At 35.4% G+C, this 54113-nt stretch carries 57 protein-coding genes and 4 tRNA genes; 47 read left to right on the top strand and 14 right to left on the bottom strand.

Going from position 1 to position 54113, the window contains the following annotated elements:
- The first annotated feature begins 22 nt into the window (after positions 1-22).
- From FJ213_03840 to FJ213_03805, 8 genes are read left to right on the top strand one after another with little or no spacing between them, the layout of a single operon-like run.
- Positions 23-361, top strand: coding sequence for a hypothetical protein (locus FJ213_03840; protein ID MBM4175292.1), 339 nt, complete (start codon positions 23-25; stop codon positions 359-361).
- Between the two features lie 4 nt (positions 362-365).
- On the top strand, positions 366-827 hold the full coding sequence (locus tag FJ213_03835; protein ID MBM4175291.1) for a hypothetical protein: 462 nt from the start codon (positions 366-368) through the stop codon (positions 825-827).
- A complete protein-coding gene (locus FJ213_03830) occupies positions 827-2392 on the top strand; it encodes a hypothetical protein (protein ID MBM4175290.1) in 1566 nt (521 codons plus the stop codon). Before FJ213_03835 ends, FJ213_03830 begins: the two co-directional genes overlap by 1 nt.
- Before the next feature lie 8 nt (positions 2393-2400).
- Positions 2401-3438 (top strand): hypothetical protein, encoded by a 1038-nt coding sequence (locus tag FJ213_03825; GenBank protein MBM4175289.1) that lies wholly within the window; start codon positions 2401-2403, stop codon positions 3436-3438.
- Entirely contained in the window at positions 3438-4340 is a 903-nt protein-coding gene (locus FJ213_03820) for a PorV/PorQ family protein (GenBank protein ID MBM4175288.1), read from the top strand. The genes FJ213_03825 and FJ213_03820 overlap by 1 nt, the downstream gene beginning before the upstream one ends.
- Positions 4337-5308, top strand: a complete 972-nt coding sequence (locus FJ213_03815; GenBank protein ID MBM4175287.1) for a GNAT family N-acetyltransferase — start codon at positions 4337-4339, stop codon at positions 5306-5308. Before FJ213_03820 ends, FJ213_03815 begins: the two co-directional genes overlap by 4 nt.
- Positions 5309-5315: 7 nt before the next feature.
- Positions 5316-6404 carry a glycosyltransferase family 1 protein gene (locus FJ213_03810; GenBank protein ID MBM4175286.1) on the top strand — a complete coding sequence of 363 codons (1089 nt, stop codon included), beginning with the start codon at positions 5316-5318 and terminating at the stop codon, positions 6402-6404.
- Entirely contained in the window at positions 6391-7836 is a 1446-nt protein-coding gene (locus FJ213_03805) for a hypothetical protein (protein MBM4175285.1), read from the top strand. The genes FJ213_03810 and FJ213_03805 overlap by 14 nt, the downstream gene beginning before the upstream one ends.
- On the opposite strand, the gene FJ213_03800 is transcribed toward FJ213_03805, so the two are convergent.
- The gene (locus tag FJ213_03800) at positions 7833-8963 is read right to left on the bottom strand and encodes a glycosyltransferase family 4 protein (protein ID MBM4175284.1); all 1131 of its coding nucleotides are present in this window, start codon (positions 8961-8963) and stop codon (positions 7833-7835) included. The two genes, FJ213_03805 and FJ213_03800, sit on opposite strands and share 4 nt — an antisense overlap.
- A 114-nt stretch (positions 8964-9077) precedes the next feature.
- Here FJ213_03800 and FJ213_03795 point away from each other — a divergent pair, with 114 nt between their 5' ends.
- A complete protein-coding gene (locus FJ213_03795) occupies positions 9078-9605 on the top strand; it encodes a thioredoxin family protein (protein MBM4175283.1) in 528 nt (175 codons plus the stop codon).
- Here FJ213_03795 and FJ213_03790 read toward each other — a convergent pair.
- Positions 9563-9742, bottom strand: coding sequence for a hypothetical protein (locus FJ213_03790; protein ID MBM4175282.1), 180 nt, complete (start codon positions 9740-9742; stop codon positions 9563-9565). The two genes, FJ213_03795 and FJ213_03790, sit on opposite strands and share 43 nt — an antisense overlap.
- 56 nt (positions 9743-9798) lie before the next feature.
- A complete protein-coding gene (locus FJ213_03785; GenBank protein ID MBM4175281.1) occupies positions 9799-10746 on the bottom strand; it encodes an SDR family oxidoreductase in 948 nt (315 codons plus the stop codon).
- A gap of 298 nt (positions 10747-11044) precedes the next feature.
- On the opposite strand from FJ213_03785, the gene FJ213_03780 reads away from it, so the two are divergent.
- The 17 genes from FJ213_03780 (at position 11045) to FJ213_03700 (ending at position 24489) form a co-directional block, all read left to right on the top strand.
- Positions 11045-11659 carry a hypothetical protein gene (locus FJ213_03780; GenBank protein MBM4175280.1) on the top strand — a complete coding sequence of 205 codons (615 nt, stop codon included), beginning with the start codon at positions 11045-11047 and terminating at the stop codon, positions 11657-11659.
- A 12-nt stretch (positions 11660-11671) separates the two neighbouring features.
- The gene (locus FJ213_03775; GenBank protein MBM4175279.1) at positions 11672-12091 is read left to right on the top strand and encodes a hypothetical protein; all 420 of its coding nucleotides are present in this window, start codon (positions 11672-11674) and stop codon (positions 12089-12091) included.
- A 302-nt stretch (positions 12092-12393) separates the two neighbouring features.
- Complete coding sequence (locus FJ213_03770; protein MBM4175278.1) at positions 12394-13092, top strand: hypothetical protein; 699 nt, start codon at positions 12394-12396, stop codon at positions 13090-13092.
- A 30-nt stretch (positions 13093-13122) separates the two neighbouring features.
- A complete protein-coding gene (locus FJ213_03765; GenBank protein ID MBM4175277.1) occupies positions 13123-13215 on the top strand; it encodes a T9SS type A sorting domain-containing protein in 93 nt (30 codons plus the stop codon).
- 245 nt (positions 13216-13460) lie between these two features.
- Positions 13461-14864, top strand: a complete 1404-nt coding sequence (gene lpdA, locus FJ213_03760; GenBank protein ID MBM4175276.1) for a dihydrolipoyl dehydrogenase — start codon at positions 13461-13463, stop codon at positions 14862-14864.
- 42 nt (positions 14865-14906) lie between these two features.
- A complete protein-coding gene (locus tag FJ213_03755; GenBank protein MBM4175275.1) occupies positions 14907-15212 on the top strand; it encodes a nucleotidyltransferase domain-containing protein in 306 nt (101 codons plus the stop codon).
- Positions 15205-15612: a HEPN domain-containing protein gene (locus FJ213_03750; protein MBM4175274.1), complete on the top strand. Its 408-nt coding sequence runs from the start codon at positions 15205-15207 to the stop codon at positions 15610-15612. The genes FJ213_03755 and FJ213_03750 overlap by 8 nt, the downstream gene beginning before the upstream one ends.
- Positions 15613-15698: 86 nt before the next feature.
- Positions 15699-16412 carry a lipoyl(octanoyl) transferase LipB gene (lipB, locus tag FJ213_03745; protein ID MBM4175273.1) on the top strand — a complete coding sequence of 238 codons (714 nt, stop codon included), beginning with the start codon at positions 15699-15701 and terminating at the stop codon, positions 16410-16412.
- 3 nt (positions 16413-16415) lie between these two features.
- A complete protein-coding gene (locus tag FJ213_03740) occupies positions 16416-18488 on the top strand; it encodes a tungsten formylmethanofuran dehydrogenase (GenBank protein MBM4175272.1) in 2073 nt (690 codons plus the stop codon).
- A 17-nt stretch (positions 18489-18505) separates the two neighbouring features.
- On the top strand, positions 18506-20083 hold the full coding sequence (gene sucB, locus FJ213_03735) for a 2-oxoglutarate dehydrogenase, E2 component, dihydrolipoamide succinyltransferase (protein MBM4175271.1): 1578 nt from the start codon (positions 18506-18508) through the stop codon (positions 20081-20083).
- Positions 20084-20171: 88 nt separating this feature from the next.
- Entirely contained in the window at positions 20172-20456 is a 285-nt protein-coding gene (locus tag FJ213_03730) for a hypothetical protein (protein MBM4175270.1), read from the top strand.
- Positions 20453-20806, top strand: coding sequence for a hypothetical protein (locus FJ213_03725; protein MBM4175269.1), 354 nt, complete (start codon positions 20453-20455; stop codon positions 20804-20806). The genes FJ213_03730 and FJ213_03725 overlap by 4 nt, the downstream gene beginning before the upstream one ends.
- Positions 20807-20812: 6 nt before the next feature.
- A complete protein-coding gene (gene lipA, locus FJ213_03720) occupies positions 20813-21742 on the top strand; it encodes a lipoyl synthase (protein MBM4175268.1) in 930 nt (309 codons plus the stop codon).
- A 32-nt stretch (positions 21743-21774) separates the two neighbouring features.
- The gene (locus FJ213_03715; GenBank protein MBM4175267.1) at positions 21775-22059 is read left to right on the top strand and encodes a ferredoxin family protein; all 285 of its coding nucleotides are present in this window, start codon (positions 21775-21777) and stop codon (positions 22057-22059) included.
- A gap of 1 nt (position 22060) precedes the next feature.
- Positions 22061-23140, top strand: a complete 1080-nt coding sequence (gene vorB / locus FJ213_03710) for a 3-methyl-2-oxobutanoate dehydrogenase subunit VorB (GenBank protein ID MBM4175266.1) — start codon at positions 22061-22063, stop codon at positions 23138-23140.
- Positions 23137-23943, top strand: a complete 807-nt coding sequence (locus FJ213_03705; protein MBM4175265.1) for a 2-oxoglutarate oxidoreductase — start codon at positions 23137-23139, stop codon at positions 23941-23943. The genes vorB and FJ213_03705 overlap by 4 nt, the downstream gene beginning before the upstream one ends.
- A 6-nt stretch (positions 23944-23949) precedes the next feature.
- Positions 23950-24489, top strand: a complete 540-nt coding sequence (locus FJ213_03700) for a 2-oxoacid:ferredoxin oxidoreductase subunit gamma (protein MBM4175264.1) — start codon at positions 23950-23952, stop codon at positions 24487-24489.
- Positions 24490-24565: 76 nt separating this feature from the next.
- Here the strand turns inward: FJ213_03700 and FJ213_03695 are convergent, their stop codons facing one another.
- The gene (locus FJ213_03695) at positions 24566-26536 is read right to left on the bottom strand and encodes a T9SS type A sorting domain-containing protein (protein MBM4175263.1); all 1971 of its coding nucleotides are present in this window, start codon (positions 26534-26536) and stop codon (positions 24566-24568) included.
- Positions 26537-26729: 193 nt separating this feature from the next.
- On the opposite strand from FJ213_03695, the gene FJ213_03690 reads away from it, so the two are divergent.
- The 11 genes from FJ213_03690 (at position 26730) to FJ213_03640 (ending at position 34768) form a co-directional block, all read left to right on the top strand.
- A complete protein-coding gene (locus FJ213_03690) occupies positions 26730-27104 on the top strand; it encodes a response regulator (protein ID MBM4175262.1) in 375 nt (124 codons plus the stop codon).
- A gap of 102 nt (positions 27105-27206) precedes the next feature.
- Positions 27207-27282, top strand: a tRNA-Arg gene (locus FJ213_03685).
- Positions 27283-27354: 72 nt separating this feature from the next.
- A tRNA-His gene (locus FJ213_03680) sits at positions 27355-27429 on the top strand.
- Positions 27430-27442: 13 nt separating this feature from the next.
- Positions 27443-27514, top strand: a tRNA-Glu gene (locus FJ213_03675).
- 60 nt (positions 27515-27574) lie between these two features.
- Complete coding sequence (locus FJ213_03670; GenBank protein MBM4175261.1) at positions 27575-27820, top strand: PqqD family protein; 246 nt, start codon at positions 27575-27577, stop codon at positions 27818-27820.
- The gene (locus tag FJ213_03665; GenBank protein MBM4175260.1) at positions 27817-28851 is read left to right on the top strand and encodes an ATP-grasp domain-containing protein; all 1035 of its coding nucleotides are present in this window, start codon (positions 27817-27819) and stop codon (positions 28849-28851) included. Before FJ213_03670 ends, FJ213_03665 begins: the two co-directional genes overlap by 4 nt.
- Positions 28852-28856: 5 nt before the next feature.
- Complete coding sequence (locus FJ213_03660) at positions 28857-30209, top strand: diaminopimelate decarboxylase (protein ID MBM4175259.1); 1353 nt, start codon at positions 28857-28859, stop codon at positions 30207-30209.
- Positions 30206-32350 carry a hypothetical protein gene (locus FJ213_03655; GenBank protein MBM4175258.1) on the top strand — a complete coding sequence of 715 codons (2145 nt, stop codon included), beginning with the start codon at positions 30206-30208 and terminating at the stop codon, positions 32348-32350. Before FJ213_03660 ends, FJ213_03655 begins: the two co-directional genes overlap by 4 nt.
- Positions 32307-32996: a tetratricopeptide repeat protein gene (locus FJ213_03650; GenBank protein MBM4175257.1), complete on the top strand. Its 690-nt coding sequence runs from the start codon at positions 32307-32309 to the stop codon at positions 32994-32996. Before FJ213_03655 ends, FJ213_03650 begins: the two co-directional genes overlap by 44 nt.
- A complete protein-coding gene (locus FJ213_03645; protein ID MBM4175256.1) occupies positions 32986-33801 on the top strand; it encodes a hypothetical protein in 816 nt (271 codons plus the stop codon). Before FJ213_03650 ends, FJ213_03645 begins: the two co-directional genes overlap by 11 nt.
- Positions 33802-33826: 25 nt before the next feature.
- The gene (locus tag FJ213_03640) at positions 33827-34768 is read left to right on the top strand and encodes an LD-carboxypeptidase (protein MBM4175255.1); all 942 of its coding nucleotides are present in this window, start codon (positions 33827-33829) and stop codon (positions 34766-34768) included.
- Between the two features lie 21 nt (positions 34769-34789).
- Here FJ213_03640 and FJ213_03635 read toward each other — a convergent pair whose 3' ends face one another.
- Genes FJ213_03635 through FJ213_03605 form a run of 7 tightly spaced genes read right to left on the bottom strand, consistent with a single transcriptional unit; the run spans position 34790 to position 41446 of the window.
- A complete protein-coding gene (locus tag FJ213_03635; protein MBM4175254.1) occupies positions 34790-35398 on the bottom strand; it encodes an N-acetylmuramoyl-L-alanine amidase in 609 nt (202 codons plus the stop codon).
- Entirely contained in the window at positions 35392-36216 is an 825-nt protein-coding gene (gene ispE / locus FJ213_03630; protein ID MBM4175253.1) for a 4-(cytidine 5'-diphospho)-2-C-methyl-D-erythritol kinase, read from the bottom strand. Before ispE ends, FJ213_03635 begins: the two co-directional genes overlap by 7 nt.
- Complete coding sequence (locus tag FJ213_03625; GenBank protein MBM4175252.1) at positions 36191-37030, bottom strand: homocysteine S-methyltransferase family protein; 840 nt, start codon at positions 37028-37030, stop codon at positions 36191-36193. The genes ispE and FJ213_03625 overlap by 26 nt, the downstream gene beginning before the upstream one ends.
- A 53-nt stretch (positions 37031-37083) precedes the next feature.
- Positions 37084-38226 carry a glycosyltransferase family 9 protein gene (locus tag FJ213_03620; protein MBM4175251.1) on the bottom strand — a complete coding sequence of 381 codons (1143 nt, stop codon included), beginning with the start codon at positions 38224-38226 and terminating at the stop codon, positions 37084-37086.
- A gap of 7 nt (positions 38227-38233) precedes the next feature.
- Positions 38234-39259 (bottom strand): glycosyltransferase family 9 protein, encoded by a 1026-nt coding sequence (locus FJ213_03615; protein ID MBM4175250.1) that lies wholly within the window; start codon positions 39257-39259, stop codon positions 38234-38236.
- Positions 39260-39306: 47 nt separating this feature from the next.
- Complete coding sequence (locus FJ213_03610; GenBank protein MBM4175249.1) at positions 39307-40350, bottom strand: hypothetical protein; 1044 nt, start codon at positions 40348-40350, stop codon at positions 39307-39309.
- Between the two features lie 43 nt (positions 40351-40393).
- Positions 40394-41446, bottom strand: coding sequence for a glycosyltransferase family 9 protein (locus tag FJ213_03605; GenBank protein ID MBM4175248.1), 1053 nt, complete (start codon positions 41444-41446; stop codon positions 40394-40396).
- Between the two features lie 46 nt (positions 41447-41492).
- Between FJ213_03605 and prmC the strand changes: the two genes are divergently transcribed.
- Genes prmC through FJ213_03575 form a run of 6 tightly spaced genes read left to right on the top strand, consistent with a single transcriptional unit; the run spans position 41493 to position 47483 of the window.
- Positions 41493-42335 (top strand): peptide chain release factor N(5)-glutamine methyltransferase, encoded by an 843-nt coding sequence (prmC, locus tag FJ213_03600; protein MBM4175247.1) that lies wholly within the window; start codon positions 41493-41495, stop codon positions 42333-42335.
- A complete protein-coding gene (locus tag FJ213_03595) occupies positions 42332-42784 on the top strand; it encodes a D-tyrosyl-tRNA(Tyr) deacylase (protein MBM4175246.1) in 453 nt (150 codons plus the stop codon). The genes prmC and FJ213_03595 overlap by 4 nt, the downstream gene beginning before the upstream one ends.
- Before the next feature lie 48 nt (positions 42785-42832).
- Positions 42833-43747 (top strand): metalloenzyme, encoded by a 915-nt coding sequence (locus tag FJ213_03590; GenBank protein MBM4175245.1) that lies wholly within the window; start codon positions 42833-42835, stop codon positions 43745-43747.
- A complete protein-coding gene (locus FJ213_03585) occupies positions 43737-46049 on the top strand; it encodes a ComEC family competence protein (protein MBM4175244.1) in 2313 nt (770 codons plus the stop codon). Before FJ213_03590 ends, FJ213_03585 begins: the two co-directional genes overlap by 11 nt.
- Positions 46034-46903 carry a hypothetical protein gene (locus FJ213_03580; protein ID MBM4175243.1) on the top strand — a complete coding sequence of 290 codons (870 nt, stop codon included), beginning with the start codon at positions 46034-46036 and terminating at the stop codon, positions 46901-46903. Before FJ213_03585 ends, FJ213_03580 begins: the two co-directional genes overlap by 16 nt.
- On the top strand, positions 46878-47483 hold the full coding sequence (locus FJ213_03575) for a sigma-70 family RNA polymerase sigma factor (GenBank protein MBM4175242.1): 606 nt from the start codon (positions 46878-46880) through the stop codon (positions 47481-47483). Before FJ213_03580 ends, FJ213_03575 begins: the two co-directional genes overlap by 26 nt.
- A gap of 1 nt (position 47484) precedes the next feature.
- Here the strand turns inward: FJ213_03575 and clpP are convergent, their stop codons facing one another.
- The 3 genes from clpP to FJ213_03560 all read right to left on the bottom strand — a co-directional run bounded on the left by clpP (position 47485) and on the right by FJ213_03560 (position 49505).
- Entirely contained in the window at positions 47485-48102 is a 618-nt protein-coding gene (gene clpP / locus FJ213_03570) for an ATP-dependent Clp endopeptidase proteolytic subunit ClpP (protein ID MBM4175241.1), read from the bottom strand.
- Positions 48103-48114: 12 nt separating this feature from the next.
- Complete coding sequence (gene tig / locus FJ213_03565) at positions 48115-49398, bottom strand: trigger factor (protein MBM4175240.1); 1284 nt, start codon at positions 49396-49398, stop codon at positions 48115-48117.
- Positions 49399-49420: 22 nt separating this feature from the next.
- A tRNA-Leu gene (locus FJ213_03560) sits at positions 49421-49505 on the bottom strand.
- A gap of 188 nt (positions 49506-49693) precedes the next feature.
- Between FJ213_03560 and FJ213_03555 the strand changes: the two genes are divergently transcribed.
- The 4 genes from FJ213_03555 to FJ213_03540 form a co-directional block, all read left to right on the top strand.
- Entirely contained in the window at positions 49694-50860 is a 1167-nt protein-coding gene (locus FJ213_03555; protein MBM4175239.1) for an acyl-CoA dehydrogenase, read from the top strand.
- Between the two features lie 39 nt (positions 50861-50899).
- The gene (gene guaB / locus FJ213_03550; protein MBM4175238.1) at positions 50900-52372 is read left to right on the top strand and encodes an IMP dehydrogenase; all 1473 of its coding nucleotides are present in this window, start codon (positions 50900-50902) and stop codon (positions 52370-52372) included.
- Positions 52372-53454 (top strand): M24 family metallopeptidase, encoded by a 1083-nt coding sequence (locus FJ213_03545; GenBank protein ID MBM4175237.1) that lies wholly within the window; start codon positions 52372-52374, stop codon positions 53452-53454. Before guaB ends, FJ213_03545 begins: the two co-directional genes overlap by 1 nt.
- 6 nt (positions 53455-53460) lie before the next feature.
- The coding region (locus FJ213_03540; GenBank protein MBM4175236.1) for a glycosyltransferase family 4 protein at positions 53461-54113 on the top strand (653 nt) is incomplete at its 3' end.

The following is a 54113-nucleotide window of genomic DNA, read 5'->3' as shown; positions in this document are numbered from 1 at the left end:
TTTTGGATTGTTTGTTACAGCAATGAATTTAATCCCGGTGGGACAGCTCGATGGCGGGCATATATTTTATTCTATGTTCGGTACTAATCTTCACCGCAAAGTTGCCGATGTAACATTTGCATTACTAATGATTCTTGGAATTTCAGGATTTGTTTCGGAGTTTTTTAACCTAAATTTTCCAATAGGTTGGAGCGGATGGGTATTTTGGGCATTGATTTTACGCTTCTTGATAAAACTTTATCATCCAGAAATTTATGATCCAGTTGGACTCGATAAAAAAAGAAAATTGATTGGTTACTTTGCTATCATTATCTTTATAATATCTTTTACCCCAGTTCCTTTTTACATTAAATTTTGGTAAGTAAGTGAATAATATAAAAAACATAGTAGCTGCAGTAGTTTTCTGTTCAATCTTTATTCAATCGTGCGAGAAGGAATACTCTTCAATCTTCGATCCAGCTCAAAATGTTCCGCCTGTTGTAAAGAACGTTCAAGCGCCTGATACGTTAATCGTACCTCTTGCTGACACCTTAAAAATCTCACTTAGTGTAGATGCTTCGGATGCAGATGGTGTTAATGAACTAACATCTGTATACTTTAACACATTCAGGCCTGATGGTTCTCCATCATCAAGCAATCCCTTCCAGATGTTTGACGACGGGAACATTGTTGCGAATGGTGATCTAGTAAAAGGTGATGGAACATATTCTCGGATTATTATTCTCCCTCCAGGTACTACCAAAGGAAAGTATCGATTTGATTTTCAAGCGATAGATAAATCAAACGAATTAAGTAATGTCATTTCTCACTTTATGGTTTTGAAATAATGTTGAACAAATTATTTTTCGTATTGCTTTTAACTTCTGTCAGTTTCGCTCAGCATATTCCAATGGATTTCCAATTTGAAACAAAAATAAAATTGAATAAGTCTGCTTCAGGCTCGACGACACAAACAGGAAACTCGATTACTGATTTGATTACTATAGGCGATACAATACTTCTCGGCAGTGGAAAGGGTTTAAGCATTTCCTTTGATAAAGGTGAAAGTTGGTTAAACTTTTATAATCATCCAAAATTTGGTAAAGAAGCTATTTCTGGCTTAGGGTATAAAAATGGATTGATTTGGGCGGCAACAGCACATTCAATCGAAAAAGATGGGCAAACGCTTCCAGAAGGGAGTGGATTTCTGTTTTCGTTAGATGCCGGAAATTCGTGGTACAAAGTTCCTCAGCCAATCGATCACAAAGATAGCAATAAAGTCTATTACGGTTTAAATAAACTCAATGCTCTCCCAATTACAACAGCGGTGAATAATATCACATATGATGTCGCTGTTACGAAAGATGCAGTATGGATTGCATCTTTTGCAGGTGGATTGCGAAAATCAACGAACAAGGGAGGAACTTGGGAACGAGTTGTTATTCCTCCAGACAATCTAAACTCCATTAAGCCAACAGATACACTTTCGTTCGATCTTTCACCCGTTAGCGGTTCTTTGGGATATCAAAACAATCTCAATCATCGAGTTTTTTCGGTTTACGCTGAAACAGATTCAATTATTTGGGTTGGAACTGCCGGTGGAATAAATAAATCAACCGATGGAGGAATAAGCTGGCGAAAGTTTACAAAACAAAATCAAACCAATGGCATTAGCGGAAACTTCGTGGTTGCAATTAACGGAACGAAAGTCGGAGGTGCTACTCACATTTATGCTGCAACTTGGAAAGCTGAAGATCTGACCGAAGAATATGCTGTAAGTTTCACGTCTGATGGAGGAGAGACTTGGTTGCAGTCAAATAGAACTCAACGCTTTCACAACTTTGGTTTTTACAATCATATCTCTTATGCGGCAGGGAGTGAAGGACTTTACAGAACGGATAATTCAGGTGTGAATTGGATCAAAGCTCCAGCAATTGTTGATTCAATTACAAAACAAAGAATACAAACAAATACTTTTTACTCAGCTGCAAGTCAAGGTAATACAATTTGGATCGGATCAAATAGCGGACTTGCTAAGACAACCGAAACCGGTTCACCGTGGGGTGGATTTTGGCGGGTCTATCTTGCTTATGTTCCAGTCAATTCAGCAAATGAAACTTATTCTTACCCTAACCCATTTAATCCTGATCAGGAGGTTGTAAAAATTAAGTATATGACCGAAGGTGCGGACAAAAACGTAACTATTAGAATTTATGACTTCGGTTTTAATCTCTTGAAAACAATTATTCAGAATGCACCAAGATCAGGAACAATCGATAAATTAATTCAACAGACAGAAACTTGGAACGGAAAGGATGAATTTGACTCAATTGTCAGTAATGGAGTTTACTTTTATTCAGTTGAGATCGGGGAATCAAAACCTGCTTTCGGAAAGATTATGGTGTTGAGATGAGAGTGATCATGCATTTTCGAAAAATGGTTTCTATAAAATTTGCCTGCACAACATTGTTCTTGTCTATTGCCATTTGCAACAGTATAGTTTTAGCTCAACCGCAAACCAGCAAAATATCTTCTGCACCGGGATCGTTTTCGAGAATGGGATTTGGTTCACGCGGAATCGGCATGGGAAATGCGATGACTTCAGTGACCGAAGGGCAGTTGAGTTCATATTATAATCCTGCTCTTGTAGTTTTTCAAAAAGGGAATAATGCAAATCTCGGTTATACATTTCTTTCATTAGACAGAAGAATGAACTTTTTAAGTGTTGGCCGAAGTTTTAAGTTTTATAAAAAGGATGAAGACGGAAATTCGACCAATGAAGTACATTCGACTGCGGGAGTTAGTGTCGGTGTAATTAATTCAGGTGTTGGCAACATAGATGGAAGAGATGGTTCTGGATTAAAAACTGAAACCTATTCAACTAGTGAAAATCAATTCTTTTTGTCGTTTGGTATTAAGCCCTCTGAACGGGTCGCAATTGGATTAACAGCTAAGATGTATTATTATTCTTTATTTGAAAAAATGTCGAGTACTTCGCTCGGATTTGATTTTGGTGCAATTATAAAAATTATGGATGAGTTGTACATTAGTGCAGTTATCGCTGACTTGAATTCAAAGTATCAATGGGATTCTACACCGATTTACAAAGAAAAGGGAAGAAGCAATACTATTGATAAATTTCCTCTTCTAAAACGAATCGGAATCAGTTATTTACTCCCAAATAATCTTGGAATAGTTGCTGTAGATTTTGAATCTTCAAATTTCGGTACTAACATTTTAAAATTTGGGGCTGAATATAATTTATTGGATTATCTAAAGTTGAGAGCAGGGCTCGACCGGTTTAATCTCAGTAATTCAGATATGGTTCCGAAAACTTCATTTGGATTTCAATTAGACCAATCGATTTGGAATTTAGAATTTGCACTTAATTATGCTTTCGTAATGGAAGCTTATTCGCCATTTGATGAACATGTAATTTCGTTAGGAATAAATTTTTAATGAAAAAGTTAATAACCTTGACTTTTATAATTGTATATGCTTTGAGTTACGCTCAAAATGATGCTGGAAAAACTGGTTTGTCCTTCTTAAAAATTGGAGTTGGTGCCGGTGAATCTGCTCTCGCTGAAGCAATTTCCACGAATTTGAATTCTCCGTTTTCTATTTATTATAATCCGGCACTGCTTAGCTTTCATGAGAATCCGAACATCGGCTTTATGCATAATGAATGGATTCAAGATGTAAAATCAGAATTCCTAATATCTAATTTCGAATTATTTAATATTCCACTCTTTGCAGTTGTTAATTCGACAAATATCTCTGAGATCGAAATTAGAACTAAACCCGGGGAGAAAGAGGGAAGTTTCAACGCACATTATTTAAACATAGGCCTTGGAACAGCTCTGAAACTTTATGAAAATATTTCAACAGGTGTTGTTTTTAAATATCTCTATGAAAATATTTTTGATTACGAAGCTTCTGGTTATGCTCTGGACTTGGGATTATTCTACAAAGACTTTTATTCAGATTTGAATTTAGGATTGACTCTCAGGAATCTTGGACATATGTCAAACCTAAATCAGGAAAGTACTAAACTCCCCACTGAAATTCGTATCGGTGCATCGTACGTGGATTTATTAAAATTCTCAGAGTTTTCATTTACTCCTTCAATCGAATTTCAAAAATATTTTTCGAAAGCTGGATTTCCAATACTATTCGGATTAGAAACTAATTATTCGAGAATGTTTTTTGTACGACTTGGTTACCGAACAGGCAGGGAGCTACATGGTTTCTCAGCAGGAGTTGGAATCAACTGGAAAGGCATTCAGGCTGATTACGCATATGTACCTTTTAAAGAAAGTTTTGGTTCAGCAAATATTTTTTCAATTTTTATTTCATTATGATAGAAGTCAGCGAATTTAATTTAGGTAAAATAAGAGACGAAGATTGGAATGATTTTATCGATAAATCCGACAATGGTACGATTTTTCACCGAAGAGATTTTTTAGCTTATCACCCAAAAGATAGATTTATCGACTCATCATTAGTGTTCGAAAAAAGCAGTAAATTATTCTCGGTCCTTCCGGCAATTGAATTTAAGAATGATGGGAAGAAAATATTTTATTCTCATCGAGGGGCTTCTTACGGTTCTTTTGTTTATGATTCTTCGCTAAACATTAAAGATTCATTCGAACTTGTTGAATCACTCATCGATCACTGCAGAGGCAAAAAATACAATCGTATAATTCTCACGCTTCCGCCAATTATTTATTGCACGAAAGTTTCGAATTATATCGACTTTGCTTTAGTGAAGAATGGATTCAATTATTTGAAAAGAGAAGTCTCAAGTGTCGTGTCACTGGATTTCGATGATGAGAACTTAGTTTATACTTACCGACCGGAAGCAAGAACAGCTTTAAAAAAATCTTTGAAATCTGGAGTTGAGATTGCCGAGACCGATCGTTTTGAAGAATACTATGAAATCTTAAAACAAAATCTAAAGATGCGGCACAATGTCAATCCAACACACACTTTAGATGAATTGAAGAAAATAAAAAATATTTTTCCTACTAAAGTTAGATTGTTTGGCGCTTTTGCGAAATCTAAGTTAGTTGCTGGAGTATGTAATTTCTCTGCAAATAAAAAGGTCGTGCTTGCCTTCTATATCTCCCATGATGAAAATGCTCAAGAATATCGTCCTGTTAATTTACTTTTTTATGAAATCATGAGAAAATATAAATCAGAAGGATTCAATTATCTTGATTTTGGGATTTTCACAGTAAATATGGAACCGAATTGGGGATTAGGAAGATTCAAAGAAAACTTTGGTGCGAGAGGAATTTTCCGTGACACATTTTATTTAGACCTTTAGAATTTAAGTGTTAAAAATTCTTCACATAGCAGTAGAAAATTATGCTGGCGTACCTTATTCTTATGTGCAAATGCATAGGGCATCCGGAGACGAAGCGAAGCTGGTAACATTCTATCATACACCTTATAAATTTCCCGAAGAAGCTTGTTTAAATTATTTTGTTCCGAGAAACTTCATCTCGAACTATTGGCGAAAGAGTAAAATTGAAAATCTACACAAATCTGTAGAACGTAAAGAAAAATCGTATCCTATCTATTTTGAACCTAAAAATTTTTTTGAGTCACTATATTTCGATGTTGCCGAATCACTTCGCACCAAAAAAATAATGGCATTCATTGAAGAACATGAATTGAACAAATACGATGTTATTCACTACGATGGTGGAATGGATTTTTTTAGGGATTCAAGAATTGCAAAAAATTGGAAAACAGATGGAAAAAAGATTGTTTGCTGTTACTTTGGTAGTGATTTACGATCTCGCGGATTGATGAGAGAGCTTGATAGAATTTCTGATCTGAATCTAACTTCTGAATTCGATCATCTCAAAATGCATCCGACCGTACATTACTTATTTTATCCATTCAATATCGATGAATTGCCGATTCGAAAAAAAAATGATTCAGAGAAAATTAAGATTATTCACACACCGACAAACAGAAAGTTCAAGGGAACTTCGCTTATTCTGAAAGTGATTAACAAAATTAAAAAAGACCGCAAGATCGATTTCATTCTATTGGAAAAACAGATTCGTTCAAAAGTGCTTGATGTCAAATCGACTTGTGATATTTGCATCGATCAAGTTGGCGGCGCTATGGGAGGAACCGGGTATGGCAAAAGCGGACTTGAAAGTCTTGGAATGGGAATTCCAACACTCACTAATATGACGAAGGAGTATGAAGACTTTCTTCCTTCCAATCCATTTGTTGTCGCAAATAATGAAGATCAGCTTTATTCGAAACTTATGGAGCTGATTGATTCACGAGAATTACGTGAAAAAGTTAGTATTAAATCTAGGAAGTGGGTGGAGGAGTATCATTCATTTGAAAAAGTTAATTCAGCATTGAAGCAGCATTACCGCGAGCATGGGATCCTCTGAGAAATCAAATCACGGAATATTTTTTCACACGAGTATTTATGGTTTCGGACATCTTATTGCCCGCAGTCTGAGTTTTATCCTTCTTCCATTCTATACTCATTATATTTCTTCAAAGGAATTCGGAATATATTCCTTAGTAATTTCGTTTGCTTCGATCATCTCTATTTTTTTTCACCTAGGGCTGCAGGGAAGTTTTGTGAAGTATTTTACTTCAGCGAAATCTCAAAGTGAACAGAGATTAATTTTTTCTAATCTGATTTTCTTGATTTCCGCAGTATCTCTTCCAATCACGGTGATTTTACTTTTCTTCGCAAGAGAAATTTCACAGATAGTTCTCCACAGCAGCGAGTACTCGTTATCTCTTTCGCTTGGGATTATTTCAATTCTTCTGATGACCTATTCATATTACTTTTCGATTATATACGTAACACTTGAAAAGTCGAAACGATTTGTCAGTAATACAGTAATCTCCGCTTTACTTAATTTTGTTTTAAATGTGATATTTATTCACAATCTATCGATGGGAATAAATTCTATCTTTTATGCGCAGATCATAAGTTCAATAGTTTTGATTTTGCTTTGTAGTGATGTTCTCAAAATTTATTTTCAATTTGAATACAGCTCAAATTGGATTAAAAGTATCTTAAAATTTGGTTATCCATTTTTTTTCTCAAGTATTTTTACAGTTCTCACAGAAGTATTCGATAGATTTCTTGTTGATTATTTTTTAGGAAGCGACAAAGCTGGTGTTTATTATTTGGGCTATCGATTCGGTCTCGTATTAAATATTTTTGGAATTTCATTTAAAAATTCCTGGCTCCCGCATTATTACAACTTCATAGTTAATCTAAAAGATGATCAACCGAACTATCTTGGCAAAGTCTTTTCGAAATTGATTGTAATCTCTGCAATTCTAATTATCCCAATATCACTTTTTGCCGATGATGTGTTCAGATTGGATATTAATGGATTTAAAATATTTACACCGGAATATTTTGAAGCTGCCTTCGTGATCCCATTTGTTTTGTTCGGTTATATGTTCGCGATAATGATGTCGTTTTATTCGCTTGGACCTTATGTAAGTGATAAGCCGATTCATTTTTTACTTTCAGATCTCTTATGTTTTATTGGAAATATAATTCTCAACATACTTCTTATCCCTTTTATCGGATTGACTGGAGCTGCAATTGCAACCATGGCAGCTTTTATGCTTGGTGCATTTTATTTGTATTTAACCAGCGCAAAAGTTGTTAAGGTGAATTACGAAAAAAGAAAGTTATGGACAGCCATTGGAGTCAGTTTCGGATTTCCATTTTTGTCCATGGTGATTGCTTCTATATATTTAGATATAGTTCTAATTTTTTGTTTTGTAATAATCGTACGTGAATTGAAAGTAATTGATTTTGCTAGATTGATCCGGTTGCAGTTTTAGGAGTTATAAGCTCTCAGCAATTCCGCCTCACACGTTCCCCAATTAAAAAATTCTTCAACGGCTCGGCGTCCATTTCTTCCCAACTCGACAATCTTTTCTGGATTAGTGATAAGACTCTCAATAGAAAAAACTATAATGTTCACATTAAGAGGATTCACCAAAATTCCGCAATCCGCATCAGCGAATGTATCTGATATCGGTTTGTAATTCGATGCAACTATACACTTACCGAGAGCCATGTAATCAAAGATTTTTATCGGGAGTGATCTTTCATAAATTCCGTTTGCAGGACGAATATCAAAGCAAATGTGGGTTGGTTCAAGATGTTTTGAGAATTCGGTATAATCAGTCCATGGGCAGTACTGAATATTTATTCGATTAACTTCTAACTCGTTTAGGATCGACTTCTCTCTTTCATCCTCAAATCTGCCCGCAAGTATGAACTTTATTCTCATATTTGGATTTTGCCTTTTCAGTTGAAGTAACGCATCAGCCATGATTTTCAATCCTCTTGAAACAGAGATCACACCTGCATATCCAAACACAATTTCAGTACCGTCAAATGCTTGAGTTGAAGCTTTGTAGTAATCGAGTATTGGATAGTATCCAATAAGGTATTTATTTATTTTCGGAGCGTATAAATCGTATCTCTGCTTCTTATAATTCTCCCCGAGAATAATCGCGTCACATAAATTGCTGACAATGAAGTTCAGAATATGGCCAAAAAGGAATTTGAGTGGCTTAAAAAAGAGAGGACTATTTTTAACAATGTTTTCGGGATACCATTCCGTAACATCATAAAAAATTCTTACTTTTCTATTATTCCGATTCGTCACTCTAAAAACGTATCCAATGAGAACAGTCATCGGCTCACAGGCATGGATAATTTCTGCTTCGGACTGAGTTAAGTAATTAATTAATCTTTTGATTTTTGAGATAGGATTGAGTGAATTTATTTTCTGGTCGAAACCGATGCACTTAATTCCTTCGAGTTTCGCATCAATGTCTTCAGTTGAACAAATAATCGTTACCTTGAAACTGTTTTTGTCCAGTGAACCGGCAATTTTATGAAATATTCTTTCGTCCTTTGGAGGATGACCGGTGGTTAATATTGCGACCTTTTTCATTTAATTACATCTTATCCAAAAAAGTTTTTGAATGAAACCGAATTTAACTTATAATTGCTTTGGTTTTATTTCGAATCGAAAAACATTGACAATTTAATAATTTAAGGGAACCAAATGAAGAATAGTTTAATCGCTTTAATAATATTGGGTGTTGTGATAGCAATCACTTTTTTTGCTATCGGCGGATTGGAAGGGAATAATGGTGAAACAGATTTAAGCTCAAATGATGGCAAATCTTTTAATGAAAAACTCGAAGCTGCGAAAAGCTTGAATAAAAAAATTGTTGTTTCCGTGTACACTGACTGGTGCGGTTGGTGCAAAAAAATGGATCGTGAAACTTTCAAGAATGAATCTGTTATTTCTGAGATAGTTAGAAACTTTATATTCATAAAACTAAATGCTGAATCCAGTGAGGAATTGACCTATCAAGGAGAAAAATATACTAAAGTTCAATTTGCGGCTGCATTTGGAATAAAGGGCTATCCAGCAACAATTTTTCTTAATTCAAGCAGTGATCCAATTACAGTGGTTCCAGGATACATTGATGGAGACATGTTCACTAAAATCTTAAAATTCATTTCTAGCGAAGCATATCTTAATCAAACGTTTGAAAAATTCATTGAAGAAGGAAAACAAAATTGAAATTGGAAATTGAATAATGAATATTGAACAATCAATGTTGAGTAATGAACAATGAATAATAAATAAAGAACAAGGAATATCGAATAATGAGCTAGGAATAATGAATATCGAATGAGTATTAACTCGCCATTCAAAATTCACTATTCAATATTCGATATTCAAAAAATATTGCTTTTAGGCTCCTTCAACGCGTTTATAACTCTAATTTCCTTTTAAAGAAATCAATCGTAATTTTTATTCCTTCGCTTCGTGATATTTTTGGTTCCCAGTCGAGAATTTGTTTTGCAAGTGTAATATCGGGTTGACGAACTTTTGGATCGTCAATCGGCAATTCTTTGAACGCGATTTTGCTTTTACTCTTAGTGAATTTCAAGACTTCTTGAGCGAATTCAAGTATCGTAATTTCGTCAGCATTACCAATGTTGATCGGCTCTTTAAAATTCGAATTTAGCAATCGAAATATTCCTTCAATCAAATCTTCTACAAAACAAAAGCTTCGGGTTTGTGAACCGTTTCCAAAGACTGAAAGATCTTCCCCCTTCAATGCTTGCCCTATAAAAGTCGGTAGAACTCTTCCATCGTGCAATCGCATTCTTGGTCCGTACGTATTAAAGATACGAACGATTCTTGTATCAACTCCATGATAGCGATTATAAGCCATTGTCAATGCTTCAGCGAAACGTTTCGCTTCATCATAAACACCGCGAGGTCCGATCGGATTAACATTTCCCCAGTAACTTTCCGGCTGCGGATGAATTTCCGGATCTCCATATACTTCTGATGTTGACGCCAATAAAAACCTTGCACCTTTTGCTTTGGCGAGTCCGAGTGCTTTGTGTGTTCCTAGTGATCCGACTTTCAATGTCTGTATTGGTAATTTTAAATAATCGATCGGTGAAGCTGGAGAAGCAAAATGAAGAATGTTGTCAACTCGTCCATCGATGTGGACGAATTCTGTAACATCATATTTAACGAACTTAAAATTTTCATTCCCGAAAAGATGTGATACATTTTCAAGACTACCTGTGATAAGGTTATCGAGACAGATTACTTTGTGTCCATTGTTTATAAGCTTATCACAAAGATGAGAGCCGAGAAATCCCGCTCCACCCGTTACAACTGAAATTGGAATATTGTTCATAGAGTTAATGATAATTGTTTTTTGAAAAATCTGGGTTCAATATCGAGAATTTGTGCGTAAAGTAAAAGTAATTGATTGTTATAATCCGTGTTGCTTGCAAATAAAATTGCTTCACATTGAAAATCTATTACTAAACAAACTTATGAACGATACCTAATTTATTGCATTATTAGTGATAAATTTATTGGTCATTTAGACCTATTGACACTCGAACCGCCGTTTGTAAACTGATTTTGAAAGAAAGGTTATGCTGTAAAAAAGCTGCAGTATATGATGAAAAATTAGGGAGGTAATCAAAATGAAATTTCTTTTATCGACTCTTCTAATATTTTTTCTAAGCTCGTTCCAAGTTTACTCGCAATGGTCTTTAATCAATCCCCGTCCCTTTGAAGCGAATATAAACTCAAGTTTTTTTATGAATGAAAATATTGGATGGATCGCCTGCGATCATGGTGAAATTTATAAAACCACAGATGGAGGCGAGAGCTGGGTTTTTCAAATAACTGGTTCTACCTCAAGATTATTTTCAATCCATTTTGTAAATCAAAATCTGGGATTCTGCGTAGGCTGGAATGGGATTATTTTAAAAACTACAAATGGAGGAAACAATTGGGAAACAAAAGCCGATGGATTATCATATTTTTTACATTCGATCTATTTCATAGACGAGATGCACGGCTGGACTGTGGGATACGATGGGAAAATATTTTATTCATCGAATGGCGGGGAGAATTGGACTCCACAAGTAAGCAATGTTATGAGTGCACTGATAGAAGTTCAATTTCTTGATCAGAAACTTGGTTGGGCATGCCGATGGAATAATGGAAATTCTGGAAATAAAATTATAAAAACTACAAATGGCGGATCTGTCTGGACAACTGTTTATGCAGATACAACTTATGAGTATTTATAATGTCTCGCTTTTATCGACAGTTTAAAAGGTTTTGCTGGCGGAAGCAATGGTAAGATTATTTCTACAACGGACGGCGGACATAATTGGAGTGTGATCTATCGAACTGAACTTTCTTATAATTGGTTCAACTCAATTTATTTCTCAGATCAATTGAATGGATGGGCAGTCGGTGGATTCGATAATTTAATCGTGCGAACTACCAATGGCGGACAAAATTGGGCTAAGTTGAATACCGGAATTAATGAACCTTTATGGAATTCTAATAATGACGTTTCATTTGTTTCGCCAACTACTGGTTGGGTATTTAACAGTGGACGAGTGATGTACAAAACCACAAACGGTGGACTGAGCTGGTTCAATCAATCCAAAGATTTTCTTCGAGAGGACTTAGTCTCTGTGCAATTCCTCAATGAACTCAAAGGATTTCTTTAACTAATAATACAAAAATATTAAAAACTATTGATGGGGGATTTGCATGGTCTGAGACAAACTATGGAGTGAGAGACTTTTCTAAAATTAGATTTATTGATTTTTTTACTGGCTTCATCACCGCTACAAAAAACATATATATACCTCCCTACTTATATATTCCACATGGTGTTTTGCTCAAGACAACTAATGAAGGTGCCAATTGAACTGAAATTTATTCTTCCGGTGATAATACTGAATTCAAAGATGTCTGTTTTATTTCAGAGCAAGTTGGCTGGCTTTGCGGAAAAATACCTGGAATAGCATTGAAAACAATCGATGGTGGAACAAATTGGACATTGCAGGGGAGTGAATTCACTCCAAATCCTATAATTAATTTAATTATTTTTTTGAATCAAGATTTAGGTTTTGCTGCTGGAACGTCAGTCTATAAAACTACTAACGGTGGAAGTAATTGGACTCATCTGCCCCTCATTCACGGTGATCAAATAATTTCAATGCATTTAATAAATACTCAAATCGGTTTTTCTCTGGGCTTTGGATATAATGAACTGTATAAAACTACAGATGGTGGTGCCTCATGGACTCAATTATTTGTAGAGCCAAACGTATACTTAAATAAAATATCATTTGTTAATGATAGCATCGGATATATCATTAGCAGCGATAAAGTCTACATCTCGACTAATCAGGGTACAACTTGGACAAAACAGAACTCACCGTATCATTGGGGAATGAGTGATATATCTTTTGTTTCTTCCCACCGCGGATGGATTGTGGGAACGAAGGGTCTAATAATGAATACAACAAATGGCGGAATTACTTTCGTTGAAATCGACAACAGAATTTCACAACCAGGAGGATTTGTATTATACCAAAATTATCCAAATCCATTCAATGGGGTGACTAGTATTGAGTATTCAGTATTGAGTAGTGAGAGAGTTAAATTAAAAATCTATGATGTACTCGGTTGTGAAGTCGCAACCCTTGTTGACGAGGTTTAAGAACCTGGCAACTACAATTCTCAATTCTCCATTATCCACTATCCATTGCCCTCAGGTCTTTATTTCTATCAACTTCGAACTGGAAATTTCGTTGAGACAAAAAAAATGATCTACCTTAAGTGATGAAATGATCTATTGAGTTATGAACACATCAATGTGTTTCTTGGTGTCTTCGTGCCTTAGTGGCAATCTGAAACTTCTAGAGTAAACAAACTTCGATAAACTGCACAATGCCGCTACATCACAAAACTTCACAAAAACGTCTATGCACATGTTACTGCATCCCCCAAAAAGTATTATTAAATCCCGCATTATCTAAATTGAATTTAGGGAAGTGAGTTTTTATATTGTTTTAAAAATAGGGAAAAATGCAAAATTTTGAATATGACGCAGCGATTCTTGGCGGAGGACCTGGCGGATACGTAGCAGCAATTCGTGCCGCACAACTAAAATTAAAAACTGTTCTCATCGAGAAAGATAAACTCGGTGGAATTTGTCTCAATTGGGGCTGCATACCGACCAAAGCCCTTCTGAAAAATGCAGAAGCGCTCCATTTGGTAAAAAATGCATCGGAGTTTGGAATTAAGATCGATGGTTATTCGTTCGACTTCACTAAAATAATTCAGCGCAGCCGCGAGGTTTCTTCGAAGATCAATAAAGGTGTTGAATTCTTGATGAAGAAAAACAAAGTCGATATCGTTGAGGGATTCGGAAAATTAACCAAGCAGAAATCCATTTCAGTTTTGGATAAGAATGGAAAAAAGTCACGGGAGATCACTGCTAAACACATTATCATTTCGACTGGGGCACGTGCAAGAGAAATCCCCAACGTAAAAAATGACGGAGAAAAAATTATCTCAAGCACCGAGGCAATGATTCTTCCAAAGCAGCCGAAGGAAATGGTTATCATCGGAGCAGGTGCGATTGGAGTCGAGTTCGCATATTTTTACAACGAGCTTGGAACAAAGGTGACTCTTATCGAAATGCTTCCGAACATTCTGCCAATAGAAGATGAAGAAATTTCAAAACTGCTTGAGCGGGAATTTAAGAAAAATGGAATTCAAATTCTCACAAACACCAAAGTGAAAGAAATCGACAAGACAAAAACCGACGTTTCTGTTACTGTTGAGACTTCTGGAAAGATTTCCGAAATAAAAAGTGATATTGCACTTGTCGCAATTGGAGTTCAAGGCAATATCGAAGGAATTGGACTGGAAGAACTTGGAATTAAGGCTGAGAAAAGTTTCATCACAATTGACAAAAAGAATTACAAAACTAATCTAGAAAATATTTATGCGATTGGGGATGTAAGCGGTCCGCCATGGCTTGCACATGTTGCTTCCGCTGAAGGAATTGCATGTGTTGAGCAGATTGCAGGTCATCATTCAGCTGGAGTAAATTACGATGCTATCCCAGGCTGCACATACTGTCAACCGCAAGTTGCTAGCATCGGGTTGACCGAGAAGAAAGCGAAAGAGCTTGGATATGAACTTCGGATCGGAAAATATAATTTCAGAAGTCATGGTAAATCAATCGCAAGCGGAGAAACTATAGGATTCGTTAAATTAATTTTCGATAAAAAATATGATGAACTGCTCGGTGCTCACATAATTGGCAGCGAAGCAACAGAATTAATTGCCGAACTCGGACTTGCAAAAAGTCTCGAAGCCACTGGAGTAACGATTTTTAAAACGATGCATGCTCACCCAACATTGTCCGAAGCAACAATGGAAGCTGCTGCAGATGCTCATGGAGAAGCGATTCATATTTGATTCAATGCGATTAAAAATAATTAATTTTAATTTAGGTTTATTATGAACAAAGAGATAAAAATGGTAATTGATGAAATAATTAAAGGATATGAACCAGAGAAGATTATTTTATTTGGTTCAAACTCATCAGGGGAGTATAATAATTACAGTGATATTGATCTTTTAGTTATTAAAAATGATAAGAAAAAAGCTTTTGAGCGGAATAGACTCATCCGAAATTTACTAAAAGATTTTTCGATTCCTGTTGATATAATTACTAAGACTCCAAAAGAATTTGAAATTCTAAAAGATGTAGTTGGCACTATTGTCTTTACAGCTAATAAATATGGTAAAGTAGTTTATGGGTAAAGACGAAATAATCAATAACATCGCTCAACAGTGGCTCAAGATTGCTGAAAGAGATTTGCTGAGTGCTAAGCAGGGATTGAAAGCTGAAATCGTGGTAACTGACATCGTTTGCTTTCATTGCCAGCAATCCGTGGAAAAATTCTTAAAAGCTTATCTCGTTAAACATCAAATCGAATTTCCTAAAACACATAGTATCATTGCTCTGTTAAATCTATGTTCAACCGTTGATCAGTCTATTAAAGAAGAATTACATTTAGCTGATGTACTTACTGATTATGCTGTTGAAATTCGATATCCGGATGAATGGTATGAACCAAATCTGCAAGAAACGAAAGAAGCTCACGAGATCGCTTTGAAAGTAAAGGAAGTTATTCTTAAAAAATTTGAAAGATTAAAATAAATCTTGAGAAATTCATCCAGAAAAAACAGATATATTGTTAAGAGGATTTATCTGAATAGATTAACAGACTTGAGTTCTATTGAATCTTGAGCTATCGACAATTAAATATCATAAACCTCGAAATCGAACCCTACCAAAAAATTTGGGACTTCCAGAAAAAGCTGCATCAGTTGAGGCTCGGAAATCTCATTGATGATACATTCATTCTTCTTGAACATCCACACACTTACACACTTGGAAAATCTGCAAATGAAAATCATCTGCTTGCGGATGATCGATCTCTTAATGAGAATAGGATCGATGTTTTTGAAATCGATCGCGGCGGCGATATTACTTATCACGGACCTGGACAAATCGTCGGCTATCCAATTATAAAATTAGACGAACTTTATGAAGATGTGCACAAGTACTTGCGCGAGCTTGAAGAGATAATTATTCGAACCCTCGATGAGTATAATATTAAATCGGAAAGAAATGACGATTACACAGGAGTTTGGATCAATAACAATAAAATTGCTGCCATCGGAATAAAAGTCAGCCGCTGGATAACCATGCATGGATTTGCTTTCAATGTGAATACCGATCTATCGTATTTTGATAAGATCATTCCGTGCGGAATCTTTGAGAAAGGAGTGACTTCTTTATCAGCCGAGTTGGGAACGAAAATCCCCCTAAAAAATGTTAAAGATGTTGTAATCAAGCATTTTTGCAAGATTTTTAATTATGACTCTATTAAACATTTTAGTTCAATGGACGAGTTTAATAACGAATTTCATTCAATTGAATTTGAGGGAGCTTAATAAATGACTGCACGTAAAAACAATGGGGGAAAGCAGATTCTCGATGCACCAACCGGACGTAAAGATATTTTTGGCGGCTTGACAAAGCAGGAATTGACTTCTGTCATGCGAACAATGCTCCTTTCAAGAGCAATGGATGAAAAAATTCTCCGCCTTCTCAAGCAGGGTAAAATGTTTTTTCACATTGGCTGTGCTGGTCACGAAGCAATTCAAATAGCTGTCGCCAAAGCATTGAGACCTGGAACCGACTGGGCGTTCCCATATTATCGCGGATTAGCATTTTCCTTGGCAATCGGAATTAAACCTGAAGAGATTTTTCTTCATCAATTCGGCAAAGCAGACGATCCCTTTACGGGTGGAAGGCAAATGCCTGGACACTACAGTTCGTTGAGTCTGAATGTTCCTACACAATCGAGCCCAACTGGTTCTCAATACTTGCAATCTGTTGGTTGTGCGTTAGCCTCTGTGAGAACGGGAAAAAAAGAAGTAACAGTCGTTTCATCCGGCGAGGGGGCAACAAGCCAAGGTGAATTTCATGAGGCAGTTAATTGGGCAAGCAGAGAAAAATTACCTGTAATATTTTTAATTGAAAATAATCGCTGGGCAATTTCTGTTCCTGTAGAAAATCAGACAGCAGGCGAGGGTGGATCAATTGCTGAAATGACCAAAGGTTATAAAAATTTATTCCGCCAGCAAATTGATGGAACGAATTATCTCGAATGCAATTCGGCTGCAGTCGCTGCAGTCAAATATTCAAGAAATATGCAGGGACCAAGTTTGATTGAAGCAGATGTTGTTAGATTGTTCCCTCATTCATCTTCAGATGACCAGAAAAAATACCGTCCTGCTGAACAAATTGAAGCCGATAAGAAACGTGATCCAATAAATCTTTTTAAAGACTTGCTTATTGAAAAAGGAACTCTTACCGATTTAGCATTTGATGAAATTCTAAAAGAAGTTAATGATAGAGTCGATGAAGCTGCCAATTGGGCAGAGAATGCACCAGATCCTGAACCGGAAAGTGCATCGCTGCATGTTTTTTCTGATGCAATTAATAGTAAAGATATTGAATATGAAAATTATGGTGAGGAGGAAAAACCGATCGTAATGGTTGATGCGATCAATCACGCAATGCGAGAAGAGATGGAAAAGGATGCCAGCATTTATATTTTTGGTGAAGATATTGCAGATGGTAAAGGTGGAGTTTTTTCAGCGACAAAAGGATTGTCAACGCGATTTGGAGATGAGCGAGTATTTAATTCGCCATTAGCGGAGGCAAGTATAGTTGGAGTCGCAATCGGAATGGCACAGCGCGGTTTGAAACCAGTAGTTGAAATTCAGTTCGCAGACTACATCTGGCCAGCAATGCAGCAGATAAGAGATGAGCTTGCATTAATTCGTTACCGTTCGAATAATGCTTGGTCGGCACATGTGGTTATTAGAACAGCTTGCGGCGGATTTATTCATGGCGGTCATTACCACAGTCAAAATATTGAATCGTTCTTTGCTCACTGTCCGGGACTTTACATCGCTTATCCTTCGAATGCTGCAGATGCGAAAGGATTATTAAAAACAGCAATCCAACTTGATGATCCTGTTTTGTTTCTTGAACACAAAGGATTGTACCGTCAATCATATGCAATGAGTAATGAGCCAGGAAAAGATTACTATGTACCTTTTGGGAAGGGAAAAATTAAACAGCACGGTGAAGATTTAACTATAGTGACTTGGGGTTCGATGGTAAATGAAGCGATTCACTCCGCTAAGAATTTTTCAGATTCTTCCATCGAGATAATTGATATTAGAACTATCGTCCCGCTTGATAAAGAATTAATTCTTGAAAGTGTGAAGAAAACCGGAAAGGTTTTAATTGTGCATGAAGATACATTGAGTGCAGGATTTGGGGCTGAGATTGCAGCAATCATATCCGATGAAGCATTTGAATATTTGGATGGACCAGTTAAACGGATTGGAGCTAAAGACACACCGATTCCATATCATCCAAATCTTGAGTATTATGTCCTGCCAACGAAACCAACAATTAGTAAAGCAATAAAAGAAATATTAGAATTTTAATTGGAGCAGAAATGAAAATTGATGTTGTTATGCCAAAAATGGGTGAAAGCGTGAATGAAGGAACGATCATTAAATGGCACAAACAAAAAGGAGATAAAGTTAACAAAGATGAGATTTTATTTGAGATCAGTACTGATAAAGTAGATACAGAAATCCCGTCTCCAACGGCAGGAATATTAACTGATATAAAAGTATTTGAGCAGGAAACTGTGCCTGTCGGCTCGGTTGTGGCTGTTATTGATTCGGGAAATGGATCTGCACCTTCCACCGAACCTATAGCCGAAGAAACAGTTGAACAAGTTTCGGAGTCGAAACCAACGGGAGACCTGATTGATATAATCATGCCAAAGATGGGCGAAAGCGTTACTCAAGGAACAATTTTAAAATGGCATAAATCTATCGGAGATAAAATTAAAAAAGATGAGACTTTATTTGAGATCAGCACGGATAAAGTTGATACTGAAGTGCCTTCTCCAGTTGAAGGAGTTTTGTCAGAAATAATTGTTAGCGAACAGGAAACTGTGGATGTGGGAGTTGTGGTCGCAAAAATATCTCCATCAGGATTCGTACTAAAAATTTCTAAGAAAGAGGAAGAGAAAAAAACTGAAAGAACCTCAAGTAAATCTGACCAGTTGGTTGAATCAGTACCACCCAAAACTGAACCGAAGGAAAATGCCTCAGGAAAAAACAGATTTTATTCTCCTCTCGTTCTAAATATTGCTCGTATGGAAAATATATCATTTGATGAACTTGAAATGATTGATGGTTCGGGAATTGGCGGGCGCGTTACGAAAAAAGACATATTAAATTATATCTCGACCGAAAGAAAATTTGCTGGGACAGCAACTAGACCTTTCTCAAAACCAGCAGTTGAGACAGTTCAATTTCAGCCCGGAGAAGCAACCAGGATTGAACCGCTTGACAACATGCGGCAATTAATAATGGAAAACATGGTAAAAAGCCGTGATACTTCTGTGCATGTTGCAGGAATTCAAGAAGTTGATATGTCGAAAATCCATAACTACATCCAAAAGAATAAAGACTTTTTTCTCGAAAGAGAAGGAGTTAAATTAACTTACCTTCCATTTATAATTGATGCAACAGTTAAAGCGTTGAAAGATTTTCCTTATGTAAATTCATCAATTGATGGGAAAAATGTTGTTCTAAAGAATTTCATCAATATCGGAATGGCAGTCGCACTTGATCCAATGGGATTAATTGTTCCAGTAATTAAGGGTGCTGATGAAAAAAATATTGTCGGTCTTGCTAAATCTGTATATGATCTGGGAACAAGAGCCAGAAATAAAAGGCTGAGTCCGGATGAAGTTAAAGATTCGACTTTTACAATTACAAATTATGGTGTATTTGGAACTTTGTTTGGTAATCCGATCATCAATCAGCCAGAAGTCGCAATACTTGGTATAGGTGCGGTTACTAAAAAGCCTGTTGTAATTGAGGTTGATGGGCAAGACACCATCGCAATCAGGCCAATGATGTATATTTCACTTTGCCATGATCATCGCCTAGTTGATGGTGCTTTAGCAGGCAAATTCATGATGCGATTAAAAGAGTTTCTTCAAAATTTTGATGGATAATTATTCTCTATTAACTTACATAACTGTTTCAATGACAAAGTTTTTTGGTTGAAAAATTATAATTATTTTATAAAAAAATAGGTGCAAAATGCAAGATGTCAAAGAAATACTTTCTGAACTAGGATTTAGTGGAATTGAAGACGCAGCTAAAAAACATGCTTGGTTAATAATTTCTGGAAAAGTTGCAAAATATGATGCAGAGTGCAATTTTTTCGAGACAAAGTATAAATGCGATTTTATCACTTTTGAAAAAAATATTAATAGCAGAGTAAATGAAGAAGATATCAATGAAGAAGACGATTTACTTGATTGGCGATTTGCATTTGAGCAATTAACCAAGTACAGAGAACAAATCGCTCTTATTCAGTCATGATCGAGATTTTCGAGAAGTTTAAAGATTATATTTCCGAAGTCTCTATAAAAAAATTCGAGGAAGAACACAATTCTTATAGATTCTCAGCTGAAATTAAGTTTAATGATGGTTCCTTACTTTATATTAAGGATTATAAATTCGAAGATGGCAGTCGAAAATATTCATATCATTGGATTGATAAAAAAGGCAATTTGACCATTCGTTGGGATAATGCAGATCATTGGAAAGATATATCAACCCTTCCGCATCACAAACATGTGGGTAAAGATAATAAGATTGAGTCTTCCCGAACTGTATATTTAGAAGATGTATTGATTGAAATTACAAATGCACTCAGAATAGGTGTTTAAGAATAATTGATAAACACTCATCAAAAAAAATATAAAGAACTAATTGAGACGTCCGAGCGAAATCTAGGTAAAAGACCGGACTGGCTCAGAGTGAAAATGCCTTCCGGTGAAAACTATATCGATGTTCTCAATTTAGTTAAAAACAATAATCTCAATACAGTCTGTGAAGAGGCACGCTGTCCAAATATTGCAGAGTGCTGGAATAACCGTACAGCTACATTTATGATACTAGGGGAGATTTGCACACGTAGCTGCGGATTTTGTTCTGTCAAGACGGGTATGCCTTCTTTGCTTGATACTGATGAACCACGCCGTGTTGCTGAGGCAGTCAATAAACTCAATCTAAGTCATTGTGTTATTACCTCGGTCGATAGAGATGAATTGGAAGATGGTGGCGCATCTATCTACTCGGCTACTGTTAATAGAATAAGAGAATTAAATCCAAATTGTACAGTTGAAATTTTAATTCCAGATTTCAAAGGTGATGAGAAATCATTCGAAATCATTATGCAGAATCCTCCCGATATATTGAGCCACAATGTGGAAACTGTCCCGAAACTATATGATGTAGTACGACCACAGGCAAAATATTCACGCAGCTTAGAGCTTCTTCAGTGGTTCAAGCATAGAAACCTAAGAACAAAATCTGGGCTAATGGTTGGCATTGGGGAAACAAATGAAGAAGTTAATCAAGTTCTAATAGATTTATTTAATTATGGATGCGAAATAGTAACGATAGGGCAGTATTTACAACCAACCAAAGCTCACCTTCCAGTCCAACGTTTTGTTTCACTCGAAGATTTTCGTAATTTTAAACAAGTAGGATTAAAAATTGGACTAAAAATTGTTGAATCTGCACCACTTGTCAGATCCTCTTATCATGCAGATAAGCACACACGAGAAAATAACTACGTTCAGATTGATTACAATTTGTAATCTGCCAATTCATTTTCATAGAAAGGTTTAAGATGGCTAAAGCAAAAGGGGATATCTTTGTTGATATTGAGAAATGCAAGGGTTGTGAATTATGCATTGTAGCTTGTACCCAGGATTCACTAGTGCTTTCAGAAAAAATCAACAAAAAAGGTTATCATTATGTAGTAAAGATAAAAGATACTTGCACTGGATGTGTAAATTGTGCCTTAGTTTGTCCGGAAGGAATATTAAAAGTATATCGAAAGGTTGATGGTAAAAAAGAGCATGTAGCAACGGTTACTAATGTAAAAAAAGATATGACAATGGAGGTGAGCTGAAATGGGCGATGTTAAGTTGATGAAGGGAAATGAAGCATTGGCTGAAGCAGCAATTCGCTCCGGTTGCGATGCATATTTTGGTTATCCAATTACACCGCAATCAGAAGTATTGGAATATTTAGCACGAGAACTTCCAAATAGGAAAAACGCCGCCATGAAAATCCTTCAAGCCGAAAGTGAAGTTGCGGCGATAAATATGATCTACGGTGCAGCAGGTGCTGGAAAAAGAGCTATGACCACATCATCAAGTCCAGGCATAAGTTTAATGCAGGAAGGTTTATCTTATATTGCAAGTGCTGAGCTTCCATGTCTGCTTGCAAATATCAATCGCGGCGGTCCTGGTTTGGGTACAATCCAACCTGCTCAAGGTGATTATTTCCAATCTACAAAGGGGGGAGGACATGGCGATTATCATTTAATTGTCTTAGCACCATCAAGCGTTCAAGAAATGGCTGATCATGTTCGGCTTGGTTTTGATTTGGCTGATAAGTATCGAAATCCTGTAATGATTTTATCTGACGGAGCAGTTGGGCAGATGATGGAGAAAGTTGAATTTCCAGAGCAAATCACAAATCTACAAGTTGACAAACCTTGGGCAACAGTTGGCAAGCCAAAAAGCCGCGAGAGAAATATCATCACCTCTTTGCATATTGATCCGCATGAAATGGAAGCAATTAATCTTCGGCTGCAGGAAAAATATAAAGTCCTTAAGAAGAATGAAGTTCGTTATCAAACTTTTATGACCGATGATGCCGAGTATTTAATCGTAGCTTACGGATTAGCAGCAAGAATCAGTCAAAAGGTTGTTGAATTACTTCGTGAACAGAATGTTAAAGCAGGATTGATCAGACCAATCACACTTTTCCCTTTTCCATCTGAAATAATTAAACAAGTGGGATCGAGAGTAAAGGGGATTCTCGATGTTGAAATGAATGCTGGGCAGATGATCGAAGATGTTCGACTTTCTATTGAAGGTAAAACGAGAGTTGAATTTTACGGAAGAATGGGAGGTGTGATACCAACTCCTGAAGAAATTTTTGAGCATTTCGAAAAAATTTTTTTGAAAGGGGAAAGCAAATGACAGATAAAAGCGATGTTTTGGTTGGTGATCAGATTTTAATTTCTGAAGACGTTTGTCGTATTGAAAATTTGGTATATGAGAAACCAGAGACGTTAACTGACACAGTAATGCATTACTGCCCTGGCTGTGGACATGGAGTAGCTCATCGAATTATTATGGAAGTAGTTGACGAAATGGATTTGCAGGAAGATACAATCGGTGTGGCGCCCGTGGGATGTTCTGTATTCGCATATCATTATATGAATATCGATATGCAGGAAGCCGCTCACGGGAGAGCAACTGCTGTAGCAACTGGTATTAAAAGAGTTTTGCCTGATAAGTTTGTTTTTACTTATCAAGGTGATGGCGATCTTGCTGCCATCGGAACTGCGGAAACTATTCATTCCATTAATCGAGGTGAAAATATTCTAATCGTTTTTATTAACAATGCAGTTTATGGTATGACAAGCGGGCAGATGGCTCCAACGACTTTAGAGGGAATGACATCCACCACTTCACCATACGGACGTGATATTAAGACTATGGGACATCCACTGAAAATAGCTGATATGATTTCGATTTTGCCAGGTGCACATTACGTCACGCGTCAAGCTGTGAATACACCTGCTAATGTTCGAAAAGCTAAAAAAGCAATCCAAAAAAGTTTCGAATATCAAAAATTGGGAAAGGGAACTTGTTTTGTTGAGATCGTTTCTAATTGCCCATCTAATTGGAAATCTACTCCAGTTGAATCAAATAAATTTGTCGTAGAAAAATTAATTCCATTTTATCCTCTTGGGGATATTAAGGTGCCGAAGGAGTAACATATGATGAAAGAAGAAGCAATTTTTTCAGGATTTGGCGGACAAGGTGTACTTTCTATGGGAATGGTGCTATGTTACGCTGGGATGAAAGAGAATAAAGAAGTCTGCTTTATGCCTTCTTATGGACCAGAAATGAGAGGCGGTACTGCCAATTGTATAACGATAGTCTCTGATAAATCTATAAGCTCACCGATAATTTCCAGATTTGATACTGTTGTAGCTCTCAATCAGCCATCTGTTGATAAATTTGAAAACGCTATCAAACCAGGCGGTGCTTTGATCTATGACAGTACTAATGTGATTAATCTACCAACAAGAGCTGACATTGCGATTCATGCAATTCCAGGAAGTGAAGAAGCAGTAAAGATGGATAATATGAAAGTCCTGAACATGATAATGCTCGGTGCTTTTTTAAAAGCCAGAGGCACTGTTAGCTTGGACTCAACAATCCTTGGTTTAAAAGAAGTTTTACCAGAAAGGTACCACAAACTCGTTCCATTAAATCAGAAAGCACTTGAGGTAGGAATGAGTTTCATTAAGAGTTGATTTGTTTTTAAAATGAAAAAGGGCTGTCGATTGATATTTTCGACAGCCCTTTTGTTATTTAAACTGGTTTCAACAGTTATTTCATTAAGACCATCTTTTTGGTTGCAATGTTTGAACCTACGTTCAATTGATAGAGATAAACACCCGCTGTGAGTTCGGAATGCTGAATGGAAAATATTGCTTTATGATTTCCGATTTCCTTGATTTCATTAATCAAGACTGCAACTTCTCTTCCAAGAACATCATAGATCTTTAATGTAACATGCTCACGACTCGGTACTGAGTACTCAATACTTGTTTGTGGATTAAATGGATTTGGGTAATTCTGATAAAGCTTCATTTTATCTGGAATCAAATCAGGTTGGTCTTTTACAGATGTTGCTGGTTCAAAGTCCGTGTAATATCTCGGAAGAAGCTGATAACCATCATTAAAAGTCGATGTTGAGCTGCTGAATTGTGATCCAATTCCGGTTATGTTACGAGGCCAGACCGGTTCTGGATTATCATCAATGTCAGTATCGCTGTCGATTCTTAAATCCAAAACTTCGGTACCTTGAGAAATGACAATCGTTGCACTATTACCTGCAGCAGGCCATGTTCCACTCGATTTATTTACATTATTAAATTTAATCAAAACAGATTCATAAGCTTCGGGATTTCCTTTATATTCATCAAAAGTCATTGTGACTGGACTTGGTATTGTTCCAGTTCCTAATTTTATGAGATCTCCATCACTTGAGTGTGAAATTTGTGTCAAACCTCTGAATTGTCCAATAACTCCTGTAATTTCAACACTATCTCCAAGCATCAGAGATGGAAGGGTTGTACCAGCTCGGAAAATATTTATTCCAGCATTTCCTTGCTGAATATAATATGAAAAGTTTGTCGTTTGGTAATTTGGTCCTATTACTACTCCCCGAAGTTTAACAGTTTGTCCTATTTTATCCGGAATCAAATCAATATTTAAATCTTCCCTCGCTTCAGCGATTGTAAGAAATGGTACTGGTGTATCGTTATCTTCGATTGTCAAAGTAAATGTTGATGGGGAACCGATTTCTGCATTCGTGCCGCCGCTAATATTTTGCAGAGTAAAGATAATCGTTTCATCGCTCTCAATTTCGGAATCATCATTGATATAAATTGAAATTGAAGCACTATTAGAACTACCTGCAGGAAAAGTAAGCGGAATTGTAGTGGATGGACTTAAATAATCTGTGAAAAATGTCGCAGTACCACCAGTAATTACTGCATCCACAGTCGTTGCATTTGTTGGACTCGGATTAGTAATTGAGACATTAATTAAAACAGCTCCAGCATTTTCTCCATATGTCTGACCGGAAGAAGTAAATTGTACCTTCGTATTTGGAGGAGTGCCTCGAAGTGTCGAAATGTAAGTTGAATTGGTTGTATTATTCCCTTGTCCCCAGATTTTAGCTGAAGAAGTTGAGTCGGCGTCAGTTCCGTTAAAATCGATAAGAGAAGAAGTTGAGTTTTTTGCAAAGATATATTTTCCTGTCGGTGAAGTGCCTGTTGCTCTTAGCTTTGGTTCGGAAGCAGCAGTGAATTGCGTACCAGCAGTACCCCCTGCAAGTACATGGATACTACCAACTACGCCAGTACCAGTAGTATCTGAGCTTGCTGATTTAATCATTACCATATCAGTTATCGCTATATCAAATGTTCCACCACGTGAGATAAAAAAAGAGGTGTTTTTTAATCCGACATCTAAAGTAAAATCTGATGAATTAATATCTACTGCAGAAGTGTCATTCCTTAGAACTAAAAGTGTTCCAGATTGGAGATTTTGCCATAGCGTAACATTTCTAAACTCGAATTTTCCACCGCCATCATTTGCCATGTTGGAGGAAAAATCCTTAATTATCATTCCTCTCATATCAAGGTTGTTTTGTACTACTAATAATTCAACAATATCGCCAACTCCATTAGAAGCACCACTATTAAAATATTTATTTACAACAACACTTTGTGCAGAGGTTAAGCAATACGCGGTTATAAATATTATTAAAAAGTTTGTTAATCTTCTCATTTCCACTCCAAAGAAAATTATTAAATGATTCTAGTTTAATACTAGATTGTTCAGTTGAGATTAAGCAGTCCTACTCTTATTTAAGAAAGGTTTAGCAATCCAAGTAGTTTTGTATGCAATTTAACTCGGAAAGTGGTATCAATGCAATCTTTATTTTGTTTGCAATAAATCGTATTATTAATAAAATAACGCTATGGAAAGACCAAAAATATTATACGTAGAAGATCATATTGATTCTGCTCTATTAGTCAAGACGCTGCTTCGAAATATTGGTGATGTCTATTTCACAGAAGATTTTGATGAAACTTTTGATTTTCTACCGAAGAATCATGTTGATCTTATTCTGCTTGATATCAATCTCCCTGGCGAGAAAAATGGCGTGGAGGTTTTAAAGGTTTTAAGGTCTGATGAGAGATATTCTAAACTGCCTGTTATCGCATTAACAGCATATGCAATGGTTGGTGACAAAGAGAGACTATTAAAGGCGGGCTGTGATGATTATATCAGTAAACCAATGAATAAGAATGATCTAATTGAGAAAGTAAAAAAACATCTCAAGCTCAGTTGATTTTTTCTCTCTTAAATTTGGAAAAATTAAACCTATTCATTAAATTTGCTGTCCAAAATTCAGATTTGGATTTCACTTGTTCATTTTAATTATGTACAACCTGCGCCCGTAGCTCAATGGATAGAGCATCAGCCTTCTAAGCTGGGGGTTATTGGTTCGAGTCCAATCGGGCGTACGAACTATGATTCGAATATCAATTATTGTAAGAAAAAATTTGCATTTTACTTTTTGATTTTTGATTTGTCTTATGGTGAGCGTAGCTCAGTTGGCAGAGCGCCAGATTGTGGCTCTGGTGGTCGTGGGTTCAAGTCCCATCGCTCACCCAACATTGAAATTATGGCCCTATCGTCTAATGGTTAGGACACCGCCCTTTCACGGCGGTAATATGGGTTCGAATCCCGTTAGGGTCACTTTAGAGAGCATTTTATTTGAGGGGTTTTAAGTGTTTTTCAATACAAACGTGAGATAGTATGAAACTCCAAAAAAATCTTGCACTTAGTGAAAGCGGCTTTGCATTTCACTCTTCCACTGGTGATACTTTCCTCCTCAACGATACAGGAAATTTCATCCTGCATTTGATCCAATCCGGAAATAATGAAGCTGAGATATTGAATTCGGTCATAGAAGAATTTGATGTTGAAAAAAATATTGCTGAAAAAGATCTAATAGATTTCATTTCTCGGATAAAAAACTTTAATCTGATCGAAGCAGAATGAAAATTGCTGTAACAGGTTTGAACAATACTGATAATCCTGGTCCTGGTGTACCGGTAATCCGATCTATAAAAAATCATCCGGATTTTGAGGGTGAAATAATAGGATTACACTACGATAATCTCGAACCTGGGATATATATGGAGGGAATAAAGCTAAAATCTTACCTGATCCCATATCCCTCAACAGGAACTGACAGTCTTCGGGATCGACTTATTTATATACACGAAAAAGAAAAAATCGATGTGATTATCCCGACACTCGATTCAGAACTCTATGGTTTTATTCGAATCAGCGACAAATTAAAATCATTAGGCATAAAAACATTTCTTCCCACGTTAGATAATTTAGAAGTTCGTTCAAAAGAAAGGCTGTATGAATTCGGAAAGTCTTATGGGTTAAATGTACCAAAGCAAGAATTAGTCACTTCGTTAGTCGAATTGAAGAAAGCAGCAGAAGAATTAAAGTATCCTGTTGTTGTAAAAGGAGTTTTTTATGAAGCTTTCATCTGTCATTCGTTTGAGCAGGTTGAATCGAGTTATTATCGATTGTTAAATAAGTGGGGACTACCGATCATTCTTCAAGAGTATTTGACTGGAGATGAGTACAATGTTGCCGCAGTTGGTGATGGAAATGGTAATACAGTAGGTGCAGTCGCAATGAGAAAATTATATATTACGGACAAAGGTAAAGGGTGGGCTGGAGTTACAATTGGTGACGATAAATTAATCAGAATGGCTCATGATATTATTCAAAAAATCAATTGGCGGAGTGGATTAGAGATTGAGATACTCAAACGTACAGAAGATAATCAGTACTATTTACTGGAAATCAATTCTCGGTTGCCAGCTTGGGTTTATCTAACTGAACAGTCAGGACAAAATTTACCATATGCACTTGTTCAACTTGCACTTGGAAAAAATGTCGAACCATTCGTTAATTATGAAATTGGCAAGATGTTCATTCGGTGCTCATACGATCTAATTTCAGATATGAAGACATTTGAAAAAATTTCTGTATTTGGAGAATTATAATGGAAATTAAAAAGAAAAAATATGTTCGCCCGATTATTACCAGGCAGCAGCTTGGGATGATGAATAAATTCGGTAAAGCACCGATTGCAATTCTTATAGAAAAAATAGATGATATTGCTGTTGAAGAATTTGTTGCGAGGTTTGGATCGCCGGTATTTGTTATCTCAGAAAAAAAATTAAGAGAACAACAAAAAGATGCATTGAGAATTTTTAAAACAAGATATCCAAAAGTGCAATTCGCTTGGTCTTATAAGACAAATTATTTAGATGCGGTTTGCTCAATTTTTCATCAAGAGGGTTCCTGGGCAGAAGTTGTTTCTGAATTTGAGTATGATAAAGCAAAACGTCTCGGTATACCAGGTAATAAAATAATTTTCAATGGACCTGATAAGTCAAAAGAAGCACTGAATAAAGCTATTCAAGATGGTGCGAGCATCCATATTGATCATTTTGATGAACTTTACACACTTATTGAGGTTTCTGAAAAAATCTCTAAAATTGCGAGAGTCGCAATCCGAGTAAATATGGATGTCGGAATCTATCCAAAGTGGGATAGATTTGGTTTCAGTTATGAAAACGGGGAAGCGCTAGATGCAATAAAAAGAATTATGCTCGCTAAAAACTTAAATTTGGTGGGACTGCATTGTCACATCGGAACATATATGTTATCGACTTCTGCTTATCGAATAGCTGCCTCAAAAATGACTCTCCTTTACAAGAAAATTCTAAATGAGCTTAATCATTCATTGGAATACATCGATTTAGGGGGAGGATTTGCATCCAAGAACACACTGCATGCACAGTATTTAGATGCTTCTGGGATTGTACCAAACTTTGAAGATTATGCCGATGCTATCACAAGCGGAATCTTTGAACACAATCTCAAACCTTCTGAACTTCCAATGTTAATTTTGGAAACCGGGAGAGCGTTAGTTGATGAATCTGGCTATTTAATTACAAAAGTGATCGCTCACAAAAGATTAAGTAATGGAAGACGTGCAGTTATTCTCGATGCAGGTGTTAATATTTTATTTACAAGTTTTTGGTACAAGCATCGCATTTTACCGACTAAGTTTTATGGCGAGCATACTGAAGATTCCGTGGTTTTCGGAAATCTTTGTATGAATATCGATGTGATACGTGATGGTATTCAACTGCCGCCAATTCCTGTTGGTGATGCTTTGGTTATTCAGAATGTTGGTGCTTACAATATGACTCAATGGATGCAATTCATTAGTCTAAGACCAAAAGTAGTTATGATAATGGAATCCGGAAATGTTGAAATTATTCGAGAGGGCGAGTCTCTTGAATACATTACTCAATTAGAAAGAGTTCCTGAAAGTTTGAAGATTAAATGAATTTAAAATTCGTAATCGATTCAACATTGTATAGTTATGCTCAAATTTTCTTTTCGAATAGAAAGTGGTTCGGGATTCTAATCTTATTGGCAACTTTTGTAAAGCCAATCAGCGGATTAATCATAGTTGCCTCGGTTCTATTCACAAATTTATTCGCTTACATACTCCAATATGATAAATCGAAAATTAATCTCGGATTTTTTGGCTTTAACGGTCTACTCTTTAGTGCGGCTTTAACTTTTTTTTATGAGATAGGGATCACTTTCTTTATCCTGCTCGTAATTTTTTTAGTTGTGACTTTCTTTGTGACAACAGCTATTGAAAATTATTTTGCCGTCGGATTCAATTTGCCTGGACTTAGCTTGCCATTTGTTCTTTCAATTATTCTTTTCCTCATTTTTAATCAAAATTTAGGAATGCTGAATGGAAGAATAGATTTCTCTTTCAATTCCGAACTTTACTCATTTTTACCTGATAGTTTTCAATTATTTTTTAAATCGTTGGGATTGCTGCTGCTTCAAACAGATTTACTTTCTGGAATAATAATATTTGTGGCAATGTTGGTCTTTTCAAGGATTATGGCAGCACTCGCGATTCTCGGTTTTTCTATTGGATTATTCTTCATCTCTATGCTGCCGCAGCATTTTGTGTATGATTTAACTAGTCCAATATTATTTAATTCAATTATCACCGCGATTGCACTCGGTGGGTCTTTAATTATCCCATCGAATAAATCAATATTAAGTGTGTTAGTCGGAACAATATTCATAATTATTTTTACAGTGATCGTTTCGAATTTATTTTCATCGCTTCAAGTTCCGATTCTGGTTCTTCCTTTTAACTTGGTTGTTTTGCTTTTAGTATATGGTTTAAAATTCCGCGAAAAGTTTGGTGATTTAATTTTACTTTATTTTAAGCCCGGCTCGCCGGAGGAAAATTATTATTATCATCAGAATCGTGCCTCAAGATTCGAGAGATACAAGTTTGTGAATGTCGATCTTCCATTTCATGGTGAATGGATGGTGACACAAGCAATAGATGGAGAGCATACACATAAAGAAAATTGGAGATATGCATTTGATTTCGTTGTTGTTGATGAAAAAATGAAAATGTTTCGGGGAGATGGGCGTTCACTTAAGCAGTACTTCAGTTATGGCTCACCGGTTTTAGCTCCGCTCAAGGGAAAAGTTGTTAAAACAATTGAAGATATTGATGACAATGATATAGGTGAGTTCAATTTAGAAAAGAATTGGGGAAATACAGTTGTTCTTGATCATGGCATGAATTTATTTAGTGCGATATCTCACTTGAAGAGAAAGTCAATCAAAGTCAATGTGGGAGATGAAATAGAAAGTGGGGATGTAATTGGTGCGTGCGGGAATAGTGGGCGTTCTCCTGAGCCGCACATTCATTTCCAATTTCAAATGAGTGAAAAAATTGGAGCGAACACATTTAAATTTCCTTTTGGTCATTATCTGCTTCGCAAAGAAAATGGATTCATATTGAAGAGTGCTGAATTTCCAAATCAAGGTGATTTAATTCAGAATCTTGACATAAACAAAACTTTGAAAGATGCATTCAATCTGAAGCTCGGTGATAAACTAAAATTCAAGTTCAATAAAGCCGGTAAAGAACATTACGAGGAGTGGGAAGTTAAACTCGATTTTACCAATACTCTGTATATAGAAACTTCAGGAACTGCCACTGCGACATTTTACAATGACGGAGAAGTGTTTTATTTCACAAGCTATGTGGGCAAGAAAAATACTGTGCTGTATCATTTTTATCTTGCTTCGACGCAAGTTCCCTTTTCTTCGCAGGAAAATTTACGCTGGGAAGACTCATTCCCATTATTTTTAACAGCCAGCTATCCGCTAAGGATTTTAAGTGACTTTCTCATTTTATTATTTAATCCTTTCAGGGCAAAAGGCGAATTTAGCATGGTCGAGACATCTGATAATGAGGAAATCTCACACAAAATATCGAATAAAATCTCTCTTTATGGAAAGGGAATTTTTAATTTTTTAACTTCAACAAAATTTTATGAACTTAATGTTGCGAGAAGCGGTAGACTTCACAGCGTCTTGTTAACAGAAAATGATCATGAACAATTTTATGCAGAACTTTTGGACGGAAAATAACATGAAAAAGAAAAAAATTTATCTAGTTGGTATTCTGGCAATTTTGGTTTCAGTGATTGCAGTTGCTTCGGCGGTATATTCCGGCGAGTTAGACAGTCGGATCAATGCTTTTAATAATTCAATTACTCAAGCTGAAAGAGGAAATTATACCGAAGCAATCAAAGAACTGAATAACATTTATTTGAATCATTCAAATGATTACCTGGTGAATCTGAGATTGGGTTACTTATATTACATTACCAAAAAGTATGACGAGTCAATCAAATTTTACTCCAAAGCTGTTGAATTAAGGAATCACCAATCGGTTGAAGCATATCTCGGTCTTGTATTGCCCCTTGCTGCAAAAGAAAAATGGAATGACGTAGCCAAAAGTTATGAAAAGATTCTTGCTCATGATCCAAACAATTATACCGCAAACCTGCGCCTCGGGCAGATAATGATGAATAGAAAAGAATACAAAAATGCAGATCAGTATTTATCAAAAGTGAATCGATTGTTCCCAAGTGATTATGAAGCGAATCTTTCCTACGGTTGGAATTTATTTTATTTAAATCGAAAAGCTGAAGCAAGAGAAAAATTCATATATGTTTTGATGGTTAGTAAAAACGATGAATCGGCAACAGAAGGATTAAAGCTTGTCGATTAAAATATTTCTGTTTCTATTTATTATTCTCATTGTAGAAGTTTTCGCACAATCAACATTTACTCTTAAACCATCTGTTTATTATACAAGGGGCAATTATACGAACGAGGATCATTCTAATTCATTTGCTAGTTATGTCAGCGGAACGTGGAATAATATCGATCATATAATATTAGCATGTGATAACTTGAACATCACCAGCAAAGATTGGAAGTATCACCAAAAAAATATAATCGCTGGAATTGTGTATAACATATCGAGTTATTATCTGAAGTTAAATTATTTTAAAATAAATGGTGACTACACCGAGGGTGTAACAAATTACAGTTACACGGATAACTCATCCGCAGTGAATCTTGATATTGTAAAAGGAGATTATCCTTACTACTATGGAATTGGTTACACATATTTCACACAACAGGGGCAGCCGAATGTAAATTCGCATCAAGCAAATCTTCGATTTGAATTTATTCCGCATTATAAAATTTTTATGGGATTAAGAACCACAGCATCTTTTTCAAATGATAATCGATCTTTATTTTCAGTTGCAGCAAAGTTTAATTATCAGCCCTCTTCTGATTTGTTGATCAAAAGTAATTTAATGTATGGGAAGAGAACTCTATTTGTGGATCCCGATTTATTAATTTTATTTAATCAAATTTATACTCAAAAAATTTTAGTCGGAATTCAGTTGGAGTATAATTTATTTTCAAAATTGACTATTGTAAGTGCATTTCAACACACTCAGTTCGAATCATACAAGATTGATTATCTAATTGGGGGATTAAAATTAAATATAGATTTATAAAATCTAAAAATATTTGGAGAGATTTATGCAAGCGATCAAACCAGCAAAACTGAATAAAGGCGAAGTAATTGGACTAATAACCCCTGCTTCCACTCCCGACCTTCTCACAAAAATTCAAGATTCAATAAAATATTTAGAAGGGCTCGGCTATAGGGTGAAGCTCGGGAAAAATGTCGGTAAGCAATATGGATATCTTGGCGGTCTGGACGAAGAAAGATTATCAGATATTCATGATATGTTCAGTGATAAAAATGTAAAGGCGATAATTTCAATTCGCGGTGGATATGGTACAATTCGCCTGCTTGATAAAATAAATTTTAATTTAATTAGACGGAATCCTAAGATATTTGTCGGATACAGTGACATTACAGCTCTGCAGCTGGCGATTTATGTAAAAACTGGGCTAATAACTTTTTCGGGACCAATGGCTGCTGTCGATTTTGCTAATGAGATAGATCCTTTTACTGAAGATAACTTTTGGAGAATGGTTACCTCTAACAAAAAAATCGGTAAAGTAAAAAATCCGAATGAAGAAAAAATTTCGACTCTTACAAAAGGAATTGCCAATGGAAGATTGATTGGTGGCAATCTTTCTTTAATTGGGAGTCTATTGGGCACGCCATATTTACCTAAGTTTGATAAATCAATTCTTTTTCTGGAAGATGTTGATGAAAAACCTTACAGGGTAGATAGATACTTTAGCCAAATGAAGCTAGCAAAGATATTTGACAAAATGTCCGGAATGATATTGTGCAATTTCACCGATTGCGAAGAAACAGACCCATCAAAAAAATCTTTGTCGATTAATGACGTTGTATACGAATATTTTTCGTCGGTGAAGAAACCGATTATTTACAATGTGATTTATGGACATGTCAAATCGAAAAATACAATCCCCCTAGGAGTAAGAGCGCGCATCAATGCAACAAAAGGAGAGTTTGAGATTTTAGAAGGATGCGTGAGATAATCCAGATTAAGAATTCAAATATTATTTAACTAATTTTTTCACGCGGTTTCTAATCGTTCCATCATCAATGTATTGATAAATATCATCGCCCGGGCAGCTTGTTTCACCAGGTTTACAGAAATCTCTATGACCCTTAATTGAATCCGGCGACAGGTTATACTTCAAACATAAATTAGCTGCAAGCTGAACAATTGAATTCAACTGTTCCTCTCTAAGAATTTGCCTTTTATGATACTGTCCAATTACCGAAATTAAAACATGTCCAGTAGGATCGTATGAGGTATTTGTTTCACCGACAGTTAATGGATTTCTTCCTTCTATGATATTTCCTTTTCCGTCGATCAAATAATGGTAAGGAACATCGATCCAATTTCTGTCTGGTCCCATTCCCCAGGTTTGAACATTTTTCACATGACGCAATGCAGAACTGTCTTGATGAAAGAATGTACCTTCATGGTGGATTGTAATTCGATTAATCATGTGGGATTTATACTCATGAGGTTCACTTGCATTCCAAGCTGACCTGGGAATGATATTTAATTCATCCCAACTAAGAAGCTTGAAATGACTGCATGAATTAAAGAAAGCTATAAAGATTAGAGCAAAAAGAAGAAAAATATTTTTTAACATTCGAAAACCTCATAATTTGATAAGTAAGATTTGATTTGCGTTAATTCCACATCGAAAGGGAATATCCCATAAACTGCAGAACCGCTGCCAGTGAGTGATGAATATATTGAACCCATTTTTATTAGGTAGTTTTTGATTTCGCCAATTTCTGGATATTTAAAGAATACAGGATGTTCAAAATCGTTTTCTATCTTATTTGTGTTCTCCAAGAAATCCGAAAAAGTTTTTATTGATGCTATGCTAAAATATGGATGCTTAGGAGTAATTTCACTATATGCCCAAGCAGTAGAGACATTAACTTTTGGAAACACTACAACGATTTTTCCATCAACTTGAAAATCATTTAGGGGTAACAATATTTCTCCTCTGCCTTGAGCAAAACAAGGCTTGTTTTCGAGAAAGAAGGGGACATCTGCACCAATTCTAACCGCGATTGACTGCAATTCATCCTTAGTCAAATCAATGTTGTAAATTTGTTTTAGCGCTTTCAAAGTAATTGCAGCGTTTGAGCTTCCGCCGCCTAATCCGGCAAATGATGGAATCCGTTTCAGTAGTTTAACTCTTACATTTATTTCTTCCGAACTTTTTTCTTGAATAAGATCTTTAGCTTTCCAAATTAAATTTGAACTGTCAGTTGGGATGCTTGGATCGGTACAATCAATTGAGAATTTGTCACTCTCAATGAATTCAAGATCATCAAAAAGATTTATGGGGTAGAAAATCGTTTCAAGGTTATGATACCCATCACTTCGTTTTGAGATTATATTCAGTCCAATATTAATTTTTGCTAGACTAATGAATTTCATCTCTCCTCGCATCAATTAATCTTCGCATTAATCTAACGTCATCCGAATTACCGCCGCAACAGACGCCAATAACACTTGCCCCTGAATTTATAACAGAATTTGTAAAGTCAGTCAAATCTGATTCTGTAAAATCTCGAACTAAAAAATTTTTAGTAAATGAGTCAACTGTTCCAAGGTTAGGATAGACTCCAAACGGATTAGAATCAGCCAGCATTGGGAGTGCATTTATTAAAGAATCTGGGTGGCAGCAATTCAGTGAAACAAAGATCGGGTCATACATTAGTAAATTTTGTAACGCACTTTTTAAATTTTGTCCATGATATGTCTCATTCTCATTATTGATAAGCAGACTTGCTGCAAATGGAATTTTTAGCTCATAGCAGATCTTTGCTGCAATTTCCAATTCAAAATGATCGCCAAAAGTTTCATTGAGTATGAAATCAACTCCAGTTTCGTATAAAGTTGATATATGCTTAATGTGGTTATTGTATAGTTCTTCCGAACTTAACTGCTGGTTCTTTGAATAGCAGTCACTTGCCGGCGCATTTGAACCCGCAACGAGTAAATTCACTTTATTAGAATTAGTCAATGCGTTCTTAGCAGCTTCTACTGCAATTTTCACAAGATGTTTGTAATCAATTTTTGATCGGTATTGATCACACGCATACGGGTTTGTACGAAATGTGTTTGTACGAATTATGTCAGCACCTGAGTCTATATATTCTGTATGAATTGATTGAATCAGCCCAGGATTTTTCATTAATATTTCTGCTGACCAGATCGGGGTATTAAGCTGCTGCCCGTATTCAATAAGTCGAGAACCCATTGGACCATCAAGGAGCAGAGGTTTAGGTGAATTGAGAAAATATTGTCTATCGATCAAATCTGCTTCAGAAATATGTTTGAGTAAAAATTATTTACTTCGTTAATCATTCCGACTATGTCAATCATTTTAATACATTCTAAATTATACGGACAGACTTTTTTCCAGCATGGAGAACAGAACAAATCTTTAGGAATAAATTTCTTCCCATAATCGTACAAATCTATTTCTGACCAGCAACTTACGCCAAACCATACTAAAATATATTTTTGCAAAGCTATTGAGGCGTGCATTCCAAAAGAATCTCCGGTAATTATCAAATCACAAACATCGATGTAACACAATCCCTTTCGAAGCCCTTCGTTTGTCGGAGTCATTACTACTTTTTCGCCGCAGAGTTCTTTTATTTGATTGTTTCGATCAGTGTCTTCGGGACCGCCTAATAAAACTAATTTGTAATTCTTGTTTGTTGATAATCGACTTATTAATTCAACATGTTGCTCGACAGTCATTTTTTTGTTCGGATATAAAAGTGAGCATCCGGTGTTAAATCCAATTACAAGTTGATTCTTACCTTTAAGAATCGAGTTTCTAAAATCGGAAGCAAATATTTTTTCTTTTTCAGTTAAGTTTAAAATATATCTATCTCTTTGATAGTCATTATTGAAGGTCTCAGCTAAAATGTCTTGTCCGGTTCTTTGATTCTCGCGAAATTTTATTTGATCATTTTGACCAAGGAGATAATTGTAATCGGCGAATGAATTCTCTGGAACGATAATTCCATTTTCATTCAAGGTGAATCCAAATTTCTCTTTCCCTTTTAATGATTTGTGCAGTGAACATGCGCTACGAGATTTGTCTGCATTTAGAATAAGATCAAATTCAATCTGATTTAAGAACAAAGAATTTTCGAATTTCCATTCGAGAGGAAAATCGATGAATGGATTGTTTCGTATCAGATAGTAAGCATTTTTTAGTGTGATCCAATATATCGTTGATACCGGATATTTTCTTTTTAATCCTGCGAGTTGAGCGGTTGTCATAATCACATCACCCATTGCATCGAGATTAATTATTAATATTTTCACACCAAAATGATTTTCATCTTTACATCCATCTTCAAGACAGTTATAACCAGGTTGGCATGGTTTGTATCCTGTAAAATTTTTACAATCGGGAATATTAAATTTTGATTTCATAGTTGAGTTATTTTTTAAATAGTTGTGTTTCATCTGTTAGTTCTAAGAAAGCACTGTAGACTTCTTCTGGCTGAATAGCTGAAATTGATTCGTCAGGAGATTTTAGTGAGCGATGCGGCGTTTTGTATGGCTGCCAGCTCACAAACGACCATTCATAGTTAGGATAAAGTCCGATTACTGGTTTTTGAAATGCAGAGGCTATATGAATCGCTGAAGTATCTGGTGAAATGAGTAAATCGCAGAAATTGATGTATGAAGCAAAATGTTGAAAGCTGAAGTACTTTGGAATAATGAATACCTTCGGATCAAAGTTTGAAAGGATTTTATCTCTTTGTGAATCATCTTTCGGGATTGACAATATCAGGAACTTAACATTGGGCCTGTTATTGTAAATTATTTGGATAAGCTGTATCCAGTATTCTTCCTTCCAGTAACGAATCTGTGCACCTGCAGAAATATTTATCGCAATTATTAATGCATGTTCTCTCTCGTGTTTTAAATGTTGGAGCACTTCGTCTTTTTCTTGTTCTCCTATATAAACAATTGGTTTTAAGTCTGCTTCGTTGACTTTTATTCCGCTCCCCTCAATTAAAGAAGCAGCTCTTTCAACTATGTGAGATTTTGTTTTGTCTGGTCTATTTACAGATGTTGTGAGGTGCTTAATATTCTTATCAAATGTATAACCTATTTTTATTTTCCCTCTGAGATACTTAAGAATATACGAGGAAGTTGTAGATGGATCGTCGTTTAATTCGAATATTATATCAAACTTAATTGGCAAAAGATTTATTAGCTTTAATAACGAAAAAATATTTTTATTGATATAAATAATTTTATCGAGTTGGGGATTATACTTGAGTACATCTTTGTTTTTGTGAAGTGTTATTAAAGTTAATTTTGAAAGATGATATTGATTTTTTAGAACTTCAAACACAAATGACGAAACAATAATATCGCCGATTTTACCTAAGCGGATAATCAAAATATTTTTATTTGTCAAATTATCTTTAACCACACTGCAAAGTTTAGGAATTAACTATTATTATGCAAGGAAATGGGAGAAGATGAATAAGACTAAATTTACTTCAGGGCAAATCCGAATGGGAGCCACGAAAAATTTAATCCCCAAATCGAACTACCATTTTTATTTATCGCGAGCCATAATCCTGGCGAGATATCTCCAATTTTTATTAAACCAGGATAAATATTTACATTTATCATATAATCTGTCTTTTTGGTCCATGAGATGTTTGCCAATAGAGAGTTGTTTAAATCATAAAATAATCCGAGATTCCATACAAGGTCCAAGGTTTTCTTGTTGCTAATTGCGTTTAAGGTGATAAATTCACTCGCAGCCATTCCAACTCCAAGTGAAATAGCTTCTCCTGAATCAAATTTGTAAGAAAGTCCACCGACACCATTTGTACCGAAATAATAGAAAAGATGTAAATGATCGGAAAAGGGGAATTTCCATTTGATAGAAAAAAATTGACCATTGTTATGGAGTTCTGGTTCGTCCATCAAAATGAATGAAGGTTGGAGAGACCAATCAGCTAAATTCAGATCCTCAGCAAAAAACTTTTTCACGTTATCAAATGAAAATAAAATTACTGCTCCTATATCGAAAATATAAATATCCGCGATAGGATCAACATTATCACCTTGATGAGTATCATTTTCGACTGCTTCATTAATAAAGTGGTACATTGCATATGTAAGCAAAGAAAAAATTTCGGGAGAAGGAAATTTATAATATGAGTACCATTCTGTCATGTTGACGTAAGTCATTCCTCCGCCGATTAAATGCAGCGTGTAGTTAGGCCAATATTGAGCGTTGTTCCTTTCAAAAGAAATTGGTAAAATTTGATCTCTGATAAAGTTCCACGTGCCATAATTCCGAATTGGCGTGAATGGATTTGCAAGATTTCTTAAAACATTTTTTGCTCCTCGATTCAATGGGAGGTTGAATATTTTTCTATTTCTATCGACTTGAATCATATCAAATCCTGCATTTAGAAATAGACTGATTGGATTGAATACTGATTCACTGCCATAATTTCTTCCTTTGAAATAATAGATCTCTCGTGCTGAAACTTTACCGACTGTAAGAATCAAAGAGAACAATATAACTGCAGAGAATGATCGCATTTTCAGGAATATCAAGAATTCAGAATTTAGTATTTACAAAGTTTTTAATTTCAATATCATTTTTAATTAACAACAGTTCGAATTTAGTTAAAACTTCATTCGAATTTAATTGAGTCATACATTCATGTTGACGAGGGCATTCTATCAAATTGCACTGAATACATTCAAGTTCGTTGAATCTTACCCATTCATGTTTGCTCCCATATGGCCCTTGCTCAAATGGGCTTGTTGGACCATGGATTGCCAATGTCGGAATTCCAATTGCAGCACTGATATGCATTGGTCCGGAGTCATTTGCAATTACTGCATTGCACTTTGACATAAGGGCTGCCATTTCTCTAATAGAAGTTTTTGGAGCCAATACAGAAAATTCTTTTATACTATTGTAAATTTCTTCTGCATTAGATTTGTCGCTTTCTCCCCAAAGAACGATAAACTTTAACAAATATTTTGATCTAATTGCTTTGCAAATTTCAATAAACTTCGAAGGTTTACATCTCTTTGAGTCCCAACCGCCGCTCGGCGAAATCCCAATAACTATATTATCAAGATTATTTGAAATGAATACATTTTTAGCAAAATCTTTTTCATCATCTTTAATGCGGTAAATTAATTCTTTAGTTACAGTTGGAATGTCGAGTGATTCCAATTGGAATAAATTTACCTCGGCTGAATGATACAGTGCATCTTTTCTGTTTACAGCAAGATCATACGCATATCGTCTTCCACGTCGATTGAAGCCAACTTTTGCTTTTCCTTTTGATAGAAATGTTAAAAGCGCAGATCTTGGATTAGTATACAAATCAAAAACAATATCATATTTCTTTTTTCGTAACTTTAATACAGCTTTAATTGTGTTAAGAACACCTTTTCTCTGAACAGCAATTATCTCATTTAATTCTGATAGATTATTAATTATTGGAACAGAAGGAGGCTCAGTTAAGAAATCGATCTTTGCGTTCGGAAAATAAATAGCGAGGTTTCGAATTACAATAGTTGAAAGGAGGACATCTCCAATTCCCCTTAGCTTGATAAGTAAAATTCGATTAACATCGATTCGATTTTTTATCATAATAATTTTAACTAAATTAATTAAAACTTTTCTATTCCAAAAATTGATGTTGAATATTATCGATGCTTTGAAATTGGCTGCAGAATTTCTTGAGAAAAAGAATATTGAAAGTCCTCGTTTGAACGCGGAATTATTGCTTTGTAAAATTCTCTATTCAGATCGCGTGGGAATCTACACACAGTTTGATAAACCGCTTAAAAACTCTGAATTAACTCAATATCGAGAATTACTTCAAAGAAAAAGCAGACATGAACCCCTTCAGTACATTCTTGGTAGTGTGAATTTTTATGGATTAACTTTCCTGGTCGATAACAATGTATTGATCCCTCGACCTGAAACAGAGTTACTAGTATCTTGTGTTTTAGAAAATATGGACTCCTCTGATGTAAATCTTTTAGACATCGGTTGCGGTTCAGGGAATATTGGCATTACAATAGGGAAGCTTGTTCCTGATTCGAAAGTGACGTGTTTAGATATATCGTCGGAAGCATTATCATTAGCACAAAAAAATGCTAAATTAAATTCAGTTAATGATATAGAGTTCATCAAATCAGATATACTTAGAGAAAATCTTCATGCTAAAAAATATGATCTTGTTATTTCGAATCCTCCTTATGTTTCGATAAGTGAAAAAAAAAATATGCAGAAAGAAATAGTTGATCATGAGCCTGCGATAGCGCTTTTTGTTCAGGATGAAATGTTATTTTACAAGCGAATCTGTGAGATTTGTCGCAGTATTTTGAAATCTTCTGGAAAATTGTTTTTTGAGATTGGACAAGGTCAAGCGGAAAGAGTTCTGGCTTTACTTAGAGAAAACAATTTTCATAATATTAAGATTGAAAGAGATCTGTATAAAATCGAAAGAATTATTTGGGGAGAGTTACAATGAAAGCCGTTGTTCAAAGAGTTAGTAGTGGCAGTGTAAAAATAGATACAGAATATGTTCGCAAGATAGAAAGCGGTTTAGTTGTTCTGCTTGGTGTTAAACAAAATGATAACTCAGCGGTCATCAAAAAGATTGCAGAAAAAATTTGTAACCTCAGAATATTTAATGATGAGAACGAAAAACTGAATAAGTCTATTATAGATATCAGCGGAGAAATGTTGATTATATCGCAATTCACTATTTATGGCGATTGCAGAAAAGGAAATAGGCCTAGTTTTACTGAAGCAGCAGATGCTGAATTGGGTAATAAACTTTACTTGGAATTCGTTGAGCATGTATCCAATATAATCGGTGTTGATAAAGTTAAAACGGGAATCTTTGGCGCGATGATGTCGGTTGAAATAATAAATAATGGACCTGTCACATTAATCGTGTCGTCGGAGAATGAGTAAAGTTTATAATAGTTTGTACATGCAAAATTATTGGGAATAAACAATCACATGCTGCGAAATGTTTTAATGATATTCTTGGATGGAGTTGGTATTGGAAAGAATGATCCTGAAAGAAATCCATTCGTAAAATTTAAGTACGATTTTATTGACGAATATTTTGGGGGTTTTCCGACACGAAGAAAATCCAGAATTAGCAGTAAATATTTTTCTCTCTTTCCGGTTAATGCAACACTCGGATTGCCGGGTCTTCCGCAGAGTGGAACAGGTCAGACGAGTATTTTTTGTGGCGTGAATGCTGCAAAAACAATTGGACAGCATTTTGGGCCATATCCATATTCAACGCTTAAACCCATTATAAAAGATAAAAATATCTTTCAATCACTGCTTGAGCAAGATTATCGAGTGAACTTCGCAAATGCTTATCCGCAGCGATTCTTCGACTATATTGAAACGGGGAGGAAATCTCTATCTGTAACAACTCTTTCATACCTGAACGCAAATCAGCGGTTGCGAAGCGTTGAAGACGTTTTAGAGAAAAAAGCAATTACTGCTGAGATTACTAATCAAATATGGAATGAAAAATTGGGTTACTCACTTCCAATCGTCTCCCCTCAAGAGGCAGGAAAAATATTTTATGATTTAGGAAAACCATTTCACTTTAATCTGTTTGAATACTTTCTAACCGATCATGCTGGCCATAGTCAAGATTTTAATTTTGCCTATCACGTCATTCGGAATTTTGATGGTTTCATGGAGGGAATATTATCTAATTTCGACTATAGGAAAAATCTACTTTTGGTTATTTCCGACCATGGCAATATTGAAGATTTATCTGTTAAGACTCATACGCGTAATTCGGCGTTAGGAATAGCTGTTGGGAAATATCATAATAGATTTGCTGCTCGAATAAAATCATTGAATGATGTGAAACGCAGTATCGTTTCGTATATAAATGGTAAGTAAAAACCTATTTTTAATTAGTTTTATTTCGCTGGCATCAGGAATTATTGCAGCTGAACATTTTTCGTTCAGGTCTATGGATTTGTTAATTTTATTAAGTATCCCAATTGTTCTTACCATTGTAAGATTATTTCTCTTTAATAAAATATTTGTTAATTCACTACTTCTTATAAGTTTAATTTTTCTTTGCGGTATTGGTGTTTATCAATTACAAAATCAAAATACTGCCGGCGAAGAGTTCATTGATCATCTTTACAATAGAAAGATATTCGTCAAAGGTACAATTGGTGAAATTGACTGCATCAATAAAAATAAAATCAAATTCATTCTTGCGTCCGATGAAATTGGATTAGAGGGAAAGATCCTTCCAATAAAGATTAGTTCCTTAGTAGAGATAACTCCATCGCGCGCAGATGAGTTGTCATTGAACGTCTACAACTCGATAATAAAAATTGGCAATGTAATTCAAATTGAAGGGTATTTTAAAAAACCGGTCGGACAAATCTATCCAGGTGATTTTGATTATTTAAAATATCTAGAATGGAAAAATGTCAGTGGATTAATTACCTGTAACGAGTATTCCAGAATCGATTTACTCGAACATTATAAATATCACTTTTCCTTCGGAAATCTTATCAGTGATTTACGGTTAAAAATTATTAACCAGATAGATAAAAACTTGGAGACAAATACTGGGTTTCTGCTTCGTGGATTACTAACGGGTGATAGAAGCGAAATACCTGCCGATGTTAAAACAAATTTTGTTAACTCAGGCGTTGCTCATGTTCTTGCTGTATCCGGATTACATACAGGTTACATTTTGATCATTCTTATTGCATTGTCCGGCAGATTCAATAAATATATACAGTTCTTTCTGGTTTCACTTGGATTAATGTTGTTCATCCAAATAACCAATGCTTCTCCATCAGTTATACGAGCTTCGTCGATGGCAATATTGTGGCTCGCAACAAAATTACTTCAGCGGAAATCTAATCTATTAAGCACTATCTCGATTTCCGGAATAATCATTTTAATGCTAAAGCCCAACGATCTTTTCAATCCTGGTTTTCAACTATCATTCGGTGCTGTATTATCTATCGCGCTTGTATATCCATTGTTCGATAAACTGAAGGGGAAGCTTGTTAATAAAATTCCAAAGTTTCCTATGAGAAATTCAATAATCGATTTATTCCTTGTTTCTCTTGCTGTACAAATTGGGACTCTTCCTTTTGTAATTGGATACTATGAAAAGCTTTCCATTATTTCATTAGTTGCTAATATTTTTGTCATTCCGCTGATTGGAATTATTCTTGCTTCAGGAATCATCTCCCTAATAACACTAAATATATTTCCATTCTTATTTTCCATTTATGAACTTGCTTCATCGGCATTAGTCAATATTACTCTCAACCTAATTAAAGCATTCGGTGAAGTGTCATTTGCATTTGTTGTGATAGATAACTATTCATCAATCAATGCGGTGATTTATTTTTTCTTTATTGGATTCTTCATCTATTTTTTTAATAGAAGTGAAAGTAAATTATTCAGAGCGATTCTGCCGGTCTCAGTCATTTGTTTATACATGATATACTTTCCATTATTTCAAAAGAAATATTTAGAAAATGATCAAACATATTTGATTATAATGGAGACAGAGAATATCTCATCTATAAGTGTAATTGATCCTAACTCAAGAGTAATAAAAATCAGGAAAGTAAAAGATTCATCATTAATAAATGAACTGGTGAATGAAGTCGGAAAATGCCTAAGAATTAATGAGAGATTATTGAATGATGAGCTAAAGTTGAAATTAATTGAGGGATTTACGCTAGACGAGATAAAAATTATCGATTCAGAACTCGATCTTGGTTTGAATTTAATAAATGATCAGAAGCCCCATCAATTCATGTTCAGCTCTAATGATATTTTAGTTGATACAAATTCATCTAGAACTATTTTTTCGAACAGCGTTATTTCTCCTCAAATTAGAGAAAATCATACACTCAATAAATACTTGATTGATACTAAGCACTCAATAATTCTTATTTCGGATTCCAACGCGATTGAACTTAATCCTAAAACCACTATTCGCGCCTCTGGAGTTGAACTCAAAAAGGGATTCCTAAGAATATATTCGGAGATCGGAATTGATTCAATGAATTTCTTAATTAATGATATTGAAAATAAATCTTATAGATTTACTGAGGCAGAGGAAAGTTCGCAAAATCAAAGACGAATTCTTGGGACCAGAATTTTTAAACTTGATAAAAATAACATTGAGGAAATAGATTGGCGAAAGATATAAATACATACTTAGAAGAGAATGAACCTGTTGGCTCTTTGGATTTCATTGCAGCAGCTATTAAAATATTCTTCGATAACATCGGATATATATTTTCGCGTGTATTTCTGCTTAATTTAATTTTAATCTTGCTCGCAATGTTTACCATACTTCAACTCGATTTTCAACTTAATTATTCATATCTAAATTCAGCAAATGGTATATATGTGGTGATTATTCTGATTATACTGCTCATAAGTATACAATCATCTACTCGGATTCAGCTATCAAAAAGATTTTTGCTACGCACAGATTTCTATAGCACAAAAATTATCTGGTATTCATTGCCACAAATTATTATTCAAAGCTCTTTACAGATTTTAGTCTCAAATTTTTCAACGTTAGTATTTATAGTATTTCTGGTAATGCCGGCGATCATCAATATGATATTTCCGATTACTTCAACTTACTTTTATCATGATTGGATTCATTATTTCAAAGTAAGACAATCGTCAGTGATGCGGATATCACTGCAAAAACAAATCCAACATTTTTGGTGGAAATCGTTTATAATCGGATTAACCTCACGAATACTCTTAGTGATAGCTGCGTCGACTGTTTTCGTATCTATCTTTCTTGCTTATGAATTCATCAGAGTATTTCTTGGCGGTGAATTATTTGTATTTATCGAAGATAGAATTACTATTCTTAGAATCATTGGATTGTTCTCAATCATATTCTTTTTGTTTTTTAGCTCAATTACATATCTTTGTTTCATTATTTTATATGATTACATATCATTAAAAAAAGATGGTTTGTATCTCAAAAAAGAGTTAGAAAAAATTACTTCAGATGACTCCTGCAGAAAAGAAAACTGAAAATTCCAAGCAAGATGACTTGATCCATGTTAGGGCAGCAATAAGTGGTGACCAAGATGCTTATTCCTGGCTATTGAAGAAGTACAAACCTTCTCTGCAAAGCTTGATCTATAAAATGGTATTCGACAAGAAAGAAGTCGAAGATCTTACGCAAGAAGCATTCATTAAAGCTTTCGCTTCTTTGCCATCATACAATCAAGAGTTTGCTTTTTCAACTTGGCTGTTTAGGATTGGTATAAACAATACAATCGATTACATCAGGAAAAAGAAACTGACGACTTTTTCAATCGAATCTGGAATGGAAGATGTAGAGAATGATGGCCCATTTGAAATTCCCGATACATCCTTTCTTGCAGATAAAGAAATTATTCTTGAACAGCGGCAGCAAATTATTAATAATGCAATAGATTCACTTCCAGAAAGATATAAGAAAGTAATTGAATTAAGACATCAAGAGGATATGTCTTATGAAGAAATTGCCGAATTGATGGATCTGCCGCTTGGTACGGTAAAAGCCCATCTTTTCAGAGCGAGGGAATTGCTCAATAAACAGCTTAAAGATAAGATCAGGATGATCTGAATTATTTTTTTTTAACGTCTGTTCGCTTAACTAAAATATTATCAATTATTCCGTACTCTTTTGCATCTTCAACCGACATATAACGATCTCTATCAGTATCTTTCTCGATCTGCTCGATCTCTTTTCCAGTATGCTGTGATAATATTTGATTCAGTCTTTGCTTGATCTTAATTATCTCTTCAGCTTGAATACTGATATCAGATGCAGTTCCTTGAAATCCTCCCCATGGCTGATGGATCATAATTCGAGAATTTGGTAAAGAAGTTCTTTTCCCTTTAGTTCCACCAGCGAGGAGAATTGCACCCATGCTTGCAGCAAGTCCGATACAGATTGTTGCAATATCACACTTGATATATTGCATTGTATCGTAAATTGCCAATCCAGCACTTACACTTCCGCCAGGAGAATTGACATAGAGGTTAATATCTTTATCCGGATCCTCAGATTCGAGGAAAATCAATTGTGCAATTATCAGACTTGCAATATGATCGTCGATTGGAGTACCAATAATAATAATTCTTTCACGTAGTAATCGTGAGAAGATGTCCATTCCGCGTTCACCGCGGCCAGTTTGTTCAATTACGTATGGAACTAACTGATTGTATATTTTCTCGCTCATATATACTCCTAATTAAACACTTTTTTTAACAGTTTTTATTTGTGCATTTTCTTTTAGCAGTTTAAACGCTTTTTCATTCTTGAGATTCGAAAGGAAGTAACTAGAATTAGTCAAATATTCTTTCATCTTATTTTTTGTGATGCCGGTTTTTTCTGATTCGGTCTCAGCAACTTTATCAATCTCTTCATCATCAACTTTAAGGTTGTGATCCTGAAGAAGCTTATCACGCAAGATCATCCACTTAACTCCCCAAATTGCATCGGGCTTCTTGGATTCACGCATTTTTTCTATATTAACTTCCGATGGAAATTTCTTGTTCGGGTATTTAGTTTTTTCCTCTTCAATAAATGAAGCCAAAGTTTTTTCTATGAAACTATTTGGAGGATTGAAATCATTTTGACGGACAAGCTCACTCATTAAACTCGAGTGAAAGATTCTTTGTGATATATTTTCATATCTTCCGACTAAATTATCTTTCACCTTTTGACGAAACTCTGGTACAGTTTTAATTTCACCCTTCGTTAGTTCAGATACAAACTCGTCATTCAGTTCGGGTAAAATAACTTTTTCAACAGAGCAAACTTTAACTTGGAATTTTTCCTCTTCGGGTACATGGTCATGCCCTTCATGATGTTCATGCTGAGGAACATGGGTAAAAATAAATTCATCTCCGGAGTTTTTTGAAATTAAAGACTCGATCAAATTTTTGTTTGCATCTGGAGAATTCAAGTAAAGTTTTGTTTTTTCGGTTTTCTCGCCAATGATTGCTAAACCGCTTTTATCCACGCGTACAATCTCTATCTCGATTATAACTTCATTATCGACTACTGAATCTATTACTTCAGATTTATGTTTTGAGAATAGAACTTGTTTTATTTCTTCATCAATAAAGTCTTCACTTATTTCGTATTCTATTTTTTCTGCTGCTATTTTTTTGATATCTTTTAACTCTATTTCAGGATATGTCTCATACTTCATTTTGAATTCGATGTTGTCATTATCATCGATATCCAAATGTGAAAGTACGGGTGTACTAATTACATCAATATTTCTTGCATCGATTTCTTTCCAGAATTTTTCAACAACGATTTTGTCAAGATTTTGAATTTTTAAACTTTCTCCATGAGTTTTTTTTACGAGGGAGAGTGGAGCTTTCCCTTTTCTAAAACCAGTAATTGTAATTTTTTTAGCCTCACGTTGATACATCTTTTCGAAAAAATCAGATGCTTCAGCAGAATCCATTTTTACAGACATTTCATGTTCACAATTTTCCAACTTTTGGACTTCTATACTCAAATTTACCTCTTAATGTTTTTGTTAGTGCGAAAGAGGGGACTCGAACCCCTACGAGTTTCCTCACTAGATCCTAAGTCTAGCGCGTCTGCCAGTTCCGCCACTTTCGCAGTAATATATATCATTTCGAAATTCGGTTACAAAAGTAACAAAAATATTTGTCTTCAAAAAGTTCATTAGCCGTAATCACTTGTTTTAATTCCGAAATGAAGTTTTTTATCATAGAATTCAATTATAAGCAACTTTCTTGCTTATTTATTTGTGCATCCATAACTTGGAAATAAATTCTTGAGGTAAAATGAAATTCACTGGTGTTGATTATTATTCGATCGACGATTCCTTCACGGAAGAAGAAAAATTAATTAGAAATACTCTTAGAGAATTTGTCGACGATAATGTTATTCCAATTATTGAAAAGCATTATCGTGATGGAACATTTCCAATTGACTTGGTCCAAAAACTCGCTGAGCTCGGTGTTTTCGGTGCAACTCTACCGCAAAAGTATGGATGTGCTGAACTTAATAACATAGCTTATGGTATGATAATGCAAGAACTCGAACGCGGCGATAGTGGAATAAGAAGTTTTGCATCAGTGCAGAGTGCTTTAGTTATGTATCCAATTTTTACCTTTGGCAGTGAGGCACAAAGGTTTTGTTGGTTGCCAAAATTATCGAAGGGAGAAAAAGTTGGATGTTTCGGACTGACTGAACCTGATTATGGGTCAAATCCCGGAGGAATGATAACACGTGCGGAAAAAGTTGATGGAGGATATGTATTGAATGGAGCAAAGATGTGGATTACAAACGGAACAATTGCGGACGTGGCTGTGGTTTGGGCAAAGCTGGATGGTATAGTTAATGGATTTTTAGTTGAGAAAGACTTCAAAGGGTTCACGGCGCCTGAAACAAAGAATAAACATTCTCTGCGTGCTTCAATTACTTCAGAATTGATTTTTGACAATGTATTTGTTCCTGAAAGCCATTTTCTTCCAAATACATCGGGATTAAAATCTCCGTTAATGTGTTTGAGTCAAGCACGATACGGAATTGCGTGGGGCGTTATCGGTTCAATGATGGTTGCTTACACGACTGCACTTGAATACGCAAAGTCGCGGGTGCAATTTTCGAAACCAATAGCAGCTTACCAATTAACTCAAGCAAAATTAGTCAACATGCTTACTGAAATCACCAAAGCACAGCTTATAGTTTTTCAATTGGGAAAACTGAAAGATCAAGGAAAAGCAAAATTTACACAGATATCACTTGCAAAGCGGAACAACTGTGATGTTGCTCTGAATCTTTGCAGAATATCCCGTGAGATTTTAGGTGCAAACGGAATTCTTGATGAATATCCGGTAATGAGGCATGCAGCTAATTTAGAATCAGTGAAAACGTACGAAGGTACTCATGAAATGCATACCTTAATAGTTGGAGAAGACATTACCGGCTACCCTGCGTATGATTAAGAATATTATATTCAAAGTATAAAAACATTTGAGATAGAAATGAAAGAGAAAGTCTTATTTGAAGCACTAACATTTGATGATGTACTGCTTGTTCCGAGGAAGTCAAACGTACTTCCACGAAATGTTGACCTGAAAACGAAACTCACAAATAGTATCATACTAAATATTCCAATCATCTCTGCTGCAATGGATACGGTTACCGAATATGAATTTGCAATCGCCATCGCTCGTGAGGGGGGAATTGGAATTTTGCACAAGAATATGTCGATCTCACAGCAAAAAGAAATGGTCGAAAAAGTCAAGCGATCAGAAAGCGGGATGATAAAGGATCCAATTACTGTTCGGCCTGAACAAACTGTTCGTGAGGCACTTGAACTAATGCAGAAATATCACATTTCCGGAATTCCAGTTATTAATGACGATCTTTTTTTAGTTGGAATTCTCACAAATAGAGATTTAAGATTTGAACCTAATCTCAATCTTCATGTTCAAGAGATAATGACTAAGGAAAATTTAATCACAACAACTTCAGGAACTACTTTAGAAAAAGCTGAACAGATTCTCCAGAAATATAAAATTGAAAAATTACCGGTTGTGGATAAAAAAGGAAAGTTAATAGGACTGATTACATTTAAAGATATTCAAAAAAAGAAAAAGCATCCATTTGCTTGTAAAGACAACTTCGGTCGATTGAGAGTAGGTGCTGCAGTTGGTATTGATGGGACGACGATTGAACGTGTTGATGAGCTGGTAAAATCATCAGTCGATATTATAGCTGTCGATACGGCTCATGCGCATTCCCAAGGTGTCTTGGACATGGTTAGAAATATTAAAAAGAAATATCCTTCAATTGAAATTATTGCAGGAAATGTTGGGACTGCAGAGGCAACAACAGATGTGATCAAGGCTGGTGCAGATTGTGTTAAAGTCGGAATTGGTCCGGGTTCAATTTGTACAACCCGTGTGATCGCTGGAATTGGTGTACCACAGATCTCAGCTGTGATTGAATGTTCTAAAGCAGCCGGAAAATTTAAAGTGCCTATTATTGCCGATGGTGGAATTAAACAAACAGGAGATATTCCTAAAGCGATTGCAGCCGGTGCTGATTCAGTGATGATTGGAGGATTATTCGCTGGAGTTGAGGAAAGTCCTGGTGAAAAAATTCTATATGAAGGGAGAAGCTTTAAAGTTTATAGAGGAATGGGTTCTCTTTCTGCTATGCAAAAAGGGAGTAAAGATAGATATTTTCAGGATGTCGAAGAAGATATCACTAAACTTGTTCCTGAAGGAATCGAAGGACGAGTTCCATTTAAAGGTCCTTTATCCGATACAATTTATCAGATGCTTGGCGGATTAAGATCTGCAATGGGTTATTGCGGAGTCAAAAATATCGATGAACTAAAAACGAAATCAAAATTTATCAAGGTTACTGAGGCTGGACTGCGGGAAAGCCATCCGCATGATATAATCATCACGAAAGAATCACCAAACTACCGTACTAAGATTAACTGATGAATAAACGACAATTCAAGAGAAGAATATCATCTGTAAGGAGAAGTTTATCTCTAACAAAAAGTCGTGCTTTCATCAGTTTCACTCCCAATGATTTACGTTACCTTACTGGATTAAATTCTTCTAATGCCTGCTGTATCTTAACCAGTGATAAATTCATAATAATTACTGATTCTAGATACAAGGAGGAATCACTCAAGTTAAATTCACTTGCTGAGATTTTTATCTGCGAAATTTTCATTATTAAAACTCTTGCTTCGTTATTTAGCAAAAATACCTTTGTTGAAATTTTACTGCAAACAGAGAAACATCCCATTAAGCTTTACAAGGATTTGATTAAAATATTCGGAGAAAGAAAGATTAAGCTAAATGATAGATTACTTGACTGTACGATTTCAATTCATGATGGGTTCGCTATTGAATCGATAAGTAAAGCTGTGCGAATTGCAGAGAAATCATTTCTGCAAATCATTCCTTACGTAAAAGAGGGAATTTCTGAACATGAACTCCAGACTGAACTCAGGTATCGTCTAAATATAAATGGATCTGAAGAAGAAAATTTTTCCCCAATCGTGCTGTTTGGAAAAAACTCTTCTCTGCCGCATGGGAAATCAAAAGCCACTAAATTGAAATTAAACTCTCCTATATTGATTGACTGGGGAGCAGTTGTTAACGGCTATTATTCAGATTTAACAAGAAATATTTATTTTGGCAGACCATCCGAAAAATATTTACAAGTTCATGAAATTGTTTTACGTGCGAATCAATTTTCTATCGAAAAAATTATAGCTGGAACAAATGTCAAAACACTTCATAACAGTGTCATTGAATATTTCTCAAAATATAAGCTTGCAAGTTATTTTGGTCATGCATTGGGACACGGGCTTGGTTTAGATTTGCACTCATATCCAAGAATATCCAAGAACAGCGATGATGAACTGTTCAAAAATCAAATTGTTACGATTGAACCTGGATTATATATTCCATCATGCTTTGGTGTCCGGATTGAAGATGACATTTTAATCAAGGGAAAAGGGAATGAAGTGTTGAGTAGACTCCCCCGTGAACTTATAATCATTTAATTTTTTATGCCGCATAAAGTATTAGTAATATCATATTATTTTCCGCCCATGGGTTTTAGTGGCGTACAGCGAATTACAAAATTCGTTAAGTACATGAAGGATTTTGATTGGGAGCCAACGGTTCTCACAATTAATCCTAAAACGTATTATGCCTTTGATGAATCGCTTTTAAGGGAAGTTGAGGATGCAAAAGTTAGGATTGTTAGAACGAATCCCAAAGATCCAACTCAGAGATTATTCTCTCAATCCAAACTCAAAAACGATTTCTCGAGAAAAATCCTAAACAGAGTCAGTCAGACTTTTCTGCTTCCGGATAACAAACGCGGATGGATGTCCGATGCACTAAAAGTTGCTTCTGAGCTTTTACAGAATGAAAAACATGACATAATATTTGCAACCGCCCCGCCGTACACTACTTTTAGAATTGGCGACGAACTCAAAAGAAAATTCGATATTCCTCTGATTTTAGATTACCGTGATGCATGGCTTGATGATGTTCTTTCGTGGTATCCTACTCCAATTCACCGCACTATAGTAAAAAAAATGGAACAACGAGTTCTTTTAAATACAAATAAAATAATTGTCTATACCAGACAGCTTAAAGAACATTTGTTGATCAATTATCCCTTTTTATCTTCGGAGGATATTAAAATTATTCC

This window comes from Ignavibacteria bacterium (genome assembly GCA_016873845.1).
In the GTDB taxonomy this organism is placed as follows: domain Bacteria; phylum Bacteroidota; class Ignavibacteria; order Ch128b; family Ch128b; genus JAHJVF01.
The sequence above is the reverse complement of the archived record's forward strand: the minus strand, read 5'-3'. Positions and strand labels throughout refer to the sequence as shown.

Coding starts and splice junctions, on each gene's coding strand:
- FJ213_03840 (MBM4175292.1), top strand. CDS start 23: ATGAATTTAATCCCGGTGGGACAGCTCGATGGCGGGCATATATTTTAT.
- FJ213_03830 (MBM4175290.1), top strand. CDS start 827: ATGTTGAACAAATTATTTTTCGTATTGCTTTTAACTTCTGTCAGTTTC.
- FJ213_03825 (MBM4175289.1), top strand. CDS start 2,401: ATGCATTTTCGAAAAATGGTTTCTATAAAATTTGCCTGCACAACATTG.
- FJ213_03820 (MBM4175288.1), top strand. CDS start 3,438: ATGAAAAAGTTAATAACCTTGACTTTTATAATTGTATATGCTTTGAGT.
- FJ213_03815 (MBM4175287.1), top strand. CDS start 4,337: ATGATAGAAGTCAGCGAATTTAATTTAGGTAAAATAAGAGACGAAGAT.
- FJ213_03805 (MBM4175285.1), top strand. CDS start 6,391: ATGGGATCCTCTGAGAAATCAAATCACGGAATATTTTTTCACACGAGT.
- FJ213_03800 (MBM4175284.1), bottom strand. CDS start 8,963: ATGAAAAAGGTCGCAATATTAACCACCGGTCATCCTCCAAAGGACGAA.
- FJ213_03795 (MBM4175283.1), top strand. CDS start 9,078: ATGAAGAATAGTTTAATCGCTTTAATAATATTGGGTGTTGTGATAGCA.
- FJ213_03785 (MBM4175281.1), bottom strand. CDS start 10,746: ATGAACAATATTCCAATTTCAGTTGTAACGGGTGGAGCGGGATTTCTC.
- FJ213_03780 (MBM4175280.1), top strand. CDS start 11,045: ATGAAATTTCTTTTATCGACTCTTCTAATATTTTTTCTAAGCTCGTTC.
- lpdA (MBM4175276.1), top strand. CDS start 13,461: ATGCAAAATTTTGAATATGACGCAGCGATTCTTGGCGGAGGACCTGGC.
- FJ213_03755 (MBM4175275.1), top strand. CDS start 14,907: ATGAACAAAGAGATAAAAATGGTAATTGATGAAATAATTAAAGGATAT.
- FJ213_03750 (MBM4175274.1), top strand. CDS start 15,205: ATGGGTAAAGACGAAATAATCAATAACATCGCTCAACAGTGGCTCAAG.
- FJ213_03740 (MBM4175272.1), top strand. CDS start 16,416: ATGACTGCACGTAAAAACAATGGGGGAAAGCAGATTCTCGATGCACCA.
- FJ213_03730 (MBM4175270.1), top strand. CDS start 20,172: ATGCAAGATGTCAAAGAAATACTTTCTGAACTAGGATTTAGTGGAATT.
- FJ213_03725 (MBM4175269.1), top strand. CDS start 20,453: ATGATCGAGATTTTCGAGAAGTTTAAAGATTATATTTCCGAAGTCTCT.
- FJ213_03715 (MBM4175267.1), top strand. CDS start 21,775: ATGGCTAAAGCAAAAGGGGATATCTTTGTTGATATTGAGAAATGCAAG.
- vorB (MBM4175266.1), top strand. CDS start 22,061: ATGGGCGATGTTAAGTTGATGAAGGGAAATGAAGCATTGGCTGAAGCA.
- FJ213_03705 (MBM4175265.1), top strand. CDS start 23,137: ATGACAGATAAAAGCGATGTTTTGGTTGGTGATCAGATTTTAATTTCT.
- FJ213_03700 (MBM4175264.1), top strand. CDS start 23,950: ATGAAAGAAGAAGCAATTTTTTCAGGATTTGGCGGACAAGGTGTACTT.
- FJ213_03695 (MBM4175263.1), bottom strand. CDS start 26,536: ATGAGAAGATTAACAAACTTTTTAATAATATTTATAACCGCGTATTGC.
- FJ213_03690 (MBM4175262.1), top strand. CDS start 26,730: ATGGAAAGACCAAAAATATTATACGTAGAAGATCATATTGATTCTGCT.
- FJ213_03670 (MBM4175261.1), top strand. CDS start 27,575: ATGAAACTCCAAAAAAATCTTGCACTTAGTGAAAGCGGCTTTGCATTT.
- FJ213_03665 (MBM4175260.1), top strand. CDS start 27,817: ATGAAAATTGCTGTAACAGGTTTGAACAATACTGATAATCCTGGTCCT.
- FJ213_03655 (MBM4175258.1), top strand. CDS start 30,206: ATGAATTTAAAATTCGTAATCGATTCAACATTGTATAGTTATGCTCAA.
- FJ213_03650 (MBM4175257.1), top strand. CDS start 32,307: ATGATCATGAACAATTTTATGCAGAACTTTTGGACGGAAAATAACATG.
- FJ213_03640 (MBM4175255.1), top strand. CDS start 33,827: ATGCAAGCGATCAAACCAGCAAAACTGAATAAAGGCGAAGTAATTGGA.
- FJ213_03635 (MBM4175254.1), bottom strand. CDS start 35,398: ATGTTAAAAAATATTTTTCTTCTTTTTGCTCTAATCTTTATAGCTTTC.
- ispE (MBM4175253.1), bottom strand. CDS start 36,216: ATGCGAGGAGAGATGAAATTCATTAGTCTAGCAAAAATTAATATTGGA.
- FJ213_03625 (MBM4175252.1), bottom strand. CDS start 37,030: ATGGGTTCTCGACTTATTGAATACGGGCAGCAGCTTAATACCCCGATC.
- FJ213_03620 (MBM4175251.1), bottom strand. CDS start 38,226: ATGAAATCAAAATTTAATATTCCCGATTGTAAAAATTTTACAGGATAC.
- FJ213_03605 (MBM4175248.1), bottom strand. CDS start 41,446: ATGATAAAAAATCGAATCGATGTTAATCGAATTTTACTTATCAAGCTA.
- prmC (MBM4175247.1), top strand. CDS start 41,493: ATGTTGAATATTATCGATGCTTTGAAATTGGCTGCAGAATTTCTTGAG.
- FJ213_03595 (MBM4175246.1), top strand. CDS start 42,332: ATGAAAGCCGTTGTTCAAAGAGTTAGTAGTGGCAGTGTAAAAATAGAT.
- FJ213_03590 (MBM4175245.1), top strand. CDS start 42,833: ATGCTGCGAAATGTTTTAATGATATTCTTGGATGGAGTTGGTATTGGA.
- FJ213_03585 (MBM4175244.1), top strand. CDS start 43,737: ATGGTAAGTAAAAACCTATTTTTAATTAGTTTTATTTCGCTGGCATCA.
- FJ213_03575 (MBM4175242.1), top strand. CDS start 46,878: ATGACTCCTGCAGAAAAGAAAACTGAAAATTCCAAGCAAGATGACTTG.
- clpP (MBM4175241.1), bottom strand. CDS start 48,102: ATGAGCGAGAAAATATACAATCAGTTAGTTCCATACGTAATTGAACAA.
- FJ213_03555 (MBM4175239.1), top strand. CDS start 49,694: ATGAAATTCACTGGTGTTGATTATTATTCGATCGACGATTCCTTCACG.
- guaB (MBM4175238.1), top strand. CDS start 50,900: ATGAAAGAGAAAGTCTTATTTGAAGCACTAACATTTGATGATGTACTG.
- FJ213_03545 (MBM4175237.1), top strand. CDS start 52,372: ATGAATAAACGACAATTCAAGAGAAGAATATCATCTGTAAGGAGAAGT.